Annotated in this window: 47 protein-coding genes, 1 pseudogene and 1 other annotated feature; of the genes and pseudogenes, 31 read left to right on the forward strand and 17 right to left on the reverse strand. The window is 38.6% G+C overall.

Going from position 1 to position 51,354, the window contains the following annotated elements; genetic code table 11:
- Positions 1-49 precede the first annotated feature (49 nt).
- Positions 50-1,099, reverse strand: a complete 1,050-nt coding sequence (locus ACOEN1_RS09220; protein ID WP_422486603.1) for a potassium channel family protein — start codon at positions 1,097-1,099, stop codon at positions 50-52.
- Between the two features lie 130 nt (positions 1,100-1,229).
- Between ACOEN1_RS09220 and ACOEN1_RS09225 the strand changes: the two genes are divergently transcribed.
- From ACOEN1_RS09225 to ACOEN1_RS09250, 6 genes are all read left to right on the forward strand, one after another.
- The gene (locus tag ACOEN1_RS09225) at positions 1,230-2,627 is read left to right on the forward strand and encodes an MATE family efflux transporter (protein ID WP_422486604.1); all 1,398 of its coding nucleotides are present in this window, start codon (positions 1,230-1,232) and stop codon (positions 2,625-2,627) included.
- 72 nt (positions 2,628-2,699) lie between these two features.
- On the forward strand, positions 2,700-3,395 hold the full coding sequence (locus ACOEN1_RS09230; RefSeq protein WP_422486605.1) for a cytochrome c biogenesis CcdA family protein: 696 nt from the start codon (positions 2,700-2,702) through the stop codon (positions 3,393-3,395).
- An 86-nt stretch (positions 3,396-3,481) separates the two neighbouring features.
- Positions 3,482-4,183, forward strand: coding sequence for a TlpA family protein disulfide reductase (locus ACOEN1_RS09235; protein ID WP_422486606.1), 702 nt, complete (start codon positions 3,482-3,484; stop codon positions 4,181-4,183).
- A 62-nt stretch (positions 4,184-4,245) separates the two neighbouring features.
- Positions 4,246-5,178, forward strand: a complete 933-nt coding sequence (locus tag ACOEN1_RS09240) for a DMT family transporter (protein WP_422486607.1) — start codon at positions 4,246-4,248, stop codon at positions 5,176-5,178.
- A 71-nt stretch (positions 5,179-5,249) separates the two neighbouring features.
- On the forward strand, positions 5,250-5,960 hold the full coding sequence (locus ACOEN1_RS09245; RefSeq protein WP_422486608.1) for a response regulator transcription factor: 711 nt from the start codon (positions 5,250-5,252) through the stop codon (positions 5,958-5,960).
- Complete coding sequence (locus ACOEN1_RS09250) at positions 5,926-7,758, forward strand: HAMP domain-containing sensor histidine kinase (protein ID WP_422486609.1); 1,833 nt, start codon at positions 5,926-5,928, stop codon at positions 7,756-7,758. The genes ACOEN1_RS09245 and ACOEN1_RS09250 overlap by 35 nt, the downstream gene beginning before the upstream one ends.
- 66 nt (positions 7,759-7,824) lie before the next feature.
- Here the strand turns inward: ACOEN1_RS09250 and ACOEN1_RS09255 are convergent, their stop codons facing one another.
- The 5 genes from ACOEN1_RS09255 to ychF all read right to left on the reverse strand — a co-directional run bounded on the left by ACOEN1_RS09255 (position 7,825) and on the right by ychF (position 13,629).
- The gene (locus ACOEN1_RS09255) at positions 7,825-8,796 is read right to left on the reverse strand and encodes a M20/M25/M40 family metallo-hydrolase (protein ID WP_422486610.1); all 972 of its coding nucleotides are present in this window, start codon (positions 8,794-8,796) and stop codon (positions 7,825-7,827) included.
- Positions 8,797-8,817: 21 nt separating this feature from the next.
- Positions 8,818-9,630, reverse strand: coding sequence for a hypothetical protein (locus tag ACOEN1_RS09260; protein WP_422486611.1), 813 nt, complete (start codon positions 9,628-9,630; stop codon positions 8,818-8,820).
- Between the two features lie 2 nt (positions 9,631-9,632).
- Complete coding sequence (locus ACOEN1_RS09265; protein ID WP_422486612.1) at positions 9,633-10,811, reverse strand: argininosuccinate synthase; 1,179 nt, start codon at positions 10,809-10,811, stop codon at positions 9,633-9,635.
- Entirely contained in the window at positions 10,808-12,202 is a 1,395-nt protein-coding gene (argH, locus tag ACOEN1_RS09270; RefSeq protein WP_422486613.1) for an argininosuccinate lyase, read from the reverse strand. The genes ACOEN1_RS09265 and argH overlap by 4 nt, the downstream gene beginning before the upstream one ends.
- Positions 12,203-12,256: 54 nt before the next feature.
- Positions 12,257-12,463, reverse strand: a binding site (T-box leader).
- Positions 12,464-12,534: 71 nt separating this feature from the next.
- Positions 12,535-13,629 (reverse strand): redox-regulated ATPase YchF, encoded by a 1,095-nt coding sequence (gene ychF, locus ACOEN1_RS09275; RefSeq protein ID WP_422486614.1) that lies wholly within the window; start codon positions 13,627-13,629, stop codon positions 12,535-12,537.
- Positions 13,630-13,886: 257 nt separating this feature from the next.
- Between ychF and ACOEN1_RS09280 the strand changes: the two genes are divergently transcribed.
- The 3 genes and pseudogenes from ACOEN1_RS09280 to ACOEN1_RS09290 all read left to right on the forward strand — a co-directional run bounded on the left by ACOEN1_RS09280 (position 13,887) and on the right by ACOEN1_RS09290 (position 15,580).
- Positions 13,887-14,744 (forward strand): tRNA 2-thiocytidine biosynthesis TtcA family protein, encoded by an 858-nt coding sequence (locus ACOEN1_RS09280; RefSeq protein ID WP_422486649.1) that lies wholly within the window; start codon positions 13,887-13,889, stop codon positions 14,742-14,744.
- 15 nt (positions 14,745-14,759) lie between these two features.
- Positions 14,760-14,966 (forward strand): annotated as a pseudogene (locus ACOEN1_RS09285) (hypothetical protein); the annotation flags it as partial.
- Positions 14,933-15,580 (forward strand): YczE/YyaS/YitT family protein, encoded by a 648-nt coding sequence (locus ACOEN1_RS09290; RefSeq protein WP_422486615.1) that lies wholly within the window; start codon positions 14,933-14,935, stop codon positions 15,578-15,580. The pseudogene ACOEN1_RS09285 and the gene ACOEN1_RS09290, both read left to right, overlap by 34 nt.
- 26 nt (positions 15,581-15,606) lie before the next feature.
- Here ACOEN1_RS09290 and ACOEN1_RS09295 read toward each other — a convergent pair whose 3' ends face one another.
- Complete coding sequence (locus tag ACOEN1_RS09295; RefSeq protein WP_422486616.1) at positions 15,607-16,290, reverse strand: MBL fold metallo-hydrolase; 684 nt, start codon at positions 16,288-16,290, stop codon at positions 15,607-15,609.
- Between the two features lie 126 nt (positions 16,291-16,416).
- On the opposite strand from ACOEN1_RS09295, the gene htrA reads away from it, so the two are divergent.
- Entirely contained in the window at positions 16,417-17,613 is a 1,197-nt protein-coding gene (gene htrA / locus ACOEN1_RS09300; protein ID WP_422486617.1) for a serine protease HtrA, read from the forward strand.
- A gap of 48 nt (positions 17,614-17,661) precedes the next feature.
- Here the strand turns inward: htrA and ACOEN1_RS09305 are convergent, their stop codons facing one another.
- The 4 genes from ACOEN1_RS09305 to ACOEN1_RS09320 form a co-directional block, all read right to left on the reverse strand.
- Positions 17,662-19,251, reverse strand: a complete 1,590-nt coding sequence (locus ACOEN1_RS09305; RefSeq protein WP_422486618.1) for an ABC-F family ATP-binding cassette domain-containing protein — start codon at positions 19,249-19,251, stop codon at positions 17,662-17,664.
- Positions 19,252-19,364: 113 nt separating this feature from the next.
- Positions 19,365-19,790 carry a hypothetical protein gene (locus ACOEN1_RS09310; protein ID WP_422486619.1) on the reverse strand — a complete coding sequence of 142 codons (426 nt, stop codon included), beginning with the start codon at positions 19,788-19,790 and terminating at the stop codon, positions 19,365-19,367.
- An 11-nt stretch (positions 19,791-19,801) separates the two neighbouring features.
- Positions 19,802-20,161 carry a hypothetical protein gene (locus ACOEN1_RS09315; protein WP_422486620.1) on the reverse strand — a complete coding sequence of 120 codons (360 nt, stop codon included), beginning with the start codon at positions 20,159-20,161 and terminating at the stop codon, positions 19,802-19,804.
- Positions 20,162-20,165: 4 nt separating this feature from the next.
- On the reverse strand, positions 20,166-20,339 hold the full coding sequence (locus ACOEN1_RS09320) for a hypothetical protein (RefSeq protein WP_422486621.1): 174 nt from the start codon (positions 20,337-20,339) through the stop codon (positions 20,166-20,168).
- A 329-nt stretch (positions 20,340-20,668) separates the two neighbouring features.
- Between ACOEN1_RS09320 and ACOEN1_RS09325 the strand changes: the two genes are divergently transcribed.
- The 3 genes from ACOEN1_RS09325 to pepF are packed head-to-tail and all read left to right on the forward strand — an operon-like array spanning position 20,669 to position 24,291.
- The gene (locus tag ACOEN1_RS09325) at positions 20,669-21,148 is read left to right on the forward strand and encodes a hypothetical protein (protein ID WP_422486622.1); all 480 of its coding nucleotides are present in this window, start codon (positions 20,669-20,671) and stop codon (positions 21,146-21,148) included.
- A complete protein-coding gene (locus ACOEN1_RS09330; protein ID WP_422486623.1) occupies positions 21,138-22,439 on the forward strand; it encodes a DUF2812 domain-containing protein in 1,302 nt (433 codons plus the stop codon). The genes ACOEN1_RS09325 and ACOEN1_RS09330 overlap by 11 nt, the downstream gene beginning before the upstream one ends.
- A gap of 34 nt (positions 22,440-22,473) precedes the next feature.
- Positions 22,474-24,291 carry an oligoendopeptidase F gene (gene pepF / locus ACOEN1_RS09335; RefSeq protein WP_422486624.1) on the forward strand — a complete coding sequence of 606 codons (1,818 nt, stop codon included), beginning with the start codon at positions 22,474-22,476 and terminating at the stop codon, positions 24,289-24,291.
- Positions 24,292-24,349: 58 nt separating this feature from the next.
- Here pepF and ACOEN1_RS09340 read toward each other — a convergent pair whose 3' ends face one another.
- Positions 24,350-25,543, reverse strand: a complete 1,194-nt coding sequence (locus ACOEN1_RS09340; protein WP_422486625.1) for an amidohydrolase family protein — start codon at positions 25,541-25,543, stop codon at positions 24,350-24,352.
- Positions 25,544-25,758: 215 nt separating this feature from the next.
- Between ACOEN1_RS09340 and ACOEN1_RS09345 the strand changes: the two genes are divergently transcribed.
- A complete protein-coding gene (locus ACOEN1_RS09345; RefSeq protein ID WP_422486626.1) occupies positions 25,759-26,547 on the forward strand; it encodes a hypothetical protein in 789 nt (262 codons plus the stop codon).
- Positions 26,548-26,571: 24 nt separating this feature from the next.
- On the opposite strand, the gene ACOEN1_RS09350 is transcribed toward ACOEN1_RS09345, so the two are convergent.
- The 3 genes from ACOEN1_RS09350 to ACOEN1_RS09360 are packed head-to-tail and all read right to left on the reverse strand — an operon-like array spanning position 26,572 to position 29,262.
- The gene (locus ACOEN1_RS09350; protein WP_422486627.1) at positions 26,572-26,910 is read right to left on the reverse strand and encodes a hypothetical protein; all 339 of its coding nucleotides are present in this window, start codon (positions 26,908-26,910) and stop codon (positions 26,572-26,574) included.
- Positions 26,907-28,175, reverse strand: coding sequence for a DUF1576 domain-containing protein (locus ACOEN1_RS09355; RefSeq protein ID WP_422486628.1), 1,269 nt, complete (start codon positions 28,173-28,175; stop codon positions 26,907-26,909). Before ACOEN1_RS09355 ends, ACOEN1_RS09350 begins: the two co-directional genes overlap by 4 nt.
- Before the next feature lie 19 nt (positions 28,176-28,194).
- Positions 28,195-29,262 carry a helix-turn-helix domain-containing protein gene (locus ACOEN1_RS09360; RefSeq protein WP_422486629.1) on the reverse strand — a complete coding sequence of 356 codons (1,068 nt, stop codon included), beginning with the start codon at positions 29,260-29,262 and terminating at the stop codon, positions 28,195-28,197.
- A 201-nt stretch (positions 29,263-29,463) separates the two neighbouring features.
- On the opposite strand from ACOEN1_RS09360, the gene ACOEN1_RS09365 reads away from it, so the two are divergent.
- The 12 genes from ACOEN1_RS09365 (at position 29,464) to ACOEN1_RS09420 (ending at position 43,205) form a co-directional block, all read left to right on the forward strand.
- Complete coding sequence (locus ACOEN1_RS09365) at positions 29,464-30,816, forward strand: MBL fold metallo-hydrolase (RefSeq protein WP_422486630.1); 1,353 nt, start codon at positions 29,464-29,466, stop codon at positions 30,814-30,816.
- Positions 30,817-30,894: 78 nt separating this feature from the next.
- Positions 30,895-32,682, forward strand: coding sequence for an SLC13 family permease (locus ACOEN1_RS09370; protein WP_422486631.1), 1,788 nt, complete (start codon positions 30,895-30,897; stop codon positions 32,680-32,682).
- A 24-nt stretch (positions 32,683-32,706) separates the two neighbouring features.
- Positions 32,707-33,219 (forward strand): YeeE/YedE thiosulfate transporter family protein, encoded by a 513-nt coding sequence (locus ACOEN1_RS09375; RefSeq protein WP_422486632.1) that lies wholly within the window; start codon positions 32,707-32,709, stop codon positions 33,217-33,219.
- 12 nt (positions 33,220-33,231) lie between these two features.
- Positions 33,232-33,780, forward strand: a complete 549-nt coding sequence (locus ACOEN1_RS09380; RefSeq protein ID WP_422486633.1) for a YeeE/YedE thiosulfate transporter family protein — start codon at positions 33,232-33,234, stop codon at positions 33,778-33,780.
- 20 nt (positions 33,781-33,800) lie between these two features.
- A complete protein-coding gene (locus tag ACOEN1_RS09385) occupies positions 33,801-35,144 on the forward strand; it encodes a CoA-disulfide reductase (protein WP_422486634.1) in 1,344 nt (447 codons plus the stop codon).
- 39 nt (positions 35,145-35,183) lie between these two features.
- Positions 35,184-36,296 carry a chromate transporter gene (locus ACOEN1_RS09390; protein WP_422486635.1) on the forward strand — a complete coding sequence of 371 codons (1,113 nt, stop codon included), beginning with the start codon at positions 35,184-35,186 and terminating at the stop codon, positions 36,294-36,296.
- 131 nt (positions 36,297-36,427) lie between these two features.
- Complete coding sequence (locus tag ACOEN1_RS09395; RefSeq protein ID WP_422486636.1) at positions 36,428-37,675, forward strand: ABC transporter substrate-binding protein; 1,248 nt, start codon at positions 36,428-36,430, stop codon at positions 37,673-37,675.
- On the forward strand, positions 37,676-38,377 hold the full coding sequence (locus tag ACOEN1_RS09400) for a GTP-binding protein (protein WP_422486637.1): 702 nt from the start codon (positions 37,676-37,678) through the stop codon (positions 38,375-38,377).
- Positions 38,370-39,362 (forward strand): ATP-binding cassette domain-containing protein, encoded by a 993-nt coding sequence (locus ACOEN1_RS09405; protein WP_422486638.1) that lies wholly within the window; start codon positions 38,370-38,372, stop codon positions 39,360-39,362. The genes ACOEN1_RS09400 and ACOEN1_RS09405 overlap by 8 nt, the downstream gene beginning before the upstream one ends.
- A gap of 50 nt (positions 39,363-39,412) precedes the next feature.
- Positions 39,413-39,655: a hypothetical protein gene (locus ACOEN1_RS09410; protein ID WP_422486639.1), complete on the forward strand. Its 243-nt coding sequence runs from the start codon at positions 39,413-39,415 to the stop codon at positions 39,653-39,655.
- An 877-nt stretch (positions 39,656-40,532) separates the two neighbouring features.
- Complete coding sequence (gene hcp, locus ACOEN1_RS09415) at positions 40,533-42,206, forward strand: hydroxylamine reductase (protein WP_422486640.1); 1,674 nt, start codon at positions 40,533-40,535, stop codon at positions 42,204-42,206.
- A gap of 126 nt (positions 42,207-42,332) precedes the next feature.
- Complete coding sequence (locus ACOEN1_RS09420) at positions 42,333-43,205, forward strand: YitT family protein (protein WP_422486641.1); 873 nt, start codon at positions 42,333-42,335, stop codon at positions 43,203-43,205.
- Between the two features lie 52 nt (positions 43,206-43,257).
- Here the strand turns inward: ACOEN1_RS09420 and lpdA are convergent, their stop codons facing one another.
- On the reverse strand, positions 43,258-44,640 hold the full coding sequence (gene lpdA, locus ACOEN1_RS09425) for a dihydrolipoyl dehydrogenase (protein ID WP_422486642.1): 1,383 nt from the start codon (positions 44,638-44,640) through the stop codon (positions 43,258-43,260).
- Between the two features lie 144 nt (positions 44,641-44,784).
- On the opposite strand from lpdA, the gene ACOEN1_RS09430 reads away from it, so the two are divergent.
- Genes ACOEN1_RS09430 through ACOEN1_RS09450 form a run of 5 tightly spaced genes read left to right on the forward strand, consistent with a single transcriptional unit; the run spans position 44,785 to position 50,869 of the window.
- Positions 44,785-46,155 carry an aldehyde dehydrogenase family protein gene (locus ACOEN1_RS09430; RefSeq protein WP_422486643.1) on the forward strand — a complete coding sequence of 457 codons (1,371 nt, stop codon included), beginning with the start codon at positions 44,785-44,787 and terminating at the stop codon, positions 46,153-46,155.
- Positions 46,156-46,197: 42 nt separating this feature from the next.
- Positions 46,198-47,010 carry a hypothetical protein gene (locus ACOEN1_RS09435; protein ID WP_422486644.1) on the forward strand — a complete coding sequence of 271 codons (813 nt, stop codon included), beginning with the start codon at positions 46,198-46,200 and terminating at the stop codon, positions 47,008-47,010.
- A gap of 46 nt (positions 47,011-47,056) precedes the next feature.
- On the forward strand, positions 47,057-48,256 hold the full coding sequence (locus ACOEN1_RS09440) for a cation diffusion facilitator family transporter (RefSeq protein ID WP_422486645.1): 1,200 nt from the start codon (positions 47,057-47,059) through the stop codon (positions 48,254-48,256).
- On the forward strand, positions 48,246-49,532 hold the full coding sequence (locus ACOEN1_RS09445; RefSeq protein WP_422486646.1) for a glutamate--cysteine ligase: 1,287 nt from the start codon (positions 48,246-48,248) through the stop codon (positions 49,530-49,532). The genes ACOEN1_RS09440 and ACOEN1_RS09445 overlap by 11 nt, the downstream gene beginning before the upstream one ends.
- 14 nt (positions 49,533-49,546) lie before the next feature.
- Positions 49,547-50,869 (forward strand): glutathionylspermidine synthase family protein, encoded by a 1,323-nt coding sequence (locus ACOEN1_RS09450; RefSeq protein WP_422486647.1) that lies wholly within the window; start codon positions 49,547-49,549, stop codon positions 50,867-50,869.
- Positions 50,870-50,915: 46 nt separating this feature from the next.
- Here the strand turns inward: ACOEN1_RS09450 and ACOEN1_RS09455 are convergent, their stop codons facing one another.
- Positions 50,916-51,254 (reverse strand): NifB/NifX family molybdenum-iron cluster-binding protein, encoded by a 339-nt coding sequence (locus ACOEN1_RS09455; RefSeq protein WP_422486648.1) that lies wholly within the window; start codon positions 51,252-51,254, stop codon positions 50,916-50,918.
- Positions 51,255-51,354: the final 100 nt, after the last annotated feature.

A 51,354-nucleotide genomic window follows, 5' to 3' on the forward strand; every position in this document is an offset into this window, starting at 1 on the left:
CTTTTTTTGATAAAAAAACAGCACCCTCTCTTCAGAGTGTGCTGTTTTTTCAAAAGGGGCTATTTCCCGACAGCCCCTTTTCATGGGCTCTATCTCCCCTGTCGCATGCAAGTCTTCTTAAGGTTTTTATCTGTTCCTGAGTTCCAAGAACTATCATTGTATCCCCAATTTCCAACAGTTCATCAGAGCTGGGATTGAACTGAAGCTTTTTTCGATTTTTCTTGTTTATTGCAAGAACTATCAATCCTGTTTTCTCAGGAATACGAACTTCTCTTAAGGACTGATTCATGATTGGTGAATTATCACATATCACAACATCTTCAAGATCCAGAACCACTTCTCCAGCATGGGTAATTATATCAAGGAAGGAAATTACATTAGGTCTAAGCATAAGAGCAGCCATACGACTTCCACCAATTTCATCAGGAGAAATTGTATTGTTTGCGCCAGCTCTTATAAGTTTTTGATGGGAGCCTTTGTCAATTGCCCTGGATACAATATAAAGCTTTTCATTTAGTTCTCTTGCTGTCAGTACAGTGAATACATTGTCAGCATCCTTGGATAAGGAACAGATCAATCCATTTGCTCTTTCGATTCCAGCTTTTATCAAGGTTTCATCCATGGTTGCATCACCTAGTATAGCAGAGACTCCTTCTTCAAGCAGTTCCGCCACAACCTGCTCGTCCTTATCTATAACAACAAGGTTGACATCACTTTTCTGAAATCGCTTCATGGCATGCCATCCGGTTTCTCCTGCACCACATAGTATGTAGTGATTATTGTAATCAGATATTTTCCTCTCCATCATTCTCCTCCTTATTGCTTTTCTGATATCCCCTTCCATTAGTGAGGAGACTATTCTAGTAAATGCGTAACCAACAGTACCAAGACTTATAACTATAAGAATTATAGAGAATATTTTTGCTCCTGGAGTCATTGTAGCAACTTCTGTATAGCCTACTGTAGAAATCGTAATAATAGTCATATAGAGGGCATCGATAAAGCCTACGTCAAGCAGTAACCCGTAGCCCAATACTCCAAAAAGCACTATGGCAAACAAGATGAAAACAAATATGGCAACTCTATCTTTACTGGTCATAAAAAACCCCCTTTTATTCAGTATAACTTATTTATACCTATTTTTGGGGTTCTTCTACCATAAATTAATTTCGGGGGTCTAGATAATTATGATGACCAGTGCTATAATATAACTTTGAAGGAGAGATAGTATGGCAAGTGCAGCATATAAAAAGAAAAGAGAATATTTATTAAGTAACGACAATTTATATAAGACATCAATCTATCTGGCATGGCCTGTTGTTATTCAGTCTCTGCTTCAGGTTTCTGTTGGAACTATCGACATGAAGATGGTAGGGACTGTTGGTGTGGATGCAATATCCGCGGTTGGAACAAGCAGGAATATTATTATGATACTTATGGTTCTGGTAATTGCGATTTCCACTGGAACAACTGCCATGGTTGCAAGATTTGTGGGAGAAGATGACCAGGAGGGTGCAAGCATAGCTGCTGGTCAGGCTTTTATGCTATCTTTGCTCTTGTCTGCATTTATAGTACCTGTAGGGATGCTGACAAACGAGTTCAGTTTGAAGCTATTGGGAGTGACAGATGAAGTATTGGAATATGCAGTCCAATATATGGAAATATTCTTCCTTGCAGTACCGTTTTTTTTGCTGCATTTTATGGCAAGATCAATATTTCAGGGTGCAGGTGATACAAAGACGCCTCTTTACATTGATATTATGATGAATATTATCAATGTAATCGGTAATTATATATTTATATTTGGCATGTTTGGTTTTCCAGCATATGGAGTTGCTGGTGCCGCAATGGGTACAGCTCTCTCTAGAATTATTAGTGTTTTTGTAGCCTGGGGAGCGCTGCTTAGCGGAAGATTTGATATCAAGGTCAAGTGGAAGGATATGTTTAAGCCAATCTGGAAGGCATCCAAACAAATTGTAGATATTGGAGTTCCCGCTGGTTTGCAAGGACTTTCCAGAAATGCCACAACTTTTATAATGTTTGCAGTTCTGGCTAGAACCATAGATGCAGATTTTGCCATACCGGCCTTTGTAATAGGTACCAATCTCAACCAGTACGCACTGATGCCTGGTCTGGCCATAGGAACAGCTGCGGCAACACTATCAGGTATGAATCTAGGTGCAAAGCAGTATGACCGAGCCGAGGCCAGCGGAAGGGCCACGGCTATTCTAGGCGCCGGTGTTATGTTTGGAATATCATTGTTGTTTATAATATTTGCAGATCCATTTATAAACTTTTTTCTTGATGGACCGAATGAGCCGGTTGTAAGAATTGGGAAGGCATTCCTTATAATAATTGGAATATCGGAGCCTTTCCATGCAGCTTCCATAATCTTTTCCAGAACCATGCAGGGAGCAGGGTATACAAAGAAGCCTTTCCAGATTACTTTTGTAAGCTGGGTTGTAATCAGGGTATTTCTTGCGGTAACTCTGGCATTGCTACTGGGAATGGATTCTACTGGAGTTTGGCTTGCAATCAGTTCAACAAATATAATCTCTGGTTTTTGGGCATATATGGTATTCAAGAAGGGAAGATGGAAAAGTGTAAGAATATATGGAGTAAGTTAATAAAACTCTATACTTGGATACCCCTTTCGGGTATAATAGGTATAGAGTTTTATTACTGACAGGAGGTTAAATATGATTACTACAGATGTTTCACTTCCCATAGCTTTTGGAGCAGGTTTTTTGTCTTTCTTTTCACCATGCCTATTACCAATGATTCCAGCATACATTATGTATATTACCGGTGTGGATTTGGAAGAGGATTTATCTAAAGTACGGATGATGGCTCTATTGAGAACCTTTGGGTTTGTAGTAGGTTTTACCATAATCTTTATGATTATGGGCTCTTCTGCAAGTTTCTTAGGAAGGGTGTTTATCCAGAATAGGATGATGTTCTTTAGAGTAAGTGGGTTGCTGATTATTGTTTTCGGACTAAACATGATGGGAATTTTAAAATTTCGTTTCTTAAACATGGAAAAAAGAGCGAAATCACCAAAGAAGGTAACCAGTTGGTTTAGCTCTACTTTGATGGGGATGGCTTTTGCAGCGGGCTGGACACCATGCTTTGGACCAGTTCTAGGTTCAATACTGATATTCGCAGGAACTTCTGCAACTGTTTCAAAAGGAGTACTGCTGTTACTAATTTATTCCATTGGAATGGCTGTACCCTTCTTGCTAACAGCGCTTTTTATCAATGTATTTATCAAGTGGATGACAAAAGCGGAGAAATTTTTAAAGTATATGCCCTATATTAGTGGAATTATACTAGTAATCTTCGGATTGTTGATATTCTTCGATAAGATGATAGTTATAAGCTCAATGCTGTTGTAGTGTATATAAATTTGGGTAACTATTGTTACAAGTTGTTAGAGAAATTAGTACTTTAATAGTGGTAATTATTTACGAAGGAGGCATATATGAAAAAAAGCAGTCTTATTATTTTAATAGTAGCAATGTCACTGGTTTTAGTTGGAGGAATTTACTTTTTGGGAAATATGAATGATGATAACAATGAAGAGCTAGTGCCAGATGAGCAAGAATATACTGATGGTTCTGAATCAGAGGAACCCACTGAATCAGAGGAACCTATTGAATCTGAGGAACCTATTGAATTAGAGGAACCTACTGAATCAGAGGAGCCAACAACAGTAACTAATCATGATGGTTCTCTAGATCATGAACATTTTGAGATAGAGATGGGTAAACGAGCTCCTGACTTTACATTACTCGATTTGGAAGGAAATGAGACAAAATTGAGTGATTACAAAGGCAAACTTGTTTTTCTAAACTACTGGGCAACCTGGTGTCCGTATTGTGTTGAGGAGATGCCAGATCTTCAAAAGATGCATGAAGAAAATGATGACCTGGTAGTTATTGGTGTTAATGTTAGGGAAACAAAGGAGCAGGCACAAGAATTCATGACTGAAGGCGGATTTGATTTTCCTGTAATGCTTGACGAGGATGGACATATTGCATCATTGTATCTTGTAAATGCAATGCCTTCTACATTTTTTCTTAACTCAGAAGGTATAATCATTGGGTATCAGCCAGGAATGATGAATCTTGAGCAAATGGAAGATTTACTTGAACAAATGAGAGAATTGGAAGGCCAGCTGTAGCTGGTCTTTTTATTTGCCAGTTTTTCACCAAAATGCTATATTTGTATGAGGAGCGTGATAATATGACAGAAAATAGGTTTCTACCCTATATGACAGCACTCGGGTATTCCATGATATTTGGGATGTCCTTTATGTTTACTAAAATTGGATTAGGCTATATGAGCACTATTCAGCTTATTGCTTACAGATTTCTGGTAGCAGGATTAACCATGCAGATTTTAAGGGCTTTGAAATTAATAAAGTTGGATTTTAAGGGCAAGGATCTGAAGTTGGTAATCATTACAGCAATGTTTCAGCCGGTTCTGTACTTTTTCTTCGAAGTTGAGGGAGTCAACCTTACATCCACATCCCAGGCGGGACTGATGGTTTCTCTTGTTCCTGTCACAACAGCAATCGGAGCAAGGATTTTGTTTAAGGAAAGACTGAAATATATTCAGATTATGTTTATCATACTTTCTGTTAGTGGCGTGGTTGTAATAAACGCATTCAATAATTCACAGGGTTTATCTGGAAGTACGCTTGGTATGGCTTTTCTTACAATGTCATTGTTTGCAGGAACCATGTTTAGCCTCAGTTCCAAGAGAGCATCAAGGGAATTTACTCCTGTTGAAATAACCTACACAATGATGACAATGGGAGCAATAGTCTTTAATGCAACACTCCTTGTAAGAAGCGCTTTCGAAGGAACGATGGCGACATATTTTGAGCCGCTTGGCAATCCAGAGGTTATAGTTCCAATACTCTATTTAGGGTTACTATCGTCAATAGTTGCATTCTTTTTCTTGAACTTTACAATTTCAAGGATTCCAGTTTCTCAGTCAGCTATTTTTGGTAACCTGGTAACGGTATTTGCAATTCTTGCCGGAGTTTTCATCCTTAATGAACCCTTTGGACTAAAGGATGTTATTGGAGCGATCATGATAGTTACAGGCGTATGGGGTACACTGTATTTCGGCCAGAAAAAGAAAAAAGGTCAAAATGTAATAATTTCTTAAGAATTATATGGACTGTTTTGTAAGAATTATCCCCTATACTTGAAATAAAGGTAAAGGATGGTGGAGATTGGATGGGAAAGGCTCATATTCTGGTTGTGGATGATGACAGGGAAATTGCTTCAGCGATTGAAAAACTTCTACTTTTGGAAGGCTACGCGGTTACAAAGGCCTATAACGGGATGGAGGCCATGGATATACTAATTAGTGATGACATTCATCTGATAATCATGGATATTATGATGCCAAAGTTGGATGGACTATCGGCAACTATGAAAATCCGTGAGGAGAAAAATATCCCCATAATAATCATTTCAGCAAAATCTCAGGACAGCGACAAGATTTTGGGACTTTCCATGGGTGCTGATGATTATGTTACGAAACCGTTTAATCCGCAGGAGCTTGTCGCCCGTGTCAAGAGTCAGCTAAGAAGGTATATGCTTCTTGGGGATAGGGGAAACTTAAGGAATGAATCCGCTATAAGAGTAGGAAGTCTTGTTCTTGACACAGACTCAAAAGAATTCCTGATAGACGGAGAACAGGTTCGTTTGACACCTAAGGAATACGGTATTGTTGAGCTGTTGATGAAGAACCCGGGCGTTGTATTTTCAGCTGAACAGATTTATGAAAGAGTCTGGAATGAGGCTGCATATTCAGTTGAAAATACAGTGATGGTTCACATCAGAAGAATCCGTGAGAAAATCGAAATCAATCCAAAAGAGCCTAAATATCTTAAGGTGGTGTGGGGAATTGGATACAAGATTGAAAAGCTTCAGCAGAAATAACTTAACAAAGGCAGTAGCCTTTTTACTTATTGTGGCAATGGTGGCTGGGATGGCGGGAATTTTTGCATATTGGGGTTACTCAGAAATAAACCCAGAGGTTTTATTGGCCGAGAAGTACAGTGAAAGTGAGTCCTACCAGGGAGATTTGCGCAACCTGGCCTATGCCGTGGTGAAGGTTTTAGAAGGTGAGCGGGAAACTATACCCGGCGGTATTGTGTTTTATGGCAAGAATGAAGAAAACTCCATATCATGGCCATCCAATTTAACTGAGGAGCATTTCATTAAAGGTGATGTTGAATACTACTACCTTAATGAAGATAGGTTCACGAACTCTGTAACAGGCGAGACCATAGTCCCCTACGGGATAGAATCTGCATACGAGCAGGTTTACTTTTCATTGGAGAATGCTTTTTTACAGCAGAAGCAGCGGGAATGGTCAACTGGAAGGGATGCTCTGATACCTCTTGCAATTGCTTCAATTACAATGATAGTTGGTACTGTAATGCTCTTGGTGTATCTTTTTTATGTTACTGGTAAAAAAGCTCAGGATGAGGAGATCCATTTGGCACCTGTTGACAGGATTTACACAGAGGTACTTTTCGCAGGATTATTATTTGCCGGATTTATTTGGATCACAAGCATTTCAAATATGTTGTATATCTCAAGTTCATCACAGTGGACCGGGGAAGTGTACATGTCTTCAAGTCAGAAGATGGCATTATATATGATAACAGGAATCACGGCCCTTGTAACAGCAACATCAGGAGTAATCTTACTTTCATCTGTAAGAAGGATAAAAGCAAAGAGATTTTTCAGAAGTAGTTTTATATACAGGGTATTTTACAGAGGAATAGTTTATTTAAGAAGTTTTCTTGATGGAAGAAGATTTGACAGTGCACCACTGACAAGGGTCCTCCATCAAAGGCAGATTTATTTTATTGGTGGGAGCTTGATTCTTGTTATATTGACATTCATCCTGATGATGTTTGCCACTCCATTGATGCTATTGCCACCTATCCTGGAAGTGATTCTTATATACTGGTACTTTAAGTACAATAGGGAAACTTTTGATGAAATAAACAAGGGATTTGACGAAAGCCTGGAGGAGAAGATGAAGTCAGAGAGGATGAAGATAAATCTCGTAACAAACGTATCTCATGATCTGAAGACTCCCCTGACATCAATAATTAGCTATGTGGATCTTCTTTCCAGAGAAGAAGATCTCTCAGATGTCTCCAGGGATTATATAAGGATCCTTTCGGAAAAGTCCGATAGGCTAAAGAACATTGTTTCAGACCTGTTTGATCTTGCCAGGAGTACAAGTGGAGATATTGAAATTGAGGTTGAAGAGTTGGATTTAAAGAAGCTTGTTGAACAGACAGTTGTTGATATGGATGATAGTATTCAATCATCAGGTTTCCAGGTAAGAACCTGTCTTCCAGAAGAGCCTGTGGCAATCCGTTCAGATGGCAAGAAGCTTTACAGGGTGCTCCAGAATCTGTTGGACAATGCCTTGAAATATTCCCTCCAAGGTACAAGGATATATGTTGATCTTGTGGAGGAGAATGGAAACGCAAGTTTAAGGATAAAGAATACCGCGGGGTATGAGATGAATTTTACAAAGGATGAAATTCTTCAGAGATTCTTCAGAGGAGACAGTTCAAGAAGTGGTGAAGGAAGCGGGCTGGGACTTTCCATAGCTGAAAGCTTCACCAGAGTTTCCGGAGGAGAATTTGATTTACAGGTTGATGGAGATCAGTTCAATGTACTTCTAAAGTTTCCATTGGACAAAAAATAGACTAATAAGCAAAATCCAGGAGGGTATCAATCCACCTGGATTTTGTGATTTCAAGTATTACAGTCGTTAAATCTGAGGGGTAGATTTAACAAGATTCTTTATTATTTCAATTCCCTTTTCTAGCTGCCACTTTTCCACATACTCATCTTCTGAATGAGCTTGCTTAATGCTTCCTGCTCCAAAAACTACTGCATTTACTCCTGCTTCTTGAAACAAGCTTGCTTCAGTCCAAAAATCCACTTCATGGAATTCGCCCTGGAACAAGGGGCTTTTGTTTATTAGGGGAGGTCCATTAAATCTGTTTTCTATTGTCGTTTCCCTGCAATTGCTTTTTATAGCATTCACCACATCGCTTAGTTTATCAAATGTCCTTATGGAAGCTCGGTATGTGCATTTTTGAGACACTACATTGCCTGCAGTTCCACCTTCTATAATACCTACGTTAAAACCCAGTTCATCCAGTCTGGTTATATTGTGTGCAGCCTTTATGATTGCACCTTTTGATTTCATGGATGAATGCGCAGAGTCTGCAATATTCTCCAATGTAAAGGAGTAGTAGCCTTTGTGCTTGGAAACAAGCTTAAGCTCAGTAGGTTCGCAGACTATTGCTCGTCTGATGTTCTTCTTAAAATCAGATTCCAGGAAGTATTTCACCCCTGTTTTAATTCCTGACTCTTCATCGATTGAAAACAATACCATTAGATCCTTTGGTTTGACTTCCTCAATAGCTTTGAGGACCATATAGATATTGCCCTTTGTGTCACATGCACCCAAGCCATAAAGTTTACCATCCTGTTCATTCAAGCTAAGGGGATCCAATGTCCATGCATTTGATGGTTTGACTGTGTCCATATGACAATTTATCAAAAGCTCGGGGTTTCCAAAGGTTGCTATTACATTTGCCTTGTTTTGACTGATATGTTGAATTTGAATCTCGCAATCAGTATTTGATTTCAAATATTCGACCAAACACTTTATCATTTCGGTATAATCACCCTGATATGTGTTGATCTTAATTAAATCATCCAATAATTTCATTCAGTCACCCTGCTTCCTTTTCTAAACTTCCTGCTCAGCCGTAATTTCAGAGATCAGAAAGTATGATATGCCGTTCTCCTGATACTTGCCCTTGATAATATATTTCTTGCCATTCTTGATTTCATCGTTAATCATTCTGTAAACCTTGGAATTGTTTTGCTGAACCCAGAAACAATCACCTGCACTATCCAGGTCATCCTTTGCCATTGGGTACTGATCCAGCTCAAATTTCTCCGGAGTATTTCCCAGAACCGTCTTAAATGTGTCTTCCTTAGGGATTTTGGTCTTTATAAGCATACTGTTCTTACGGGTGTGGACGAATCCGTAGGACAGGATATTAAGAGGATTGACATTCTTTAGGTAAATATTTGAGCTTGGATTGTCGGTCTGAATTATGAACGTCAGATAGTCCTTGTCCTGAACCAGATGAAGAGCCAGTGCAAAGGTCAGTGACCCAAGTCCTTCTCCCTCGTGGGCAGGATCCACCAATAGGGTCCACTCATGGGCTATCTTTGGATCTGACACATTTCCAACCACACAAAGCTTTGCAACAGGTATGCCATCAATCAGAAATCCTGCAGTCAAGCCCGCTCCAATTGTTCCAAAGTTTGCAAAGGTCCAGTCCGGCGCAGCCATTCCAGCTCCATAGGCTTTTTCATTTAACTGGACCATCTCATAGGTAAAATCGTACCCTTGAGTGGTTGCCGGATCAATAAATATCGTCTTGAAGGGAAAACCTTCCATGAGGGCTTTGTATTTATCCCAGTGTAATCTATTGACTACTACAAATACCTCTAAATTCAATTTCTCATATTTCTTTAACATCTCTTTCATTTTTATTCCTCCCATTCTAAGTTTGATAATCTTTGCTGCATCGAATATAATTTTATGAAGCCATTTGCTTCCGTCCCACTCCATTTTGATTGCTGTGCATACATTGCTATATTTTCGTTAACTAAAGAGTTAGGTGAACTAAGTTCCACCACCTGGATGCTGTTAGGCTCAACCTTTATTTTGACAGTTCCACTTACTCTCTTCTGAACTGAATCTGTATACGCCTCGATATTTTTTACCAAAGGCTCATAATACAGTCCTCCATAGACCAAGTCTGACCACTCAGTGGCAGCCTGTTTATTGAACATTATCTGTCTTTTTGTTAAAACAATCTGTTCCAGTTTCTTGTGAGCTTCAACTAGGGCCAACAATGTCGGAGATTCAAACATTATTCTTCCCTTTATTCCAATTATGCAATCCCCAACATATATTCTGCTTCCATATCCATATGATCCTAAGATTGCGTTAAGCTTTGAAATGAGCTCCACTCCCTTAATATCCTGATCATTCAATTTAATGGGAAGGCCCTTTTCAAACTCAATCTTCAGATACTCCTCCGTTTTTGATTCATCCCTTTTTGTCAGTGTATATGCAAAGCTGTCTGGTTCCTTGTTCTGATCAATTTCTGTTCCTGAAACAGTAATACCAAAGATATTCTCATTGATGGAGTACTTTTTAAGGTCCTTGTCAACTTCAAATCCTTTTTCTTCAAGGTATTCAATCTCTTTCGCTCTTGTAATATTCAATTCCTTTATTGGTGCAATAATATCCGCATTTGGATTTAGGGTAATCAAGGATGCTTCAAACCTAACCTGATCATTTCCTACAGCCGTTGAGCCGTGAGCAACTGAATCCGTTCCTTCCTCTTTGGCAATCTTGAGGATTTCCTCTGCAATGATATATCTATCAGCACACATTAAAGGATATTCATCTTCATAAAGACCATTTAGCTTTATCAAATACTGAATGATATTTTCATAAATGACCTCTGTGGCATCTACTGTGTAGTGCTTTATACTTCCAAGCGACTTTGACTTTTCTTCAATTTCCTTTAGCTTATCCTCATTAAATCCTCCAGTATTTACAACAGCTGTAATAACATCATAACCTCGCTCTTTTAGATATTGAACACAAAACGTGGTGTCTAATCCTCCTGAAAAAGCCAACACTACTTTCTTCATTTCTTTACATCTCCCATCTCTTCGTTTAAGAACTCTTTGCCTCGTTCTATTGCTTTCATGACTGCCTCTCTTGCAGGACCTCCAATAAGATTTCTTGCATTTACACAGGTCTCAACTGAAATTTCCCTGTAAATATCTTCTTCTATAAGATCGCTAAACCTTTTGAAGTTCTCAACTGTAATCTCTGACAGCTTCTTGTTTTGCTTTATAGCGAAATTAACGATTTGACCGGATATTTCATGTGTCTCTCTAAAAGGAACTCCTTTTTTTACCAAATAATCCGCAAGATCGGTAGCATTGGTATAACCCTCCTCTGAAGCTTCATACATTCTGTCTTTGTTGAACCTTATGGTTTTAATCATTCCGGTAAACATATCTACACAAGCTTTTACAGTGTCAATAGCATCGAAAACTGCTTCCTTGTCCTCCTGCATATCTTTGTTGTAGGCTAGAGGCAGTGATTTCATTATAGTCAATAAAGTCATGTTTGATCCGTAAACTCTGCCGGTTTTTCCTCTTATCAACTCAGCAACATCTGGGTTTTTCTTTTGTGGCATTATACTACTGCCTGTACTAAAGCCATCGTCCATCTCCACATAACCAAATTCTCCAGATGCCCAAAGTATTATCTCTTCGCAAAACCTGCTAAGATGCATCATTATTATTGACAGATCTGAGGCAAGCTCTATTGCAAAGTCCCTATCACTCACACCATCCAAGCTGTTGTAGGTGATATCATTGAATCCAAGCAATTGGCAAGTGTATTCCCTATCCAGATCAAATGTTGTTCCCGCCAGTGCGCCTGAACCCAAGGGCATAATCATTATTCTTTTCTTTGCATCAAGTAGCCTTTCCATATCACGCCTGAACATTTCAAAGTAAGCCATCAGGTAGTGTGCCAGGGTCAGAGGCTGTGCCTTCTGCAAATGAGTATATCCCGAAAGTATAGTGTCCAGATTGTCTTCAGCTATCGATATCAAAGCTTCCTCCAAATTTTTCAACAGTTCCACCAAAAGGTCCACTTCTGTTCCCAGATACATTCGAAAGTCCGTGGCGACCTGGTCGTTCCTGCTTCTACCAGTATGAATCTTCTTACCTAAGTCGCCAATTCTTTCAGTTAATGTCGCTTCTATGAAGGTATGGATATCTTCATGCTCCATACCAATTTGCAACTTTCCATCCTCTATGTCTTGAAGCATTTCATTTAATGACATTTCAACCTTAACAGTCTCATCTTCAGTGAGTACTCCACACCTGTTTAAGGTCTTTGCATGGGCAATGCTTCCCAAAATATCCTCTCTATATAACCGCCTATCAACGTGAATTGAGGATTGGAAATCAAATGCTGCCTTATCAGTTTGATTCTCAAAACGACCACCCCATAGTTTCACTTACATCACCTCTCCATTTAAATTTGCATATAAAAAAATCCCGATCTCTTTAAACTAAGAGACGGGATTGCCGTGGTACCACTCAAATTGACATAAAATATGTCCACTCAAAGCCTTATCGCTAGCTAACGTTCCTCCTACTACCAATTCAAAGGAAATCTCATTGGTCCTTTTCCCATCAGGCTTGAACATCGGGCTTCCACCATCCCCAACTCGCTATTTCAAACTACCAATAGTAATTCTCCAACTCATCGACTTAAAGTATTAATATATTGTTGCTAATTATATCAAAATGACTTTCAATGTCAAGTACAAGTTTGATTTTAAATGTTCTAGACGTTAAATCTGAAGTGAACCACATCTCCGTCTTTCATAATGTAATCTTTTCCTTCTATCCTGACTAGACCTTTTTCCCTTGCTGATGCCATGCTTCCACCATGTGCCATAAGGTCATCGTAATGAATTACCTCTGCTCTTATAAAACCTCGTTCAATATCAGAGTGTATCTTGCCGGCTGCCTGTGGTGCAGGGGTTCCAATCTTGATGGTCCATGCCCTTGACTCCGGTTCACCGGCAGTCAGGAAACTCATAAGACCAAGGAGTTTGTAGCTTGCCTGTACAAGCTTGTCCAGACCAGATTCGGAAAGCCCAAGGTCATTTAAGAATTCTTTTCTTTCCTCTTCGTCCAATTGCGAGATTTCCTCTTCAATTTCTGCACTTACTACAACAACTTCTGCTCCTTCTGTTGCGGCAAAATCTCTTACAATTTTTACATAAGGATTGTCATCCTCTGATCCCACATCTGATTCAGATATATTTGCAATATAGATTATGGGCTTTGAGCTGAGCATATTCAATGACCTAAGAATTGCCGCTTCATCAATTGTAAGATCAAGAGTCCTGAGTGACTTGCCTTCTTCCAATACCGCAAGAGCCTTCTTTATTACATCCGCTTCAAGTCTCATTGATTTATCATTCTTGGCAAGCTTCTGTGCTTTGTCAAGGCGTCTTTCCAAAAGCTCCATATCTGACAGCATCAGTTCAATGTTAATGGTCTCAATATCCCTTAAGGGGTCAATTCCTCCGGAAACATGTACAACATCCTCATTCTGGAAGCATCTTACCACATGGACAATTGCTTCAACTTCTCTTATGTGTGCCAGGAACTTGTTCCCGAGTCCTTCTCCCTTGCTAGCTCCAGCCACTAGTCCTGCAATATCATAAAATTCTATTGCCGTTGGAACTATCTTTTTTGAATTATAGATTTCTGCAAGCTTATAAATCCTTTCATCTGGTACTGCAACCACACCTACATTTGGTTCTATTGTACAGAAGGGGTAATTTGCTGATTCCGCACCTGCATGGGTTATTGCATTGAATAATGTACTTTTTCCTACATTAGGTAGTCCTACTATTCCAAGTTTCATTTTAAATTCCTTTCTATATATGAATTATTATCGATTCTTATCCATGAGTAAGAATTATATCCTAAATTACTTTGGATTGCAACGGATTAATCGCTTCTGATAAGATTATATCATAAGGTGCAGGATAGCGGAGTGTAGATTTTGACCTTGCGCAATATTCTTGTATTAATCAGATATTTGTTATAAACTAGTAATATTAGTTTGATACACAAAGTAAATTGGGATTTTAGATGGAGTGATTTAAATTGAGTGAAAAAATTTCAGAGATAGCAGGAGAAGGCTGTGAGATTCTGGCTCCTTTCAATGATAGGAAACCTTTGAAGGATATAGAAAGAAGCATCATCAAGACCTACAGAAAGCATGTCTGGACAAAGTTTATAAAAGCAGTAAAGGAATATGAACTTATACAGGACGGGGATAAAATCGCCGTAGCCGTATCTGGTGGAAAAGACAGTCTGTTGATGGCTAAGCTCTTCCAGGAACTAAAAAAATATGGGACCCAGAACTTTGAAGTGGAATTTATTGCAATGGACCCTGGCTACCATCCAGATATTCGTGAACTGCTTGAGGAAAATTGCAAGTACTTGGACATACCTGTTCACATATATGAAGCAAATGTATTTGAAGTTGCAGATAAAATTGCCAAGGACTATCCTTGTTATATGTGTGCGAGAATGAGAAGAGGAGCACTTTATGGAAAAGCCCAGGAATTGGGTTGTAACAAGCTGGCTCTTGGACATCATTATAATGACGTGATTGAAACTACAATGCTAAATGTCCTTTGTGCTGGTAACTTCAAGACCATGATGCCTAAACTAAAGGCACAAAACTTTGAGAATATGGAACTTATCAGGCCGATGTATCTTGTTGAAGAAAAATATATTGAACGGTTTATTCAGAATGCAGGGATTTGGCCACTTAATTGCGCCTGTATGGTTTCTGCAAAAAAAATCGGAAACAAGCGTCATGAAATAAAGGACCTTATTGAAAAACTTAAGGATGATTTTCAAAATGTTGACAGTTCAATTTTCAGAGCCGCTCAAAATGTAAATATGGAAGGAATTCTCGGGTGGGAAGAAGATGGTGAGAAGCATTCCTTTCTGGATGAATATTAAGGAGGAGCTTACACCTGGTGGTCATATATCACCAAGGCAAGGGAAAGAAATGCAGGCTTGAGAATTGATTATTGCCTAGTATCCAAAGAGCTTGAGGACAGGACTGAAGATGCTGGAATACTAATCGATGTCATGGGCTCTGACCATTGCCCTGTCGAGTTGAAATCAAATAGAAAAGAAGGGGTAAAATGCAATATTCACCACAAAGATTGTTTATGGTAGTAGTCGGGTTGTTCATATTTGCAACAGGAATTGTACTTACGATTAATGCAGGCCTTGGGGTATCGCCTTGGGATGTATTTCATCAGGGGGTATCCAGAACTGTTGGAATTACAATAGGTCAGGCAAGCATTACAATGGGATTTTTAATAATACTCCTGGACATTTATCTTGGACAGGCAATAGGCTGGGCTACAATAATGAATATGCTCCTAATCGGAACATTTATTGATGTTCTTATGCTTAACAATCTTATCCCAGTTGCAGAAACAACTGTTGTGGGACTTGTAATGATAATTACAGGTATCGTCGTACAGGCAACCGGATTCGCTATTTATATTTCCCAGGGAATCGGAGCTGGTCCAAGGGATGGGCTGATGGTAGTTCTGACGAGAAGAAGTGGTAAGTCTGTAAGATTGATTAAAAGCATAATTGATGCTACAGCTGTATCCATTGGTATCATACTTGGAGGAACCTTTGGTATTGGAACTATAATAATGGCATTTTTCGGAGGAATCATTTTCCAGACATTATTTAGAGTAATAAACTTTAAGGTTGAGAAGGTGAATCATCGATTTATTCAAGATGACTTGAAGGAAATAAGAAACAAAGCATAAAGTAAGGATGGCCTCGGCCATCCTTTTTAGATATAGAATTTTTGATTGCGTTGATCCACATTATAGACATGTGTATTACCTGATGGCAAATTGTTTATAAACTCATCGATTATTTCGAAGTTATCCCCAAAGTGCAGTGGGAAGAAATGGTTGGGGTTGGTTTTTTGGATAAAATAATTGCCACCTAAGGCAAAGTTATCTCCCAATCGAGGATCAACTGGGAAGAATGCAATATCAATCTTGTGTTGCTTGATTCTATCGATCTGGTATTTGAAGTCCTTCTCCATCTGTTTCTTTTCTTCTGTGGAGTCATCCTCCCAATACCACCAATGAAGATCACCTGCAAAAAAAATATTCAGTCCATCCACATTCACCAGGAAAGCAACTCCCTGATCTGTTGAATTGAAGGTATCTACAGTAAAATCCATAAAATTTATCCGTTCATATGGGCCCATTAGCCTTATTCTTCCATTTGGAGACGCAATGATATCATCACTTAGGATGTAGGTAATATCATCGCTTGCAATAGTCCACCTGAAAATATCTTCATTGTAGTGATCGGGGTGGGAATGGCTTGAGAAAACAACAACTGGTTTATCAGGTAGTTCAATATCTCCTTTAAAATAGTCAAATACCATGAAATATTTCTCAGTCTCAATTGTATATCCGCTGTGATAGATATATTCAATTTTAATTTTGTCCTTTATCATCTGGTTACCTCCTTCTAGGTGTACTCTTACTTTACCCATTTTTACACAATTTCCACCTCTTTTTCATATTCCTTTCACATAGAGCTTGTATTATAAAGCTAGAGATAAGGAAAGGAGAGGTTAATTATGGATTACAAGGATAAAGAATATGAAAATACAAATGAAGAGGTATTTCAGGATGATCGTACAGAAGAAACCGCTGATCAGCTTCAACCTGTGAACAAGAAAAAAGAAATCAAGCATGGGAAGTGGTTATCACTTGTAGCCTTGATTCTTTTGATATCATTTGTGGGGGGCTTAGGAGGAGCTTATGTAGGAAATGCTTATATTTTTGACACAAGAACATCTCAAGCTTCAATCCAGCAACCATTCAGTATCAATACAAATGACAGCATCACAGCAGTTTCTGCCGTAGCAAAAAAAGGTATGAGCTCAGTAGTTGGAATAACTACTGTTGAGACACAGCAGTCATGGTTCTCGCAGCAAGATGTAAGCGGAGTAGGCTCAGGAGTAATCGTTCACAGAGACGGCTACATTCTGACAAATTCCCATGTGGTAGCAGATGGTGAAGCCAAGGAAATCACTGTAAAATTTGAAGACGGAGAAAAGAGTGAGGGTGTTGTTCTCTGGAATGACTCATTCCTTGATCTTGCGGTCGTGAAAGTGGAAAGAAACAATCTTCCTGTGGCAGTATTGGGAGATTCAGATAGATTAACTGTGGGAGAATTGGCTGTAGCAATTGGAAATCCTTTGGGATTGGAGTTTGAAAGAACGGTGACAAGTGGCATAATATCAGGCCTCAACAGATCTGTAAGAGTAGATTCCAGCAATATCATCGAGGATTTGATACAGACAGATGCATCCATAAATCCGGGAAACAGTGGAGGACCATTGCTAAATAGCAATGGAGAGGTTGTCGGAATCAATACAGCCAAAATAAAGACTGCCGAGGGACTTGGCTTTGCAATTCCAATCAACCTCACCAAGCCCATTATTCAGGAGATAATCGAGACAGGTACCCATCAGACGGTACTTCTTGGGATTACAGGAGTATCACTGGAGGAATATGAGGCAAGACTTGGAATAGACCTTGCACCGGAATCTGGAGTTGTTGTAATTGAAGTCCAGCCGGAAAGTGCAGCAGATGAATCTGAAGTTCTACCTGGAGATGTTATTGTAAGCATTGATGATATTGAAATCTCCAACATGGGTCAATTGAGGAGAGCTCTGTACAAATACAGCACCGGCGATGCCCCAGAGCTTAACATAGTACGAAATGGTGAAAACATAACTCTAAATCCAGAATTTCGGATAAAAAAATAAATCCTGAGGCCAATTAATTTGGCCCAGGATTTTTTTTGCCTTGAACTTTTATTTCATGTAGTACTCTTCAATGTATTCCTCATACGTCATAGATCTATCTCTGATGCCATCAGGTGTTATTTCAATTATTCTGTTGGCGATAGTCTGCATAAACTGGTGGTCATGGGAATTGAACAATAAGTTGCTCTTATAGTCCCTTAAACCATTGTTTACTGCGGTAATTGATTCCAGGTCCAGATGGTTTGTTGGTTGATCCAAAATAAGAACATTTGCTTCCTTGAGCATCATTCTGGATAACATGCATCGAACCTTTTCTCCTCCTGAAAGGACCTGTGCATCCTTAAGTGCCTCATCCCCGGAGAACAGCATTCTGCCAAGGAATCCTCTAAGATAGATTTCGCTTTGCTCAACTGAGAATTGTCTTAACCAGTCCACAAGATTCAACTTAATATCATTGAAAAACTCGGCATTGTCTTTTGGGAAATATGAGGTAGTAATTGTCTGTCCCCATTTGTAGGAACCACTATCTGGTTCCATTTCACCTACGAGAATTTGGAAGAGTGCCGACACGGCATTTTCATCTCCAATAAATGCTATCTTGTCATTTTTATTCACTCTAAAAGATATATCCTTAAGGGAAATATCTCCATCAAGTTTCTTGCTAAGATTCTCAACCGTCAGGATTTCATTTCCTACTTCTCTTTCCATTGTAAAACCTACAAAGGGGTATCTTCTATTTGATGGCGTTATATCATCAAGTGATATTTTATCAAGAAGCTTCTTTCTTGAGGTTGCCTGTTTTGATTTTGAGGCATTGGCAGAGAATCTCTTGATAAATGCTTGAAGATCCTTGATCTTGTCTTCCTTCTTCTTGTTTTGGTCTCTCATCAACTGCAGAGCAAGTTGACTGGATTCATACCAGAAGTCGTAGTTACCTGCAAACATTTTGATCTTGCCGAAATCAATATCCACCATGTGAGTACAGGCTTCATTCAGGAAATGACGGTCGTGGGATACGACAATGACTGTACCCTCGAAATCTCCCAGGAAATCCTGAAGCCATTTAACGCTTTTTACATCAAGGTCATTGGTAGGCTCGTCCAGAATAAGTATTCCGGGCTTTCCAAACAAGGCTTGGGCAAGGAGTACCTTTACCTTCTCATTTCCCGTTAATTCCTTTACCTTCTTCTGATGCAGGGAAACCGGGATTCCAAGTCCCTGAAGAAGTGAAGAAGCCTCGCTTTCAGCACTCCATCCGTCCATTTCGGCGAACTCACCCTCCAACTCGGATGCTTTTATTCCATCTTCATCTGTGAAGTCTTCCTTAGCATAGATTGCATCCTTCTCAATCATTATTTCATAAAGTCTTTTGTTGCCCATTACTACAGTTTCAATTACACCAAACTCATCAAAAGCATAGTGATCCTGTTTTAGGACACTCATACGTGAATTTGCTGCAATGCTTATTTCTCCTGAATCTGCCTCTATATCACCGGATAGGATTCTCAGGAATGTACTTTTTCCTGCGCCATTAGCGCCGATAACACCATAGCAGTTTCCTGGTGTGAAAGTTAGGTTTACATCGTCAAATAGTTTTTGGGAGCCAAATCTAAGGCTCACGTTATTTACATTAATCAATTGTTCTTCATCCTCTTTTAAATATTTTCATCATGCCATTTTACCATAAGGAGTTGTTTAATTCAACAAAAAAGAACCTTCACAGGTTCTTTAGGCAAATCTATGTGAATAAGTTACTGCCAGACTCCCACTGATTTGGAGTAGGGGTCGCTCTTGCGAGCTCTATTCGCAGCTACTGCCGAATTCCTGACACCAATCCAGGTGAAGCAGGATATAGCCGCGATTGTTCCAAGTCTACCACCAACACCAGCATAAGCTGTGGTTGTCAGGGTGAATAAAAGCCCGATAATTGAAGAAATCATAATCATATCAATAATAGAAGGTGCATTTTTTCTTGAGACCATTCCACCATATGAAGCGCAGGCTGCTACAACCATAAGAGTTGTACCCATGGAGGGGAAAAAATAAGGAAAAATGATTCCGGATACCAAAGTTACAGAAGCTGAAGCAAGAACAGCTCCTTTATTAAGATAGTTAGCAATTACATAAGTTGCTAGACCAGCTGCAATTGCTGTAAATACAATTAATAAAATATTCATAGTTCGTCCTCCTATCCAATTAGTCCTGAAATAGCTTTTGTTACAAGTGTTGCTGCAGCTGCGGTTGTTCCGCCCTTTCCGCCGATGCCTGCGTAAACTTCAGTTGTTGCTATAATCACCATACCTGCTATCAAACCACCTAAAAGGGCAATGAATAAAGAGGGAAGTACAGTTAATGAACTCATTCCCACAAAAGAGGAAGTGTATGCTATACCTGCCAATGCACCAGGGATGAAAAGAGCTGCAACTACACCTACCAAGCCACTTGCAACAATGGGACCAAGTCCAAAATGATGATTCAAAATCCAGGTCAAAGAAGTGCTCCCTATGGCCAATATTAAGATTCTGATTTTTGATTTATCCATAGTCATGTTATTATTCACCTTCTTTAAGATTATTGTAGTGATCAAAAAGACTTAGTGTAAAAAAGTATCCGACAAGTGTTAGGATTATCATATTAAGTGGACTTGCATTTCCGAGCCCGATTGTAAATAAAAGGCCGGAACCAGTAGCTGCGAAGGCCGCCAGTCCAATTGATTTTTTTATCATATTAAAACCTCCAAAATGCATATTGTTATTTATGTAACAATATATTATCACGGCATGCAACATAAATCAATAGTATTTTCAAAAAAACACTCAGTGTTTTAATAAATTAATAGGAAAGCAGCCAGACAAGTCTATGATTTAGCTTAGTACAAGGTTTAGGGGCATATATATAAATAAATTTAACTATATCTATTTAAAAGTGAAATAAATAACAAGCATATGTCAATTATCAATAACTCCAAAATGTCACATATTAGTGTTTAATAGGTTAATTCAGCCGATTATTTGTGATATAATAAAAAGAAGACAATAATCTAAGGGGGATACCTATGTTACTATATATTCTAAAGAGAGTCGCAATGCTAATTTCGATATTATTGATGCTGTTGGGTACTGTCTTTTACTTTTCTGACTCCATTAAATATGAACCAATGATTCAGCTTATAGAAGAGGATTATCCACAATACGAGTTCTACTCAACACCACCGGAGGATTACGAAAATTTGGATATTGATTATAACCGGGTGCTTGCATTTCACAATCTTGAGTTTCATATGTTTGACAAGGATAGTTCAGTAAATGAGCCAAGAATTCAGGAAGAGGTTACTAGAGGAATGGATTCCCAACAGGTGGTTGAGCTGAGAAATCAGGTTGGTCTTCTTTCTGGAGATATTCATGACTATTATTTTCCAAGAGCTTTTTTTAGTTACGCAAAAGGACATTACGTAGCATTTCTGATTGTAGCTGCCTTTGAAACCATCAGGGTAATGATCGCAGGGAGCCGTGAAAGGAGAAGAAATGACAGATAAGAAAAGATATAAGTTGGAAGGTTTCCAGCTTACAGATTGGAAGGTCATGGAGGAACATTATAAAAATATGGCCAGCAAGGGTCTGCTTGTAGAAAAATTCAAGTGGGGTATCAGTACATACAGGAAAGGCTACCCTGAGGACATGGAATATTACATTGGCATCTATCCCCAACCAAAAGCCTATGAGACAGTGGATAAGGAAAAAACAAGGAAGTATGTTGAGCAGCAGAAGGAGAAGGGGTGGAATCATGTATGTTCCAAAGATCACCTTCATATCTTCAGCAGCAGGGAAGGAAATAATCTTGAAACAATAGATACCTCAGCACAGATGGATAACATAAGAAGGACCATTAAGCTTGAGAATATTAGCTTTATTTCTATAATTCTGTTGAACGTTTTCAATTTATGGAATATGTTTCCAATCCACCCCTCAATATTCTATTACAACACAGGTCTATTTAGTCTTATACTTATGCCCACAATATCGATTTTTCTATTAGTTTCTGTAATTAGAAATATCCGAATCTGGCTTAATATAAAAGGAAAGGATGACATTGATGAATTTCCTTTTATGAACCCATCGGCGGTTCTGCTGTCCAGGAAGGTACAAATGACGGTTAGTGTCTTGCTTATTACTATACTTATAGCGATAGTTACAGTCGATTCTGTTGTCGCTGGGAATATGATAATTCTAACAATCCTACCTGTTATAGCTGGATTGTTTGTGGCATTCAAGCTTAGGGGATTCTTCGGTGGAAGGAATATGGGCACAGTACAAAAGACCCTTGTGGCATTAGTTATTGTATTTGTAGTGATAGGCTTGATGACCATAATAAACATGAGACTTATCTCTACCGGCTTTGGAGACCAGTTGCCGGATGATTACAAGGCCCTTAGAATTGAAAACCCAGACACCACATCATTTAGAAGAGAGGGAAGCGTAATTGCTCCGACCAGATACTCTTACAGGGAATGGAGACGGAATGAAAGTGTTTCAACAGAAGTAACGGGGTATATAAACGATAGTGTAGCTGAATATTTTTATGACATGGAACTTGAAAGCGATACAAGGTTTATGGGAGATTACTGGGATGCAAAAAAGTGGTACCCTGACTATGACAGAGCACAATTTATAACCTATATTGACCAGGAAATGGAGGATGGTGGAATTCTGTTTCTCAAGAAAGATGAGTACATTGTAAGATTGTATACGGGGAAGGATTTTAGGAAAGAAGAAGTTGTTGTAAATATAAATGAGTTTGTTGATAGTTTGTTTAAAGAAGGCATTTAGCCACAGGGTAATAATTTGAACAGGGGGAATAGTTATGGAAGATAAGATGCCAAAAAGAAGCGAAGTCGACAAAAGTCTAACTTGGGATCTTACAGGTCTTTTCAAGGATGAAAAGTCCTTCAAGGAAACAATGGAAAAATACATTTCCATCGGTGAAGCCATTGAACGAAAATATAAAGGCAAGCTCTTGACAGCAGAGGAAATAAATCAATGTCTTGATGATATGAGAGAATTGGAAATGCTTGGCGGATGGCTTGAAAACTATTCCTATCTATGTGCAGAGGCGGACCTGACAAATATGAAGGCACAGGAAAGACTCGATGATATCAGCAATAGGATTTCATCTATGGAAAGCAGACTAAGCTTTGTGGAGTCAGAAATAATGCAGACACCTGAAGAAGTACTTATGGATGCGGCAAGACAAAACTCAGAAAATATGGGTTACTTCAAGTTTATAGCAAGGAAGAAGCCATTCAGGCTTCACTCGGAGGCAGAGAGAGTTTTGTCAGCATTATCAACTACTTTTGAAGCACCTTACAGAGTATATAATATGGCAAAGCTTGCGGATCTTTCATTCGAGGATTTTCAGTCTAGAGGGGAAAGCCATTCATTGAGCTTTGCATCCTTTGAAGGTCAGTGGGAATATGAAAAAGACACAGAGCTCAGAAGAGATGCCTTTAAAGCATTCTCGAAGGATCTCTCAGGCTATAGAAATACCATGGCGACGGCATATCAAGCTCATGTCACGAGAGAGAAGACCCTGTCTGATTTAAGAGGATTTGATTCAGTTTTTGACAGCCTTCTGGTCGACCAGGAAGTGACTTTGGACTTATACAACAGGCAAATTGATTTGGTAATGGAGCATCTTGCTCCTCATATGAGAAAGTATTCAAGTCTTCTGGGTAGAATTCATGGAATTGAGAAGATGACTTTTGCGGATCTTAAAATGGATGTGGATCCTGATTTTGAGCCTGAAATCTCAATGGAGAAAACAAAGAAGTATATATTCGATAGTCTTGGAATACTTGGAGAAGACTATCTGATGATGCTTGAAAAAGCATTTGATGAGAGATGGATAGACTTTGTAATGAACGAAGGCAAGTCAACAGGAGCATTTTGTTCAACTCCATATGGATCGCATCCCTTTGTATTGCTTTCCTGGACGGACAAGATGAGAGATGTTTTCACTCTTGCACATGAATTGGGTCATGCGGGCCATTTTCATCTTGCAAATCGAAATCAGAGCATATATAATGCAGAGCCTTCATTATACTTTATTGAAGCGCCATCTACAATGAATGAGATGCTGCTTACAAACCACCTAATGAAAACAACTGAAGACAAGAGAATGAAGAGATGGGTGTTATCATCCATAGTTTCAAAGACCTATTATCACAACTTTGTTACGCATCTTTTGGAAGCACATTATCAAAGAGAGGTTTACAAGATAATAGATGTTGGTGGAAGTGTCAACGCCGAAGTGCTTGATGATTTGAAGAGAAAGACTCTGGAGACTTTCTGGGGAGAAGATGTTGAGATAAATGAAGGGGCTGAAATGACCTGGATGAGGCAACCTCATTATTACATGGGCTTGTATCCCTACACATACTCAGCAGGACTTACAATAGCAACAGAAGCAAGTCATAGGATTCTTAAGGATGGCGAAAGAGCAATTGAGGACTGGAGAAATGTTCTTATTGCCGGAGGAACAAAGAACCCTGTTGAGCTGGCGAGAATGGCTGGTGTTGATATTACAACAGAGAGGCCATTGCTGAATACAATAGCCTATATAGGGAAGTTAATCGATGAGATTGAGAAGTTAACAGATGAAATCGGAAAAGAAAATCAGTAAATAATATGGCTCCTGATAATGATATCAGGAGCCAAAATTTTTGGGTAGTAAATCTATATTATTTGACCTTGTTTCCCAACTTATATACATTTTCAACATTGAAGAGGGCATCAATGTTACCCAGTGGATTTTCATCAAGTACTATGAAGTCAGCGTATTTACCTCTTTCAAGTGTTCCGTAATCATTTTCAATTCCAAGACATTCCGCGCCATTTCTTGTAGTTGCTACAATTCCTTCCATTGGGGTCATTCCGTTTTCAACCATAAGCTTAACTTCCCAAGGTGCACCATCATGCTGGTTGAATGGTGTTCCAGAGTCAGTTCCCATGGCAATTTTAACTCCAGCCTTGAGGGCTCTCTGGAAGCTGTCTATATGGTATTTCATTACATACTCTGCCTTGTCGACCGCAAACTTTGGAATACCAGCATCCACACCGTACTTGACAATAAAGTATGGAGCCACAAGGGTTGGGACAAGAAAAGTTCCGTTATGGACCATCATCTGGATTGCTTCATCATCCAGGAATATACCATGCTCAATTGAATCTATCCCGGCCCTTATTGCATTCTTGATACCAGTTGTACCCTGTGCATGGGTAGCTGTTTTCTTTCCTGCCTTGTGAGCCTCCATTACGGCACTTCTCATTTCATCCTCTTCCAGCTGAGGGCTTCCAGGCTCAACACCGGGAGTCATAACACCACCTGTTGCCATAATCTTGATCACATCAGCGCCTGCTTTTAGCTGCTCTCTTGCAGCTTTTCTGGTTTCCTCTGGTCCATCGGCTTCTCTGCCCATCATCCACCCATGTCCTCCGGTCATTGTAATGACCTTTCCCGAAGCAAGGAATTCAGGACCTTCCACAAGACCAGACTTGACCTCATCCCTGAGTACTATGTCCATGTAATCGTACCCACCCATATCCCTGAAGTAGGTTGTCCCGGAATAAAGATGCTTTTTAAGGTTTGCCACACCTCGTAGGAGAGTCTTGTATTTTGATTCAGTCATAAGTAGCTTGTTTGGATCTCCAACAGGCTCCATAATAATATGGACATGTGTGTTTATCATTCCTGGCATCACGTATTTTCCATGAAGATCAACAACTTCATACCCGTTTGTGGATTCTACATCAACTAGCTTACCGAGTTTTTTGATTTTTTTGTCATCTACTATCATAAACGCATTTAAAAGGGGGTCTGCTCCAGTGCCATCAATAAGTGTGAAGCCTTTAAAAAAAATCTGTTTACTTGTCATATTATCCCTCCGGTTTATATCTTTGGAATTTGTTGTCTCAATCAATATCCAAAGAAAATTGAATAGCTAAATAAAATTATATTGTCCTTTTTAATTTATGTCAATGCTTTGAAATCATTGTAACGCAATAAAGCCCAAATATCCATGGATGTAATGGACTTGTAACATATTATCGGGGAATTGATTGTATAATAGGGGTAAGGGAGTTGATTGCTTTGAGAAAGCTTATGATTTCAATAATACTTGCAAGTACATTGTTGATTACTGGGTGTTCAGAGGAAATGGACAAAATAACCGAGAAGGTAGACATTGAGGATATCAAGGATAAAGCCAATGATATTGTAAGTGAACGTCTGGAAGAGACAGAACAAATTAAAATCCTTAAGGAGTACTATGGCTTTATTGAAAAAAGAATGGACGAGGATAAAATCATCAATTTTCTAAAAGACAATATAGAAAGCTTGGATGAGTTCAGAGTTGATGAAATGCTTATTCAACTTGAGAATCATCTTTATGCAAAGGGTTATGACACAAAAGGCGTGCTTGAAAAGCTTGCTCCTCACATACAATATGCATCTGATGAATTTAAATCATATTTCAGAATTTGGAATAATGAGGTAGAGAATGAGACCACAGACGGAGAAAGCATTAATATTTCCGCTCAGGAAATTCTTGAAAGGGCACTCCAAATTGAAAATCACATTGACAAGTTCCCTGAAGGAAAAACTCGGACAAGATTGGAGGAGCTTTACAATACCTATATGAGCCTTGCCATTCAAGGCCTTGGAAATCAATATGTATATGCACAGGAAGGAGAAAGTGTCCTAAAGGAGGATACTCTTAAGGTATACGAAGAAACAATAAGTGAGAATCCTGATTCAAGAACGGCAAGGATACTTCAGGAGTATCTGGCAGAAATCAAAAAAGATGAGATGGCTCTGGATGGAGAAAATGCCCTTTACTTTTACGACAATATTGAAAGAATAATTGAAAATCAAAAATAGGATGGTCAAACTGAACTGACCATCCTAAAATTTTCTTCTGACTTTTATTCTTAGATTATTTCTCTCATAACCAACCTCACCGTCATTTACAAGTGCACCTAAAAGATGGAGCTCGGAAAAATCATTGCTGCCTATAAGATTCCAATAATACTCCTCTGCTTCATCTTTACGAGGTGAGTTGATAATGCTGTCCAGTTCCTGGATTTGCTTATTAGAAATCCTTGTACAGCACCCTTCCAGTACTATCACCCCTTCGTGTTCGTCCAGGTCCATCTGGATGTTGATATGATGATTCCCTGCCTTCAGGAAAAACCTTACCAACTCATTCATAATTTTCAAAAGCTTTGATTTTTCATCCTTCATAGATCCCTCTCCTTTTTGTAAGATTCAAATAGGGGGACTAGAAAAGCTGCCACAAATCCTCCCGAAAAACCATTGTTATATAGATTCATGCCCCCGTGCAAAGAACCAAGATTAGATACCAGTGACAAATGGAGAAAACCTGCTAGGATTCCGGCAAGATATCCGTAATGTCCAGATATTGGCGCTAATGTGCTGGCAAAAAGAACTGTCAGTAACAATCCTGTAGATGAAATAGACAAACCTGCAATAATAGCCGAAAAGACAACTCCAATCATTACAGGAAGAGTATTTATAGGGTGTTTGCCAAAGGTACCGAAGCCTACCAAGGTAAAAATGCCACCTATTATCGGACCGTTTATTGGACCTTTGAGAATAAGGACAATAATAATCCCCAGCAAACCAAGTACTCCCATGTTTAAGATTGATGTTGAAAACCCATGTAGGGAGACAAAATCAGTTACAAGTCGCCCAGGGTTTTTAAGAAGTTTTGGATACTCCAACAAGCCTTTTTTTGATGAAAAGAGCCCAACAGAAATCATGGATAAAAAATAAAAAATTAGTAGAATCAGCAAATTAATATTGGTTTCAGAGGCTGTGATTTGCTTAAGTGCATGGTCATATCCTGTGAGTCTGAAAACAGACATGAATATCATGCCGACAATTCCTGCTGTAAATCCAATATTATATAGATTGAATCCTTGATGGAACCTTACAAAGCTACTTGCCAAAGGAGGTAGGATAAGGCCAATGAATACACCAGTTACAGTTCCCAACAGAACTCCCGTTAAAGTACTGAAACCCATTCCAAAGCTTACCTGACTTACCAGTGGAGAGAGTGCGGTTCCAAAAAAAGCGATAATAATATATTTTGTGAAATGATCCTTTTGAATACGACTAAAAATATATACTCCCAGTAGAATTCCCTGAATGTTGAAAATGTTTTTGCCAAAAAAAGCAAAGCCTCCAACTGTAAATATAGCTGCGATAAGAGGGCCGTTCATAAGTGCATTACTTCTACTGGCTATGAATATAGTGAACATCATTAAAATCCCACTGTTAAGCAGACTAGCTCCAATACCACCAACAATCAGATAATCAGTTAACAATAGAGTCGGAGACATTGCGATTCTAAAAATTCCATCGATTATCAAATCCAATGAAGCAAAAAGGAAGGCTGAGAGGATAAATGCCATTGAGTAAAGGTACATTATTCTGTATTTTATCTTCTCATTGAATTCCAGTGATTTAAGTATTGCCTTATCCATCTGATCACCCATCTTTAACTTAGATAATTTTTGAAATTATTTTTTTATACCTGTCAGTGTATTTTACAAGATCGTAATCGGAGTTCTTAATTACAGAACTTATAAAATTCTGTCTCTGGTATTCAAAACTCATTGAAGGTGTAAGGTTCTCAACTAGATAGAAGAACTTGTTCTTCGAAAGATCCAGTTCAGAGTTCTCATGCTTAAGTGCCCAGTCAACATACTTCTCAATATAGTCCAAGGTCCTGTCAACATCCTTCCTTACAGCATAAATGTCAGCAAACATAAGTATATTGTTGCCCAGAAGATATCCTTCCAGCTTATAGTCTGTTATCATCTTTCTTTGTAGAATTGCCAGCTCCATTGCAAATTCGAGCTCTCTCTCCTTAAGTGAGGTTCCCCACATGCTGGCTAGTGAAATTATTGAATTGTTAATATTATTAAATAGACTCTCCTGTTCTACTATTTTGGCACTTTCGCTATCACCTGTGATGGAATAGATAGTAGAAAGCATAAAGTCTGTATTCACACTTAGTTTAGGAAGTGTATTAAGTACTTCTATGGCCTTGTCATAGTCTTCCCTCATAGTGTAAAGACTGCTCAGTACATATAAGGAAGCCTGCTTTACTTCAAGATCATCAATAACAGAGGATGCTTCCAGAAGAGATATGGACCTGTCCAGTACTTCGTTTGCCTGATCTTCTGAATCAGCCATCTGGATGTATTCCTGCAATAAGCTTCCCATCCTGAACTTAAGAAAAAGGCTGTTGGGATATGCTTCCAAGTAGTTCTCACAAACCATAAGAGCATCGTCGTAATCCCCTGTTTCAAACTTCTCTGCACAAACCTTGTAAATGTTAGTTACATCGTCGGGACTGATCTCTGTCTCGAACATAAGCAAAGCATCCAGGGATGTTCCCAGTAGCCTTGCTATTGGTGAAAGCATTGTAATATCGGGATAGGAGGAATTATTCTCCCATCTTTCGACAACATCGGGCATCGTACCAAGTGCATTTGCAAACTGATCAATTGAAATGCCCTTGTTCTGTCTAAGTTTCTGTATGGTACTTCCTATTGTAAGTTTCATCATTTCCTCCTTATAAAATATAATAATAGATGATTACACTCATACTCAATTATACCCCTTAGATATAATCTTAATTAATAAAATTGAATGGTTTATTTAGGCTTTGATTTATCATATTAAGTAATGTTGTGGTAATGGGTTTTAGACCAAAACTCTAGGGGTAAAAATAAAAAGAAGTTTAATATCAAAAGGAGGGATTCTATGTTTTTCAAAAAAATTGAAACAGAGGGACTTGCGCATTATTCATACATGATAGGTGACGGAGATGATATTGCAGTAATTGATCCAATGAGAGATGTACAGGTTTATATGCACGAAGCCAGAAAAGCCGGAATGAGAATTAAGTATATCCTCGAAACCCATAGAAACGAAGATTACATAATCGGTTCTATGGAGCTTTCGGAAAAAACCGGAGCTACTATATACATATCTGACCACGAAGATCTTGGTCATGTCTATGGAGAAAGAATCCGGGATGGCTTCCAAATTCAAATGGGGGATATAACCGTAATGGCAATGCATACACCAGGACACACATTGGGTCATCTGAGCTATGCGGTGTATGAAAAAGAAGCAGAGGAAGCATATATGGTATTCACAGGCGATTGCTTATTTATGGGTGACCTTGGAAGGACTGACTTTTATGGAGAAGAGAATCTAGAAAAGATGACAGGACTTCTATATGATAGTGTATTCGATAAGCTCTTAACAATGGGTGATCACGTGCTTCTATGTCCTGCCCATGGAGCAGGATCCGCTTGTGGTGATTCCATGGATAAAAGACCATATTCATCCTTGGGATATGAAAAAGCTACAAATGAGTTGCTTCAGTTGAATTCCAAGGAAGAGTTTATCGAAAAATTTGCAAAAATGAGAATAAAGCCAAGGTACTTTGAGAGGATGGAGCGACACAATGTTAAAGGTGCAGACTTTGTTGGAGATGAAGTTGTGCTTAATGTACTGACCGTCGATGAAGTAGCCGAAATTAGGGATGAAGTACGCCTAATAGATGCCAGAACAAAAGAAGGTTACATTGGAGGACATATTCCGGGATCAATTTATTTGAACAAAGGTAATCTTACCGCATTCTTGGGATCCATGTACTTCCCGGATGACAAACTGGCATTTATAATAGACGGACAAGTTGGAGAGATGGAGGAAATCTACTGGTATTGCAGAAGAATAGGATTTGACAACATAGTCGGGTATCTGCCAGATGGAATAGAAATGTGGCAGGAAAAAGGCTATGAGATAGATAAGCTTTCTACAATATCCGCAAGAGGATACAAGGAAATGCCTAAAGGTGATGACTTTATACTTCTTGATATAAGAGATGCTAATGAAATTGAGGAAAGAGACCCAGGTGAGAACAGATTAAATATTCATCTAAAGAGTCTGTATGAGAATCTGGACAAGCTGGATAAGGACAAGACCATATATGTGCTTTGCGGTTCCGGAAATAGAGCTACAACTGCTGCAGCATACCTTAAGCATGAGGGATACGATTCTGTGGTTATAACCGGAGGAGTTAGAATGTATAGAAACATTTCATAGATGAGTAAAGTGACAAGAGTAGATCAAGCAGGCTCACTGGTGGAGACTGCTTGATTTCTAAATCAAGGGAGGATTGTCATGAGTACTGATGTAATAATTGTTTTTATAATATTGTTTGCTGCAGTTATCATGTTCTCCATGGATAAGATCAGGAATGATGTGGCATCCATTATCATCATGCTATCATTGGCATGGAGTGAGGTCATACCACTGGACCAGGCTTTTTCGGGGTTCTCATCCAATGCTGTAATAGCCATTATGGGAGTTATGATAATAGGTTACGGAATTGAAAAGACAGGAATAATGGATACTTTTGCACAATTGATAATGAAAAAAGCTGGTACTCAGGAGAACAGAGTAATTGCAACTGTTATGGCTGTGGCAGGTCTGATATCTTCATTTATGCAGAACATTGGAGCTGTAGCCCTTTTTTTACCTGCTGTAAAGAAAATTGGAAACAAGTCAGGTATAAGTCATCAACGGCTTATTATGCCATTGGCATTTGCGGGAATTCTCGGTGGAACGGTAACAATGGTAGCATCAGGACCATTGATAATTTTAAATGACCTTCTTAATGAGGGTGGATATGACAGCTATGGATTATTCAGTGTGACCCCAGTAGGTTTGGGATTGCTAATTGCAGGGATTCTTTATTTCTACTTATTGTCAGGTAAAGTTTTGCCTGGTGGAGAAGAAAAAGACCAGGAAAGGAAGGACGAGCTTCTTGATATCTATAATCTACCAAAAGAGATTCATGAAGTTGAAATTAAGGAGGATTGTGAGCTTATAGGAAAAACCATTGAGGAACTTGATATATGGAGGATCTTTGGAATTCATATACTGGCCTTGTGGGAGTCTGGCAGCAAGACTTACATCCCTTGGAGAAAGACTACATTCAAGGAAGGTCAGGTACTTGCAATATTTGGAGAGGATGATCATCTGAACCAATTCTTTAAAGCCTTCAATTTGGAACACCAGCATAAGCTAGTGGTTTTCAGAGAGCTTGGAGATGAGAAGGAAGCTGGTTTCGCTGAAATAATTCTGCCTCCGGATTCAAACCTAAAAGGGAAAACCCTTGAGGAAATTTCCCTTAGGAAGAATTATAGAGTTGAACCAATAACATATATAAATACTGATGGAAAGAGACTTAATCTGATGGATTGGGAAATGGAACCAGGACTTAAAGTTATTGTTTTTGCGAGATGGGAAGACCTTAATAGCCTAAAGGAAACAAAGGATTTTGTAGTAATAAGTGAGGTTAAGCCACCAGAGGAAAGCTCCAGAGCTGACAAGAAGCTACATGCAATGTTAATTCTGGGAACAGGTATACTCCTGATACTATTTGGGGTACCTCTACCTTTGAGCTTTCTGTCAGCAGCTATTCTGATGCTTTTTACCAAAGTAATATACAAGGAGGAGATCTACAAGGCAATTGATTGGAAAACGGTATTTCTTCTAGCCGGTCTGATACCTCTTGGGACTGCTTTTGAGCAGACTGGGGCAGCAAGACTTACAGCAGAGGCAATAATAAACATTGTGGAATCATGGAATGTGATATTTATCCTACTTGTAATTGGTCTAATCACATCCTTCTTCTCATTGTTTATGTCCAATGTAGCTGCCACTGTTTTACTGGTACCTTTAATACTGATAATGGGAGAGAGTTTTGGGATTGATCCAAGGGGATTGGCTCTTCTTGTTGCAGTTGCAGCTTCCAATTCATTTATAATTCCCACACATCAGGTAAATGCTTATATTATGGGACCAGGAAATTACAAAACTTCAGATTACATGAAAGCCGGAGGAATCATGAGCGCGATCTTCCTGCTGGTATCGACATTGATAGTCTATTTCTTTTACATTTAATCAATATAGATAAGGAGGAGAAAAATGGATTTCTTGATGCTTGAAAGATGGTCACCCTATGTTGTAGGGATTTTGATTGGACTTTTAAATATTGGATCCCTTTTGGTTTCAAAAAAACCATTGGGAGCGTCCACCAGCTTTATGAAGTTTGGTGGAATCATCTACAAATCCTTTGATAAGGAAAAAGTTAAGAACAATGCATACTACCAGAAGAATGAGCTTAAGCTTGATTGGGGTATAATGCTTGTACTTGGAATCATACTTGGAGCGTTTGTTTCTGCAATGCTTTCAGGAGATTTCAACCTGACAGCTGTTCCAGATATGTGGTCAAACGAGGTATCAGAGAGTTTCATCTTAAGATTTCTGGCTGCAGTTGCAGGTGGAATCTTCCTTGGAGTTGGAGCAAGGTGGGCTGGTGGATGCACCAGCGGACACGGAATAAGTGGAACCAGTATGTTGTCAGTTATTAGCTGGGTTGCAGCAATCGCATTCTTTATTGGCGGTATAGCGGTGGCCTTCCTTATATATGGAATGTAGAGGTGACTAAAAATGGCAAAAAAAAATAACAGAACACTTATGCAGGGGCTTATAATTGGTATCTTTTTCGGTTTCCTCCTTCAAAAGGGAGGAGTTACCAAATACGATGTTATAGTGGGTCAATTAAGACTGATAGACTTTACTGTATTAAAAATAATCCTTACAGCCATTGTTGTATCAATGCTTGGAATAAGCTACTTTTATCCAAAAGACATGGTTCCGGTCAAGACAAAAGCGGGTTCCATAAAGAACGCAACAATTGGTGGACTCCTTTTTGGTGTAGGCTTCGGTCTTCTGGGATATTGCCCTGGAACCATTGCAGGCGCAATAGGAAATGGATACATTGATGCCATTACAGGGGGGCTAATAGGAATAGTTCTAGGTACTGTTATCTATGCAATTATGTACGGTAAACTGAAGGAAAAAGGTGTGCTTACCCAAGATAAATACAGTGAATACAGTCTTTTTCACAAAATAAAAGGTAATCCTTTCAAAGTTACTTTGCCATTTGGAGCATTTTTGGTAATTGTAATGTACTTGATGGAGAGTATTGGACTTTAGTATAAAGTCGGGAGGGAAATATGACCAGAGAAATTGTAATAATAGGTGGAGTTGCTGCAGGAATGAGCTGTGCAGCAAAACTTTCAAGAGAAGACAAGGAAGCAAATATTACTGTCTTTGAGCAAGGCAAACATATATCCTACGGAGCATGTGGTCTGCCCTATTATATCGGAGATGTAATAGAAGACCATATGGATCTGGTAATAAAAGAGCCGGAAGATTATAAGGACAGCAACATAACAGTAAAAATAATGCACCAAGCTTTAAGTGTTGAACCTGAGAAAAAATCGGTAAAGGTCATAAACCTGGAAACTGAAGAGGAATTTGACAAGGACTACGATAAGCTTGTAATTGCAACTGGGGCTGAGCCTTTAAAGCCTCCATTTGTCGAGGATGGCATTGGTAATTTATTCACCTTGAGGACAGTTGAGGATGGACAGATGATAAAAGAAGCAGCTCTATCTGAAAACGTCAAAAAAGTTGTCCTTATTGGAGCAGGGTATATCGGGCTTGAACTTGTGGAGTCTTTCCATAATCTAGGCAAGGAGATTAGTGTTATAAACAGGTCTGCGAATATAATGAAGCCTGTTGACCAGGAAATCAGAGATATATTAATTGAAGAATTGAAGGAGAAGAACATTAAGCTAGATTTTAACGAAGAGGTTAAGGAAATAACCAAGGACTCAGATGGAATGGTAAAATCTGTTGTAACTGACAAGGGAGAACACGGAGCGGACCTTGTTGTAGTCGCGATTGGAGTTGTTCCGGCCACTAAATTTTTGGAAGGTACGGGAATAGATACATTGAAAAATGGAGCCATCGTAACAAATGAAAGGATGGAAACCAATATTGATAATATATATGCTGCTGGGGATTGTGCAACAATATACCACAGAGTGCTGAAAAAAAATGTACATATTCCACTGGCAACCTATGCAAACAGACAGGGAAGATTGTTGGCCCAGATTCTTGCAGGAAAGGACAAGAGTTTTCCTGGTGGAATTGGAGCATCTGTAGTCAAGATATTGGATCTAACCATTAGTGCTACAGGTGTAAATGAAAAGCTGGCAAAGGATAACGACCTTGATTATGAAACCGTATTTATTAAAGGATACAGTAACGCGGGATATTATCCGGGAAGCAAACCTCTGTATATCAAGTATATTTTCGACAAGGAATCCAAAATTCTTCTTGGAGCACAGCTGGCTGGTGAAAAAGGTGCTGAGCATAGAATTAATGCTTTGTCCATTGCCATTCAGCAGCGGATGACCCTTGAAGAAATCGCATATAGTGATTTTGCATATACACCACCATTTTCAGGAGCCTGGGATCCCATGCAGGTTGCGGCAAATGTTGCTGAATAAAATTCCTAACTCAGGGAACATATAGACCGAGGTGAATGTATGGAGGACAAAGAGTACAAGGATCTTACAGGAAGTGAAAAAATACAGAGACAGAAGGAAATATGGAAGTTGTTCACAAAGCTGGGGTTTCTAGCTTTTGGAGGTCCAGCTGCACATATTGCCATGCTTGAAACTGAAGCCATTGAGAAAAAGAAATGGCTTGGCAGGGACCGATTTATGGACTTCATGGGTGCCACAAATATTATTCCCGGACCGAATTCAACTGAGATGGTTATGCTGGTAGGTTATGAACGGGGAGGAATTATAGGCCTATTCAATGCAGGAGCTTCCTTTATTCTGCCTGCAATGTTTCTGGTTCTGATGTTTGGTGTGATGTATGTAACCTATGGATCTTTACCTGAGTTGACAACAGTTCTTGATGGTGTGAAAGCTGTCATAATGGCTGTTATCATCAACGCTCTGTACAGGCTGTTCAAGAATGTAATAAGGACAAAGTGGGCGCTGGGTTTTGGACTTGCTGTTGCAGGTATTTACCTGCTTGGTGTAGATGAAATCCCTCTTTTGTTTGTTGCGGGATTCATTATGATGGTATGGAAGAACAAGGATAGGATTACAGGGAAGACCTATTCACTTGCGCTACCAATGATTTTTTTAACATTTCTAAAAATCGGGGCGGTTCTATACGGAAGTGGGTATGTTCTACTTGCATTTCTTGAAGCAGAATTTGTTGAAACCCTAGGAGTTTTAACTGAACAACAGATTCTGGACTCAGTGGCTGTTGGACAGTTCACACCAGGACCTGTATTTACTACGGCAACATTTATCGGGTACATCCTTGGAGGTTTCCCAGGAGCAGTTCTTGCAACAATAGGAATCTTTCTTCCGGCATTTGTGCTTGTGGCATTTATGAAGCCTTTTATTTATAAGCTTCGGGAAAACATTTGGCTCTCAGGTGCTTTGGATGGGGTAAATATTGCATCACTTGTCTTGATGGCAGTGGTAAGTGTAAAGCTTGGAGTATCATCAATTTTTAGTATCACCACAGCTTTTATTTTCATAGGCGGCATGATTGGGATTATGAAGTACAATATCAACACAGCCTGGCTAATTATTGCCGGAGGATTAATCAACTGGTTGGTGAATATCGTATAAATTAGATTAAAAAGGACCTTTGGGTTCTTTTTTTTGCGTCAATTGAGAGTAAGAATAAAAGCGTAACATTTGTTACTGAATACTCCTTAATAATAATATAGAATGATTGCAGATGATGAGGAGGTTTTTTAATGATGAATAAATACTTTGATTCAAATGAGAAGGTATTTGATATAACAGAAAGATACCCGGAAACCTTGGATGTATTTGCTGCAAACGGCTTTGAACATTTAAAGAATGAAGCAATGCGCAAGGTGATGGGAAAGACTATAAATCTTGAAACAGCATGCAAGACAAAAAAGATTAATGTAGAGTTGTTTGAAAAGAAACTTGTTGAAGTAATTGATCAGACAAGAGGAAACTTGGATGCTACCTTGAACCAGACAAGAGAAAATGGTGATTGTGAAGTAAGCATACTTGGAGTACTTCCGTGTCCTGTTAGAATTCCATTGATGGAGAGCTTCACAAAATGGCTCCAGGAGCATGAAAAGGACCTTGATTACAAGGTGGATTATGAATTGAAGGCTGCAAATTTTGGCGTTGACTGGATCAGGGATGAGATGGAAAAAGCTGAGGAAGACAGCATCTCAGACTTGTTCATGTCAGCTGGCTTTGATCTTTTCTTTGATGAGAAGCTAATGGGTAAATTCAAGTCCCAGGGGGTATTCGAGGATATGTCAGGATTTGAAAATCTCAACAATGATTTTCAGAATGATGAAATATCACTCAAGGATCCAAAAGGACAATATACAGTTCTAGCAGTGGTTCCCGCAGTGTTTCTTGTCAATACCGAGGAGCTTAAGGGAAGGAAGATGCCTCTTTCATGGGAGGATCTTTTAAGCGGCGACTTTGAGAATTCAATTTCACTTCCTCTTAATGATTTTGACCTCTTTAATGCACTTCTGTTAAGCATCCATAAGGAATTTGGAGAAGATGGCATAAGAAGACTGGGAAAAGCACATATGAGAAGTATGACTCCTGCAGAAATGGTAAAATCGAATGTGAGAAATACTTCATCTGGAATTCCAACAGTTACAGTAATGCCATACCTTTTTGCAAAAATGGTAAGGGAAGAAAGTCCACTAAAGGCTGTGTGGCCAAGGGAAGGTGCTGTAATCAGTCCAATATTCCTTCTTTCTAAAAAATCCAGCAGAGACAAGGTCAAGCCATTGGTAGACTACTTTATGTCAAAAGAAGTTGGGCAGATGCTTTCTACAAGCGGTAAATTCCCTTCAACCCATCCAGAAGTGCAGAATGGTCTTACAGAGGATCAAGGATTTATGTGGATTGGTTGGGATTATATCAACAGCCACAAGGATCTGGGTGCATTGATAAAGGAATGCATGGATATTTTTTATCAGGAAGCAGGTGTTAAGTAGATGAATCTTGTAATTTTTTCAGGTCCTCCTTCATCTGGGAAGACCAGTATTATACTAAAGACAATCGAAGCCATGAGAAAAAGGGATTTGCAGGTAGGAGTAGTAAAGTTTGATTGCTTAAGCACAGATGATGACATTCTCTACGAAAAGGCAGGCATACCTGTGAAGAAAGGACTTTCAGGAGCGTTATGCCCCGACCATTATTTTGCATCAAATATTGAGGAAGTTGTTCAGTGGGGAAGAAAAGCTGGTCTAGATCTCTTGATTACAGAGTCCGCTGGATTATGCAACAGATGTTCACCATATATAAAGTCTATTATGGGAGTTTGTGTAATAGATAATTTGTCGGGAATAAACACTCCAAAGAAAATTGGGCCAATGCTAAAGGCAGCCGATATTGTTGTAATAACCAAAGGAGACATTGTTTCCCAGGCAGAAAGGGAAGTATTTGCTTCAAAGGTAAATTCAGTAAATCCAAAGGCTATGACAATGCATATAAACGGTCTGACAGGACAAGGGGCTTTTGAACTTAGCACTCTCCTTTATGATCAGGACCAGGAGCTGGAAACAGTGACGGGTATGGAACTAAGATATCCAATGCCATCGGCCCTTTGTTCATATTGTCTGGGAGAGACGAGAATCGGAGATGCCTACCAAATGGGTAATGTTAGAAAGATTGAACTGGGTGATATGGATGAGTAAAATGACAATCGGAGAAATACTTCAGAAATACCCATTTGCCATGAGTTATTTTGTAGAAAACAAACTGGATGTAGAAGGATACGAAGGAGAGACTTTCCAGGACTTTTTAGGAGGTTTTAACCAGGAACAGGTGGAAGACCTTGCCATGGACAAGAAGGAACTTCAGGAAAACCTTGAAATCTTTATCAACCAGATGAATGAATTTCTTGGAATCAAAGAAGATGTGGGAGTCAAATCTCTTACCATTCTTCCTGGATATGATAAGTCCGGGGAGGCTGAAGGATTTAATGAACTGACGATCAACACTTCCCAGATAATTTCAATTGTTGGCCCAACTGGAGCGGGAAAATCAAGACTTCTTGCAGATATTGAATGGACAGCTCAGAAGGACACTCCTACAGGAAGAAGCATATTGATTAACGGAGAGTTTCCTGACAAGAAATGGAGATTTTCATCTAACAACAAGCTGGTAGCTCAACTATCCCAGAATATGAATTTCGTCATGGATCTTACTGTAATGGAATTCCTTCAGCTTCATGCAGAAAGCAGGCTGGTTGAGGATGTTGAAGGAACCATTGAAAAGATAATAAAGGCTGCCAACAGTCTTGCAGGAGAAAAGTTCCAGCTTGATACACCGGTTACTGCACTTAGCGGTGGACAGTCAAGGGCACTGATGATTGCTGATACCGCAATCTTAAGCTCATCTCCAATAGTGTTGATTGATGAGATTGAAAATGCAGGAATTGACAGAAGAAAAGCATTGAATCTATTGATTGATGAGGACAAGATTGTATTGATGGCCACTCATGATCCAACGCTGGCACTTATAGCGGATAAGAGGATAGTTATCAAAAACGGTGGAATATCAAAGATTATAGAAACCACAGAAGAGGAAAAAGAGATTCTTCATGAGTTAGAAAAAATCGATTCTTTCGTCCAGGCGATGAGAACAAGTCTAAGAAATGGTGAATCTTTAAGTAGATAGATGAATAGGGTCGAATTATACCAATAACAAGAATAATAGGAGGAATAATAATGCATGATGGATGTACTGGAAGTTTTGGAAGCGGAAAGGCAGTAGTTGATAAAATCAGAGCCATGGGATTCAATACAAGACCCATGCCACCTGGAGTAAAAATAACTTGTATAGAGTGTGGCGGTAACTTTGAAATGACACACCTTGAGACAAAATGTCCAAGCTGTGAAATGGTATATGGAGTTACACCATGTTCAACTGCCTACCCTGAAAGGATCAAGGCAGCTGGGAAGAACTATTAGAGTTTGAGGAGTAAGAATTAAATAAAGTGCCCAGGGGGATGTGATCTGCTCCTTTTAAAGTAGTGTTGAAATAATAAAAATTTCAACACTACTTTGAAAGGAGCTTTTCTTATGCTTAAAAGTAAAATCAGCGGTTATTTGAAAGTTAAATATGTTGAAGATTATAAAGCTGGAAAGATTAGCATAAAAGATATTTGTGATATACTACACTAAAGAAGTCGTTAATTCGTATAAGTAGTAAAATGCGTAACAGAGAATGAAGGAGTGTAAGAAATTTATGGGAAAGAATCTTGTCTACTGGATGGTCAGTATTGTATTCTATGTAATCTATTTTCTAATATTTAAGTATTCTATAGGGAATCTCTTTCCTATTAGTCCAATGTCTAATTTTATTATAATATTTGTTCTCACTGTTATAAACATTCCATTGTCCATATTCAGTGCGGGAAAAATATTTTCAATAATTGAAAAACAGTAACAGTATTAGTTGCATATTCTTTATAAAATGCGCAACAAGGTAAAAGAGTAAACAGAAGAAGCTTTATTTAAGGCTTCTTTTTTATACTCTTTTTGATGGAACAAAAGATCCGTTAATTTTTTTAGCAAATAATGGTTTAAGGTTTTTAAGGTATATAACTATTCTTATATAGTAAGCAGCAAAAATATTACAACCGAATCTAAAAATGGCTAAACTCCGTAATCTGTTACTTGTAAAAAACATTGCATAATCAAAAATTTGAGGTTCTGCAGGCGTGTATTTCACTACAAATGTTTTTTTACAAATGGTAACAAGTGTTACGGAGTTTGTGTTGGATATCAAATATAATAAGCATTGTGAGTATCGAATAGATGAAATTTTGAAGGAGGAATTGATAATATGACTGATAATAAAATGTTCTGCTACCAATGTCAGGAGGCAGCAGGAGGAATAGGATGTACAAAAGTAGGAGTATGTGGGAAAACAAGTGATGTAGCAAATCTTCAAGACCTTATGATTTACGCGCTAAAAGGTATTTCAGAGCTTGGCTTAAAGGCTGATGAAATTGACTATAAAATGGAGGGTCTTGACAGACTTATAATCGAAGGTCTTTTTATGACAATAACAAACGCAAACTTTGACAAGGATAGATTCTTCGAGGCTATAAAACTGACAATCAAGAAAAGAGATGAGCTTAAATCAGTACTTATTGAAAAAGGTGTAAATCTTGACGGATTAAAGGATGCTGCAACATTTACTGTTAACAGCAATGACGAAATAGTATTCAAGGCGAACAGTAATGAAGTTGGAGTTCTTGCTACTGAAAATGAGGATGTAAGATCACTTAGAGAGCTAATAATCTACGGACTCAAGGGAATGGCGGCTTATGCTGAGCATGCTGATAATCTTGGTTTTGAAGACGAAGAGATTTCCAAGTTCATCAGAAAGGCTCTTGTGGCAACAATGGATGACAGCCTAAGCGCAGATGACCTGGTAGCCTTGACTCTTGAAACAGGAAAATTCGGAGTTCAGACAATGGCTCTACTTGACAAGGCGAACACTTCCACTTATGGAAACCCAGAAATCAGCGAAGTAAACATTGGAGTAAGAGACAATCCAGCAATACTGGTTTCAGGTCATGATCTTAAGGACTTTGAAGAATTGCTTGAGCAGACAAAAGACAGTGGTGTTGACATATATACACACAGCGAAATGCTTCCTGCAAACTATTATCCATCATTTAAGAAGTATGATCACTTTGTAGGAAACTACGGAAACTCATGGTGGATGCAAAAAGAAGAATTTGAGAAGTTCAACGGAGCTATTCTGTTTACAACAAACTGTATTGTACCTCCAAAAGCAAACTATGCTGACAGAGTGTATACAACAGGATCATCAGGATACCCTGGATTCAAGCATATCCCTGATAGAATTGACGGTCAGCCAAAAGACTTCTCAGAAGTGATTGAGCATGCAAAGAAACTTCCTTCACCAACTGAAATTGAAACCGGAAAGATTGTTGGAGGATTCGCACATGCACAGGTATTTGCACTTGCAGACAAGATTGTTGAAGCAGTTAAGACAGGGGCTATAAAGAAATTCTTTGTAATGGCAGGATGTGACGGAAGACAAGGCAAGAGAGGCTACTACACAGATTTTGCAGAAGCTCTTCCAAAGGATACTGTTATCCTTACAGCAGGATGTGCAAAATACAGATACAACAAGCTTAACCTTGGAGATATAAACGGAATACCTAGAGTTCTTGATGCTGGTCAGTGTAATGACTCTTATTCACTAGCAGTAATTGCAATGAAGCTTAAGGAAGTATTTGAACTTAACGATATCAATGAGCTTCCAATAGCATATAATATCGCTTGGTATGAGCAAAAGGCAGTAATTGTTCTACTTGCTCTTCTATCACTTGGAGTTAAGAACATCCATCTTGGACCTACATTGCCTGCATTCCTGTCACCGAATGTTGCAAAGGTTCTTGTGGAGACATTTGGAATAGGGACAATATCAGATGTTGAAAATGACATAAACATGTTCCTAGGAGAAGCATCAAACGCATAAACTCAACTTTTTAAGCCTCACCTATTTATAGTAGGTGGGGTTTTTATTTATGCTTTACAAATACCTTTTTTCATCATATAGTACTATTGTTACTATTAAATACTAAAAAGAAGGTATGAGAAAATCATGATACTAAATCAAACAATTGAGAAAGATAGAAAGATAATACTAAAAAGGTTGTTTTTTATATTCCTTGGAAATCTGCTATGTGCAGTTGCTTTTAATGCATTTTTTATACCCAGCCAATTACTTAGTGGCGGTGTAGGAGGAATAGCATTGATGCTTAGATATCTTTTGAATGTACCAACTGGCATAACCGTATTTTTGATAAATATACCAATATTTATTATAGGTGCCAAGATGGTTAATCGAGAATTTATTGTATATGCTTTTATTTCGATGGTTGTGTTTTCAACATTATTGACTGTAACCAATGATATTGGCACCTATTTTGTTATGGATGACATAATACTTGCAGCTGTATTCGGAGGAGTGTTAAATGGAGTAGGGATGGGTCTGATGTTCAGGAACAGAACATGTCAGGGTGGACTGGACATAATTGCAACAATAATGAAGCAAAGACGAAATCTGAATATCAGCACTGGACTGATGATTCTAAACACCACAATAGTTTCACTTTCTTCAGTTTTTTTTGGATTTACATCTGCAATGTATACAATAATCGCCATGTATGTGGGATACCAGGTGGTAGACAAGGTTCAAATGGGCTTTAACGTAAGAAAAAATGTGTTTATAATTTCTGATAAATCAGAGGAGCTAGCCAGTCAAATCCTTACTGATCTTCATAGGGGGGCTACTTTGTTGGAAGCTACTGGAGCATACACAAAGCAAGGTAAGAAGGTTATTTATTGTATTGTAAACTCAAATGAGCTTGTGAAGCTAAAAGCCCTGGTAGATAAGATAGACCCTGCTGCATTTTTAACCATAAATGATGTGGTTGAGGTAAGAGGCAGCGGCTTTGTTAATGAAGGCATATAAAAAAGATCCGGATAAACATGTTTATCCGGATCTTTTTGACTTTGCAGCCATCTTATATATTGAAGAGATTATTTAGTGATTCAGATAGATTTGGATGAGTGAAGATACCATCCCTTAGCTTGTCATAAGTCATTCCTGCCATCATGGCCACCTCTACCATTGCCATAATTTCTCCACCTTGATATCCAAGAATTGAAACCCCAAGTATCTTATTGTCATTTTCATCTACAACCGCCTTCATAAAGCCTTCCGTGTAATTGTCTTCTATAGCCTTGCCAACTTTCTTCATCTCAAGTTTTCCTATTTTAACATCATACCCCTTCTCTTTAGCTTGAGTCTCAGTAATCCCTACTCTGCCAAGTTGTGGTTGTGTAAAAAGCGTATAGGGAACCAATCTATCATTTATGGTTCTTTTGCCCTCGCCATATAAATTATCAATAACTATCCTAAAATCGTCATAGGAAATATGTGTAAAGGCAGGACCACCTTTTACATCTCCCAGGGCGTATATATTCTCTGCTGTGGTTTTGAGTCGTTCATCCACTTTAATGTTTCCCTTATCGTCCATATCAACGCCCGCATTCTTCAGGTCCAGCTCTTCAGTATTGGGAGTTCTACCAGTTGCAAGCATTAAATGGGAGCATTCAATCTTTTCTTCCTGGTTGTCCTTTTCAATAAGTAGTTTTATTTTTTGGCCATTCATCTCCACTGCTTTGGTATCTGTGTTTAATAAAAACTCTATACCCTCATCGGCTAATATTTTCTGAATTCTTTTGGAAACATCAGGATCTTCTCTCTTTATGATTTGATCCCCTCTGCCAATCATGGTTACCTGACTCCCAAATCTTCTAAACATCTGTCCAAATTCCAAAGCAATATAGCTTGTACCAATTATTAGCAAGTGCTCGGGTAGTTCGTCCAACTCCATAATTGTGGTTGAATTAAGGTGATTGATATGTTCCAGACCCTTTAAAGGAATCCTGCTTGGTTTAGAGCCGGTATTAATAAATATCCTGTCAGCAGAAACTTCAATAGCTCCACCATCATTAAGCTCAATCTTCACAGTGTTTTTATCCTTAAAACTCCCAACACCTTTATACAAGTCAATACTCTCGTTATCTTCGATTGACTTTTCTAGCCCCTCTCTAAATGAATTTACAACTTCATTTTTTCTGGATATAACCTTTTGAAAATCCAACTCCACATTTGAAACCTTTATACCCAGTTCTTCAGCTTCAAGGACTCTATGGTATAGATTTGCACTGGCTATTAGGGTTTTGGTAGGGGTACACCCAAAATTCAGACATGACCCACCGACTTTGTTTTTTTCGATAATTGCAACCTTCTGTCCCCTGCCTGCCAAATCAAAGGCGAGAGGGTTGCCTGCTTGGCCACTACCAATAACAATTGAATCATACTTCCTTGGGTTTTCCATATAATCATTCTCCTTTTTAGTAGTTTTTACTCTCTCTGTATAGTAGTTACCCCAATTATGCTGGAACAATAATGTTTATACAAGGACCAAAAGTGTTTGAATTCCTTTCTTTATGGTAAAAACACAATAAAAGGGATGATATTAATGCTAAGTGATATTTACAATGGACAGCGAAAATATTTTGACCAGGGCCACACTTTAACCTACGATTTCAGACTTTCTAAGCTTAAAAAGCTAAAAAGGATTATAAAGGAAAATGAAGATATTATAATGGAAAGTATTCAGCTTGATTTGGCAAAGCCTGAATTTGAGAGTTATACATCTGAAATTGGAATAGTATATGAAGAGCTCGATAATGCAATTAAAAATCTCGATGATTGGATGAAACCCAGACGTGTCTCAACCCCACTATATTTGAGCTTTGCCAAAAGTCTTGTATATTCACATCCAAAAGGAGTGGTACTTATTATCAGTCCTTGGAACTATCCTTTTCAGCTTATGATATCACCATTGATAGGTGCCATGGCAGCTGGAAATTGTGCCATCCTAAAACCATCAAGCCAGTCAAAAAACACTCAAAAGGTTATTTCGAAATTAATAAGTAACAATTTTGACAGAGATTATATCGCAGTTGTTGAAGGGTCAGGCTCGGTTACAAACCCCTTGATAGAAAATCACAGATTGGATCATATTTTCTTTACAGGAAGTATTGCAGCGGGGAGAGAAATTTCAAAGCTGGCAGCTGAAGAGCTTACACCAGTTACACTGGAACTGGGGGGCAAGAGCCCAACAATCGTTCATAGTGATGCAGAAATTGACTCTGCTGCCAAAAGAATAACATGGGCCAAGTTTTTCAATCTCGGGCAAACCTGTTTGGCGCCAGATTATCTCCTGGTTCATACCAGTGTCAAAGATGATCTGATATCAAGGCTAAAGCATTATATTGAGGAGTTCTACGAGAACAAGAAAAAGAAACCTGACAGCTTAGGTCGAATTATCAATGAAAAGAGATTTGATAAACTGGTAAGCTATTTGGATCAAGGAAAGATATTAGAAGGTGGAGACTTCAACAGGGCAGACCTGTTTATTGAACCCACCCTGATCGATGAAGTAAATATGCAAGACAGTATCATGAAAGAGGAAATATTTGGACCAATACTCCCAATAATTGGCTATGATGCCATTGAAGATACCATAGACATTATCAGGAAAAACAGGTATCCACTGGCTCTATACCTATTTACAAAAGATGATTATATCAAAGACTATATACTTGAAAGGATTGAGTTTGGAGGGGGATGCATAAACCATGCACTCAGTCATGTGGTAAATGCAAATCTACCCTTTGGAGGAATTGGTTACAGCGGGCATGGAAGATATCATTCAAAAGTCACCTTCGATACTTTTTCGTATGAAAAAGGTATATTCGAACCATCCATAGACTGGGAACCGGACTTGAAATACCCGCCATATAATGACAGTCAACTAAAGCTGGTCAAGAGAATAATGAAATAGAAGCCTAAAAAGCTTCATGTCAAACATTCAAGGAGATAAGTCATGTTCACATTGGGAAGAAAAATAGATATTCACTATCCAACAAATAGGTGGATAATAGTAATAGCAATTTTAGCAACAGGAGGGAGCTTTTCTTTAACTAGGGATATTTCCATTGCTTGGAGGACTGGTGCAAGTATTTTTTTGACATGGGCATTGACAAGAGAATTGGATCCCAAAAGGAAATATGCTGCATTTGCATCAGCTTTTTTTGCACTTTCAAGCCTATTTGTAGCTTTTGAAGTTGATTTGATGGCCATATTTTTCTTGCTGTTGATGATGAGGTTTGTAAACAAAATAACTGGAGATATAAATACTATTCTGGATATGGCAGCCCTATTAGGTTTAGCTGCAGCATTGTCATACAATAGTGAGACAAGTATTTATCTTTTATTATTATTGATAGGAATATTTTTTAATCTTAGGAATACAAATGATAAAAAAAAGAATATAATATTTCTATTATTTACTGCAGTTATATTTACAGGGCAGTTTCTTGTAACTGGAGGATATGGTTTGTCGGAGTCTGATTTCTCCAAAGGATGGATAAGGATCATTTATCTAGTCAGTGTGGCTTTTTATCTGGTATATGTTTTAATGGACAAGGAGAAAAGTACACTTGGTGATAATGGTGAAATGGTGGAAGCAAAAAAGATATTGAGTGCCCAGTTGTATTTTGCCATTGGAATAAGTATTCTGATGTTCTTTTCAAAGGTTCCAAGCGGAAATGTGATAGTATATATGTCTAGTATGTTGGGCTATCTTATTTATGGAATCATGACAAGTTTTATTTTTCCATTGTTACCAAATAAATAGAAATGGGTAACTATTATTGGATAAGCACCAAAGACTGGAGGAAAATATGATAACTAACTGGCTTTTAAATCTAACACTTAAGGAGGATCGCGATTACCAGAATCCTGCAACCCGAAGAAAGATTGGATACCTGGCAGGGTTTGTTGGAGTGGTGGTAAATCTCTTGCTTACAATAATAAAACTTGTAATAGGGATTATGATTTCATCCATCGGAGTAGTTGCAGATGGAGTAAACAATATGGCTGATTCTGCTTCTTCAATAGTTACCTTGGTAGGGTTCAAGATGTCAGGAATGCCTGCAGATAAGGAGCATCCTTACGGACATGGAAGAGTGGAGTATATTTCTGCATTGATAGTTGCCTTTATGGTAATCATTGTCGGAGTCCAGTTTATAAAATCATCTGTGGAGAGAATTCTTGAACCTAAGGCAGTCCAGTTTGATATGGTTTCATTGATGATTCTTACGGTATCAATACTTTTCAAGGTCTGGCTTGGACTCTTCAATAAAAATTTGGGACATAAGATAAGTTCCCAGGGGCTTAAGGCTACCGCTGCTGATGCAATGGGAGATGTCCTGATTACATCTGTAGTTGTCCTGTCCATTTTTTTTGGTCAGTTCACAGAGTTTCCTGTAGATGGTGTAGTGGGAGTGTTTGTATCTTTGTTTATTATCTATGCAGGTTACAATATTGTAAAGGACACAGTAAGCCCTTTGATTGGAGAAGCTCCATCAGATGAGCTTATTCAGTCAATATATAAGGATGTTATGGAGTATGAATACATCACTGGGGCACATGATCTTTTGATTCATTCATACGGAGCAGGAAGGACAATGGCTACAATCGATGTTGAGTTTCCAGCAACAATTGATGTGGTAACAATACATGATGTAATAGATATGGCAGAAAGGGAACTTGGAGAAAAATACAATATGACTTTAGTCATACACATGGACCCTCTTGGTCCTGAAAGTATGGAGAGATATGAATTAAGGAAGAGGGTAAAGAGGATCATAAAGTCTGATGATAGGGTTCTTTCCATTCATGATTTTCAAGTATTGGAGGAAAAGGATGACAGGATTATTGAATTTCACGCTGTAGTCACAGATGACAAATTATCTGCAGACAAGGAGTATCTGGAACTCAAAAGAGAGCTGGAAAGGTCTGTGGACCAAGATATTGAAGGTTTTAAGTGTAGAATTATACTTGATATAGATTTTAATGGGGAGAGAGAGAATGACATATAATAAGAAGCTGGATATGATAGAAAATTACATCAGAAGTGGAGAAACTAGAACCGAAGAATTCAGATTAGGGGTTGAGATGGAGCATTTTGTAATCTGGAAGGATTCCTTAAAGTCAGTATCATACTACGGAAAAGACGGAGTAGAGGAAATACTGAGGGAGCTTTTACCCAACGGATGGTCAGGGACCTATGAAGGAGAACATCTTCTTGGTCTTAGAAAAGGCAGTGTTATTATAACACTGGAGCCGGGAAGCCAGCTTGAGGTAAGTATTGATGCTGCCGAAAAAATTGAAGTGCTGGAGAAGGGATACTTATCATTTCTCGAAGAAATCCATCCTTTATTGGAGAAGAGAGGACAGGGATTGGTAACACTTGGTTATCATCCTGTAACGAAAATAGAAGATATAAAGCTATTACCAAAGAAACGATATGATCTTATGTTTGACTATTTCAAGACCAAGGGTTCACATGCCCATAATATGATGAAGGGCACTGGAGCTTTCCAGGTCGCAATTGACTACAGTGATGAAGAAGATTATCATAAAAAATTCAGAACATTGAATGCCCTGGCTCCGGTTTTTTATGCGATGTTTGAAAACGCCTTGTTTTTTGAAGGGAAACCCTGTAAAACACATAATCTAAGAGCCTATGTTTGGATGAACTGCGACAATGACAGGGCAGGGATTGTTGAAAATGCACTGAGTGAAGATTTCTCCTATAGAGATTATGGCAGCTACATTCTTGAAAGACCTCCAATTTTCACCGTTAGAAATGGAGAAATATTTCCAACTGGAGAAAAAAAGGTCAAGGAGATTCTGGAACCAGGAAAAACAGAAACTAAAGAGCTGGAGCATTTGATGACAATGTTTTTCCCGGATATAAGAACCAAAACCTATCTTGAAGTTAGAATGATGGACTCCATACCATATCCACTTAATTTTTCTGCTGTAGCATTGATAAAGGGACTGTTCTACAATGATGACAATCTTGATGAACTATATCATTCAATAAAGGGAATAACAGCTGACCAAGTCCAGCAAACCAAGGTGGAGATGCTTTATAAGGGACTGGATGCAACCCTAAATGGAAGAACTCTGCTGGAGACTGCCCAGTGGTTGCTGAAACTGGCCTATGAAGGTCTGAATAAGGATGAGAAGGATTATCTTGATCCACTTAAAAAACTCCTTGAAGAAGGTAAGAATCCTTATCTCTTGACACGGGAACGTTTTGAAGGTGGAGACAGAGCATTTGCAATTGATTGGGCAATATACAAATGATGGGGTGAATAACTATGACAGGTGAAAAGTTTCAGAAAATGTATCTTGAAATGGTGCTTAATAATCAGGCCAGATACAAACAGGATTATCATAAAACAGTAGAAAGAGTTGCAGATTCAACTGCAATTTACAAGGATAAACCTGTTCCATTCCTATATAATCCCATGTTTTTCTCAAAGGAAGAGGAAGAGGACTTCAGATGGATTGGTTCCATGATGATGGAGATTGGGGACAAGGTAACAGACAGGTATATTCATGACTCGGTCTTTAGAAAAAAGTTCGGATTTCCAGACTTTATTGAGGAAATGATTCTTAGGGAGAATAAGTATGATATCCATGTTCCCATTGGAAGATTTGATGTTTTTTACAAGGACAAGGAAAATTTCAAGTTCTGCGAACTTAATACAGATGGATCATCAGCCATGAACGAAGACAATACAATTGGAAGTATATTACTCCGCTCAAGGGCTATGGAGGATTTTGGACGAGAGCATTCCATTAGAAATCCAGAGTTGATCAAGAGCTGGGTTGAAGAAAGTATAAAAATTTTTAAAAAATGGGATAAAACTGAGAAAAATCCAAATATAGCAATAGTTGACTTTGTTGAAAGCGGAACTTCTACTGAGTTTAAGCTGTTCAAGGAAGCATACGAAGCAGCCGGATACAATTGTATCATTGCTGATCCGAGGGATTTAGAGTATAGAGACGGCAGTTTGTATCATAAGGAATACAAAATCGACCTTGTTTACAGGAGGATTGTAACCTTTGAACTGATAGAAAAACATGAGCAGGTCTCTGATTTTATAAGTGCATATATGGATGATGCAGTATGTGTCGTTGGGACAATAAGGTCACAGGTTGTTCACAACAAGATATTCTTCAGGATTCTCCATGACCAGGACACGGTGGAGGGATTAAATGAAGAACAGAGAGAATTTATAAGACAACATGTTCCCTTTACAGGTTTGTTTAGAGGAGATAAAAAGGTGTTTGATGAGGTTTTTTATAATAAGGATAAGTACATCATTAAGCCACTTGATATGAATGCTTCCCAGGGAGTTTTTGCAGGAAGGGATTTTGGAAAAGAAGAATGGGAAGATATTCTTGAAGATGCATTTAATACAGACTATATATACCAGGAGTTTGTAGATCCCTATGAAAGAGAGTATGTTGTATTTGAAGATGGTCAGTTCAAGTCCAGAAAGCTTGGATCGATTATTGGAATATTTATCTACAACAAAGAGTATAAGGGCCTTTATACAAGACTTGGCGCAGAGAGCATTATTTCTGGAGTTACAGAGTATTACACTGTACCAAATATAATTGTTGAGACGTAGAAATGACCGGGAAACCCCGGTCATTTCTACGTGTTAGACTATACAATCAATGTTTGTGGTCCTCGCAAAGGGAACCAGTGGACTGGAGAGTTTTGCCCACATAATCCTCTGCAACCTTATCAATTGGTCCCGAGGCTCCACAAATTACCTTAATACCATTTCCTTCGAACAGGTTCGCGGCACTTTGACCCATTCCACCAGCTATTATTACATCAATGCCTTTTTCGTGAAGATATACTGGAAGAAAGCCTGGTTTATGACCAGGGTTCTTTATTGTATCCCAACCAGCTATTCCGTTCTCATCTATAGTAAAGCATTCAAAAGCCTCACAGTGTCCAAAATGTTGAGCTACTTCCTTGTTGTCTGATGCTATTGCTATCTTCATATTTTGTCCTCCTTTATATTCAGGGTAGTGTCAAGTTTATCCCTTTAAAATAGCTATAAAATATTGTAATTTCAATAGTTATCAAAAAAAGATAACGACA

Origin of the sequence: Gudongella sp. DL1XJH-153, from assembly GCF_049310905.1 — a bacterium.
Lineage (GTDB): Bacteria > Bacillota > Clostridia > Tissierellales > Tissierellaceae > Gudongella.

Excerpts from the sequence above, each read along its gene's own strand:
- ACOEN1_RS09220 (WP_422486603.1), bottom strand. The coding sequence starts at position 1,099 with ATGACCAGTAAAGATAGAGTTGCCATATTTGTTTTCATCTTGTTTGCC.
- ACOEN1_RS09225 (WP_422486604.1), top strand. The coding sequence starts at position 1,230 with ATGGCAAGTGCAGCATATAAAAAGAAAAGAGAATATTTATTAAGTAAC.
- ACOEN1_RS09230 (WP_422486605.1), top strand. The coding sequence starts at position 2,700 with ATGATTACTACAGATGTTTCACTTCCCATAGCTTTTGGAGCAGGTTTT.
- ACOEN1_RS09235 (WP_422486606.1), top strand. The coding sequence starts at position 3,482 with ATGAAAAAAAGCAGTCTTATTATTTTAATAGTAGCAATGTCACTGGTT.
- ACOEN1_RS09240 (WP_422486607.1), top strand. The coding sequence starts at position 4,246 with ATGACAGAAAATAGGTTTCTACCCTATATGACAGCACTCGGGTATTCC.
- ACOEN1_RS09245 (WP_422486608.1), top strand. The coding sequence starts at position 5,250 with ATGGGAAAGGCTCATATTCTGGTTGTGGATGATGACAGGGAAATTGCT.
- ACOEN1_RS09255 (WP_422486610.1), bottom strand. The coding sequence starts at position 8,796 with ATGAAATTATTGGATGATTTAATTAAGATCAACACATATCAGGGTGAT.
- ACOEN1_RS09260 (WP_422486611.1), bottom strand. The coding sequence starts at position 9,630 with ATGAAAGAGATGTTAAAGAAATATGAGAAATTGAATTTAGAGGTATTT.
- ACOEN1_RS09265 (WP_422486612.1), bottom strand. The coding sequence starts at position 10,811 with ATGAAGAAAGTAGTGTTGGCTTTTTCAGGAGGATTAGACACCACGTTT.
- ychF (WP_422486614.1), bottom strand. The coding sequence starts at position 13,629 with ATGAAACTTGGAATAGTAGGACTACCTAATGTAGGAAAAAGTACATTA.
- ACOEN1_RS09290 (WP_422486615.1), top strand. The coding sequence starts at position 14,933 with ATGCAATATTCACCACAAAGATTGTTTATGGTAGTAGTCGGGTTGTTC.
- ACOEN1_RS09295 (WP_422486616.1), bottom strand. The coding sequence starts at position 16,290 with ATGATAAAGGACAAAATTAAAATTGAATATATCTATCACAGCGGATAT.
- htrA (WP_422486617.1), top strand. The coding sequence starts at position 16,417 with ATGGATTACAAGGATAAAGAATATGAAAATACAAATGAAGAGGTATTT.
- ACOEN1_RS09310 (WP_422486619.1), bottom strand. The coding sequence starts at position 19,790 with ATGAATATTTTATTAATTGTATTTACAGCAATTGCAGCTGGTCTAGCA.
- ACOEN1_RS09315 (WP_422486620.1), bottom strand. The coding sequence starts at position 20,161 with ATGACTATGGATAAATCAAAAATCAGAATCTTAATATTGGCCATAGGG.
- ACOEN1_RS09320 (WP_422486621.1), bottom strand. The coding sequence starts at position 20,339 with ATGATAAAAAAATCAATTGGACTGGCGGCCTTCGCAGCTACTGGTTCC.
- ACOEN1_RS09325 (WP_422486622.1), top strand. The coding sequence starts at position 20,669 with ATGTTACTATATATTCTAAAGAGAGTCGCAATGCTAATTTCGATATTA.
- ACOEN1_RS09330 (WP_422486623.1), top strand. The coding sequence starts at position 21,138 with ATGACAGATAAGAAAAGATATAAGTTGGAAGGTTTCCAGCTTACAGAT.
- pepF (WP_422486624.1), top strand. The coding sequence starts at position 22,474 with ATGGAAGATAAGATGCCAAAAAGAAGCGAAGTCGACAAAAGTCTAACT.
- ACOEN1_RS09340 (WP_422486625.1), bottom strand. The coding sequence starts at position 25,543 with ATGACAAGTAAACAGATTTTTTTTAAAGGCTTCACACTTATTGATGGC.
- ACOEN1_RS09350 (WP_422486627.1), bottom strand. The coding sequence starts at position 26,910 with ATGAAGGATGAAAAATCAAAGCTTTTGAAAATTATGAATGAGTTGGTA.
- ACOEN1_RS09355 (WP_422486628.1), bottom strand. The coding sequence starts at position 28,175 with ATGGATAAGGCAATACTTAAATCACTGGAATTCAATGAGAAGATAAAA.
- ACOEN1_RS09360 (WP_422486629.1), bottom strand. The coding sequence starts at position 29,262 with ATGAAACTTACAATAGGAAGTACCATACAGAAACTTAGACAGAACAAG.
- ACOEN1_RS09365 (WP_422486630.1), top strand. The coding sequence starts at position 29,464 with ATGTTTTTCAAAAAAATTGAAACAGAGGGACTTGCGCATTATTCATAC.
- ACOEN1_RS09370 (WP_422486631.1), top strand. The coding sequence starts at position 30,895 with ATGAGTACTGATGTAATAATTGTTTTTATAATATTGTTTGCTGCAGTT.
- ACOEN1_RS09375 (WP_422486632.1), top strand. The coding sequence starts at position 32,707 with ATGGATTTCTTGATGCTTGAAAGATGGTCACCCTATGTTGTAGGGATT.
- ACOEN1_RS09380 (WP_422486633.1), top strand. The coding sequence starts at position 33,232 with ATGGCAAAAAAAAATAACAGAACACTTATGCAGGGGCTTATAATTGGT.
- ACOEN1_RS09385 (WP_422486634.1), top strand. The coding sequence starts at position 33,801 with ATGACCAGAGAAATTGTAATAATAGGTGGAGTTGCTGCAGGAATGAGC.
- ACOEN1_RS09390 (WP_422486635.1), top strand. The coding sequence starts at position 35,184 with ATGGAGGACAAAGAGTACAAGGATCTTACAGGAAGTGAAAAAATACAG.
- ACOEN1_RS09395 (WP_422486636.1), top strand. The coding sequence starts at position 36,428 with ATGATGAATAAATACTTTGATTCAAATGAGAAGGTATTTGATATAACA.
- ACOEN1_RS09400 (WP_422486637.1), top strand. The coding sequence starts at position 37,676 with ATGAATCTTGTAATTTTTTCAGGTCCTCCTTCATCTGGGAAGACCAGT.
- ACOEN1_RS09405 (WP_422486638.1), top strand. The coding sequence starts at position 38,370 with ATGAGTAAAATGACAATCGGAGAAATACTTCAGAAATACCCATTTGCC.
- ACOEN1_RS09410 (WP_422486639.1), top strand. The coding sequence starts at position 39,413 with ATGCATGATGGATGTACTGGAAGTTTTGGAAGCGGAAAGGCAGTAGTT.
- hcp (WP_422486640.1), top strand. The coding sequence starts at position 40,533 with ATGACTGATAATAAAATGTTCTGCTACCAATGTCAGGAGGCAGCAGGA.
- ACOEN1_RS09420 (WP_422486641.1), top strand. The coding sequence starts at position 42,333 with ATGATACTAAATCAAACAATTGAGAAAGATAGAAAGATAATACTAAAA.
- lpdA (WP_422486642.1), bottom strand. The coding sequence starts at position 44,640 with ATGGAAAACCCAAGGAAGTATGATTCAATTGTTATTGGTAGTGGCCAA.
- ACOEN1_RS09430 (WP_422486643.1), top strand. The coding sequence starts at position 44,785 with ATGCTAAGTGATATTTACAATGGACAGCGAAAATATTTTGACCAGGGC.
- ACOEN1_RS09435 (WP_422486644.1), top strand. The coding sequence starts at position 46,198 with ATGTTCACATTGGGAAGAAAAATAGATATTCACTATCCAACAAATAGG.
- ACOEN1_RS09440 (WP_422486645.1), top strand. The coding sequence starts at position 47,057 with ATGATAACTAACTGGCTTTTAAATCTAACACTTAAGGAGGATCGCGAT.
- ACOEN1_RS09445 (WP_422486646.1), top strand. The coding sequence starts at position 48,246 with ATGACATATAATAAGAAGCTGGATATGATAGAAAATTACATCAGAAGT.
- ACOEN1_RS09450 (WP_422486647.1), top strand. The coding sequence starts at position 49,547 with ATGACAGGTGAAAAGTTTCAGAAAATGTATCTTGAAATGGTGCTTAAT.
- ACOEN1_RS09455 (WP_422486648.1), bottom strand. The coding sequence starts at position 51,254 with ATGAAGATAGCAATAGCATCAGACAACAAGGAAGTAGCTCAACATTTT.